Source organism: Paraburkholderia megapolitana (assembly GCF_007556815.1).
Taxonomy (GTDB): domain Bacteria; phylum Pseudomonadota; class Gammaproteobacteria; order Burkholderiales; family Burkholderiaceae; genus Paraburkholderia; species Paraburkholderia megapolitana.
In genome coordinates this window covers 3,416,375-3,474,045 of record NZ_CP041745.1, presented here as the reverse complement: position 1 = coordinate 3,474,045, position 57,671 = coordinate 3,416,375, and the positions used below count along the sequence as shown (strand labels likewise).

The window sequence follows — 57,671 nt, the reverse complement described above, 5'->3', positions numbered from 1 at the left end:
GACGTCGCGTTGAAGAATCCGGTCGTCGGTTTGCTGCCGGACACGAACCGCATCTCGGTGCAACTCGATGCGCATCTCGCGAGCCCGTTCCTGCAGCAGCCCGTAGACGGCATATTCACGCTGTCGAGCCAGCTCGCCTACGACAGCGCCAGCCACTCCGTCGTGCTGGTGTCGCCGCACGTCGATAACGTCAACGTAAGCAGCGGCGCGCAGGCCTATAGCCAGCAGATCAATGCGGCGGCCGGGCTGCTCGCCACCCAGCTCCTCACCAATTATCCGATCTACACGTTCAAGCCCGAACAGCTGCAATTTGCCGGTGTGCACTACGAACCCGGTACAATCACTATCCTTACAAACGGCATACGCGTACAGATCGTCGAAAAATGACGACGGGCGCGGCCGTTGGGGCCGCGTCTCGGTGATCGCTGTTGTTCTAGCTGTCGTTTCGCGTCACGGCCCCGGTCACCGATTTTCCTAGCGACAAGGGCCACCGATGGATTGGATATTGATCTGCAAGGCGCTGATTCTCGGCGTTGTCGAAGGCTTGACTGAGTTTCTGCCGGTGTCGAGCACCGGCCATCTGATCGTCGCGGGCAGCCTGCTCGATTTCACCGACGAACACGCCAAAACCTTCGATGTCGTCATTCAACTCGGCGCGATTCTCGCGGTGTGCTGGGAATATCGCCGGCGGATCGGCAGTGTGGTTGCAGGCCTGCCCACGCGGCCCGACGCGCGGCGCTTCGCACTGAATGTGATCATCGCGACGATCCCCGCGGTCGTGCTTGGCCTGCTATTCGAGAAGGCGATCAAATCGGCGCTGTTCTCGCCGGTGCCCGTTGCGTTCGCGCTGGTCGCGGGCGGTGTGCTGATTCTGTGGGTGGAGTCACGCAAGCGCGAGCGCGGCGATGTACCCGCGCGCGTGCAGGCAATCGACGATCTGCGGCCACTCGATGCGCTTAAGGTCGGTGTCGCTCAGTGCTGCGCGTTGATTCCGGGCATGTCGCGCTCGGGCTCGACGATCATCGGTGGGATGCTGTTTGGGCTCGACCGGCGTGTCGCCACCGAGTTCTCTTTCTTCCTCGCGATCCCGATCATCTTCGGCGCGACCTTCTATGAAATGGCGAAGAGCTGGCATCAGTTGTCGGCGGATATGCTCGGCACGTTCACGATCGGTTTTGTCGCGGCGTTCGTGAGTGCGTTTGCGTGCGTGCGCTGGTTGTTGCGCTACATCGCCACGCATGACTTCACGGTGTTCGCGTGGTACCGGATTGGTTTCGGCTTACTGATTCTGCTGGTCGGTTATAGCGGTGGGTTGGGTTGGGCGTAGCGTTGGCCGCGCGATCGTGAGATCGCGCGATGGCGAATAAAAAAGTCCGCATGCGTTTGTTCACGCATGCGGACTTTTTTGTTTTCAGGCCGTATTCAGATCGTATTCAGGCCGTATTCAGATCGTATCGCGGCGCTTGAAGACCAGATCCCAAACACCGTGGCCAAGCTGTAACCCCCGACGTTCGAACTTCGTCACCGGACGATAGTCGGGGCGTGGCGCGTAGCCGTCGGCGGTATTGGCGAGCGCAGGTTCTGCACTGAGCACTTCGAGCATCTGTTCCGCGTAGTTCTGCCAGTCGGTCGCGCAATGAAGATATGCGCCGGGTTTAAGACGCGAGACGAGCAGCGCGACGAACTTCGGCTGGATCAACCGGCGTTTGTGATGACGCGCCTTGTGCCACGGGTCGGGAAAGAAGATGTGCACGCCGTCGAGACTGTCCGGCGCGATCATCTGCTCCAGTACTTCGACTGCATCGTGCTGGATGATGCGGATGTTCGTGAGGGTCTGCTCGCCGATCAGTTTCAGCAGTGCACCGACGCCTGGTTCGTGCACTTCGACACCGAGAAAATCCTCGCCCGCGCGATGCGTTGCGATCTCGGCGGTCGTCGCGCCCATGCCGAAGCCGATCTCCAGCACGCGTGACGCCTGTCTGCCGAATACCGCGTCCCAATCCGGTTGCGTATCTGTATACGGCACGACGAAGCGCGGCCCGAATTCATCGAGCGCGCGGCGCTGGCCAGTGGACACACGTCCCGCGCGCGTCACGAAACTGCGGATGCGGCGCAGATGGAGCGCTTCCGGTGTGTCTGTTGCTTCGGGCGTGTCGGGGTTAGCGGCGTCGAGTGGGCCAGCTTCGTTCGGGTCGTGAATCATCATCGAGGACAACAACAAATTAACAGGGCAAGCAGGGCGTCGCCCAGGCGGGACGGCCGGTCAGGCGCGGATTATAGCAGCGGGGGGAGGGGCGTTCGGACGGCAACTGCTGGAGCGGGCGATGGGAATCGAACCCACGTCTCTAGCTTGGGAAGCTAGGGTAATGGCCATTATACGACGCCCGCAGAGCGCGCCATTCTACGCGGATTTTGCCCGTTTGCGCAATTCAGGAACCCGCTGCATGGCAAGCAAAGTCACAACTCGCGCCACGCACGACCCATCGCCGCACGCAGCGCGTCAACTCAACTCAAATCCCAAACAACGTCAACGAAACCGCAGCCCGCGTAACGATCATCAGCAGAACCTGCACGATCACGAACAGCACGATCGGCGACAGATCGATACCGCCGACTTGCGGCACGAAACGGCGCAGCGGATTCAGAAACGGCGCGGTCAGTTGATGCAGGATCGGCATCGCCGGCGAGCGCGGATTGAGCCACGACAGCAGCGCCATCAAGATGGTTAGCCAGATGATCAGATTGAGCGCCCATTTCAGCAGCGTGAGCAGTGCGACGATCAGCAGCACCGGCATGATCGAGAGCGGATCGACGCCGGAGGTCACGACCATCAGCACCACATAGACGATCGCCGTGAGCAGTGCGGCGACGATGCTCGCCCAGTCGATACCGCGCGTGCCGGGAATCACGCGGCGCAGCGGCAACACGAGCCAGTTGGTTGCCTGCAGCACCCCATTCGACACAGGGTTGTACGGCGGCAGGCGCACGACCTGTAGCCACGCGCGCAATATCAGCACGGCGCCGAACAGGGTGAAAACGGTATTGAGCAGAAAGCGGGCGATCTCGCCGAACATCTTGTGTCCTCTTTGCTTCAGGTGCTGTCCGCATGGGCCGGTGGCTATGCAGGACTTCTGTTGATCCAGCGTGCAAGCCGGACATATCGCGCCGCGCCGGGCAAACCTGCCTCGGCACGACTAACGGCGGCTAGACCGAAACCCGGATCTCGCTGATCAGGATCTGGCCATTGCCACCGTCGGTGTAATTCGGAATGTCGTCCAGCAGCTGTGCGGACACCGGCGTGAACACTTCATAGAACGCATCGGCGGTGTCGAACAGAAAATGACCTGCCGCGACGTAGGGCGGCGCCGATCCAGGCGGCCCCGCATTCACACCGATATCGACCGACCAGCCTTTCAGCGCCGTCCCGAACAGCCTGGCCGCAAGCGGCATATGTGTGCCGCAGTAATAGTCCACGTCGAAGCGACCATTCTCCCGATACGGATAGAAGATGCTGACCTTGATCATTGTGCGTTCTCGTTGAGGGTCCCGGGGCGCGCTGCGCTGCGCCGGTCGTCACATTATCACGGCTTACTTGACGCTTGCACCTGCCGGCACCTGATTCAGCGAGCGCGCGAGCGATTCCTCGACGGCGCGCGCAATGGCATCGATGGCCGCGGGCGGAACCGGCCGGCGACGCGCGAGTTCGACGCCGCGTCGGGACAGCAGCGCGTATAGCGCTGCGTGGTCGCCGCCCAGCTCTTCGAGCAATGTCAGTTGCTTCTGCACGACGCCGGTATCGCCGCGCGAAATCGGGCCGGCGAGTGCGCCAGGCAGGCCTTTGTCGCGAGCGGTTTCGATGGTGCCGGCGAGCATCGGCAGCACGGCGCGTAGCGCGTCGGCTTCGTCGAAACCAAGCGTGCGCCACAAATTGACGCACTCGGAGAGGCTGCACAGCGCAAAGCTTGCCGCATAGTGCGCAGCCGCGTGGTAGAGCATGCGGCCGCCCGCCGGGATCGACAGCGGATGGCAGCGCAGCGCGCCGACGAGCGCCGTCAACGCTTCGTGGAGCGCCCCGTCGGCCTCGATCGTCACCGAGCAGCCAGCGATGCGCTCGAGGTCGGCGAGTTCTCCGCCGAACAGGTACAGTGGATGAAAACCGCCGATCGCCACACCCTGATCGCGCGCCGGCGCCAGCAGTTCGACCGGCGACGCGCCGCTGCAATGCACGAGACCCCAGGCCGCCGTGCCGGCAGCAGCGCCGAAGCGAAGTGTGTTCGCTGTCGTACCGATGCTGTCGTCGGGGACGGTTAGAAAGACGATATCGGCCGCTTCGAGGACTTTCTGCGGATCGTCGGATGCCTGACAGCGCTCGAGTTGTGAGGCGAGTGCCTGCGCGCTACCGGACGTACGGCTGGCGATTGCGCTGACCGGATAACCGGCCCGCGCAAAGCCACGCGCAAGGCAACGAGCGAGTCGGCCCGCGCCGATAAAACCGAGGCGCGGCAACGAGGGCTGCGACATGAGTTCTGCTCCAGACAGGATGACTGAAAGAGGGCGCAAATGTCGAGTATCGCCGATCCGCGGTGGCGTTGCGGCTTTCGTCAGTCTGTTTTCAGTCGATATGGCAGGGGCTGCCGGACATGCGGCATGGCGTCGCCCGCGGGTCTGGAAACTGCTCACAATCGCCACTATGTTCGTTACATCAGGTAGGTCGTCGCCATCGATTTTCCCCGTCGCAGTCCGATTCGAGAGGTCGCCATGAGCATCTTTTCGTACCGAAAGCACTTGCGGTTTCTAACCCATAGCCAGCGCCGGCGCTGGTGGGATCAGAAGAAGCGTCTGAAGCCACGGGTCCGGATCAGCGGCGGGTATGTGCCACCGAGCGTGAGCCGTGAATTCATCTATGTGAAAGTGGGCTAACGCCGCTGACGCGTGAGCGCAGCAGATCGGAGCCCGGCTTGCGAGCCGGGCTTCTGCTCTTGAAGAGCAGTGTAAAGACCAAGGTTTGCGCGAGATGCCAGCTTGCAGTTCATTTGTAATGAAACATTACCGAGGACGCACGATCCGCGCCCATCTACATCGGTAAAACCGTCCGCAGCGCGGTGCCACATCGCGCAAACCCTTGATTTTCGGCACTCTGCACCGCATTTTGCTGCGCGAACGCTGAATCGTCGGACGTAAGGCTGTCGCACCGATTGCAATTTGCAACAAATGCATAAAGCGGGGTAAGCGCTTTTTGGATAGAGTGAATTCCAGAGCACGCCCGTTTTGCGACACGACCATCCTGGCCGTGCCGCCAGGAGAAGAGAAGTGAAAAAGATCGTTCCGTTCATCGTTGCCGCCGCGCTTGCCGCGGGGTTCACCACCGCTGCCGAGGCTCACGTGTCGATCGGGATCGGCCTCGGCATTCCAATCGCGCCTGCCTATCCTGTCTACGCGGCTCCGCCCCCGGTGTACTACGCACCGCCGGCGCCGGTGTATTACGCGCCGCCGCCGGTCTATGCGCCGCCGGTTGTCGTAGGCTACGGTGGTTATGGCGGCTACGGCTACTACGGTCACCCGTACTATGGTCGCGGCTACTACCGCGGCGGTTACTACGGTCACGGCGGTTACGGCCACGGTTACTGGCGCCGTTAAGCGTGGCGCGGGGATAACCCGCGCGGCGCGACAGTCCGTCGCAACCATTCAGGTTTAGCGCCATACGGCGCAACGCAGGCTAGTGCGCCGCGTTGCGCCGTTTTTATTGCCGCGGCTGGATTGCCTGCTGCTGCAATCGGCCTAGTGCACCGGCACAGCGTGCACGATCAGATCTCGATACCCGTTGACGATCACGCTATACGAGAAATACGCGAACAGCAGCGCCGACAGCACGTGACATGCGCGCAGCAGGCGAGTGCCGGCGCGCTTGCGTCCGTGGCTCGCAAGGCCGCATAGAAAGAGCGTCCAGGCGAGCCCGCCGAGAAAGAAGCCACCGAGAAAAATCGCTGCCGTCGGAGCGGTAGTGGCGCCCGCCTTCGCGATCAGCGCGCCGCCTACCGCGGCAAACCACAGGATCGCGCTCGGCGACGAGATCGCCAGCAGCGCGCCGCGCACGAAGCCGCGCCATGCGCCCAGATGTGGAGCCGCCGCATCGGCTTCGCCTTCGACCGGCGGCGCCGACGCCGGATACAGCGCTTCACGCGCCATCTTCCACGTGAGGAACAGCAGGATCGCCGCACCGCCGATCCACACGATCCAGCGCACCGCATCGAACTGCAACAGCGCCGCCATCCCCGCGAGCGCCAGTGCCGCATACAGCAGGTCGCCGAAGCACGAGCCGAGTCCGAGCCAGAAACCGGGTCTGAAGCCATGCGACAACGTCAGCGAGATGACCGCCACGTTGACGAGGCCGATATCGAGGCACAACGAAAGCGACAGGAAAAAACCGTCCGACAACATCGACAGCACATGCATGGGAATCACGTATCACTATTGTTGTTGGTATTCAGCCCCAAGCTTCGCGCTCAAAGGCCAAGCTCGTTCCACAGCACGTCGATGCGCTGTTTGACGGCGGGATCCATGGCGATCGGGCGGCCCCATTCGCGATCAGTTTCGCCGGGCCACTTGCTGGTCGCGTCGAGCCCCATCTTCGAGCCGAGACCGGCCACCGGCGACGCGAAGTCGAGGTAATCGATCGGCGTGCGGTCGACGAGCACGGTGTCGCGCGACGGATCGATACGTGTCGTGATCGCCCAGATCACTTCTTTCCAGTCGCGGATATTCACGTCCTCGTCGACGACGACGATGAACTTCGTATACATGAACTGCCGCAGGAAGCTCCATACGCCGAACATCACGCGCTTCGCGTGGCCCGGGTAGCTCTTCTTCATCTGCACGATCGCCATCCGGTAGCTGCATCCTTCGGGCGGCAGATAGAAGTCGGTGATCTCGGCGAACTGCTTTTGCAGTAGCGGCACGAACACTTCGTTGAGCGCGACGCCGAGCACGGCGGGTTCGTCGGGCGGCTTGCCGGTGTAGGTCGAGTGATAGATCGCATCGCGGCGCATCGTGATGCGCTCGACGGTAAACACCGGAAACCACTCCTGCTCGTTGTAATAGCCGGTATGGTCGCCGTACGGGCCTTCGAGCGCATGCTCGTATGCGGCGCTCGCCCCTTTCGACGGCCGGGCCGGCGCTCCAGGCGGGGCTGCTGCAGGCGTACCGGTCTGCGGATAGATGAAGCCTTCGAGTACGATCTCCGCGCGCGCCGGCACCTGCAGCGTATCGACGCCCGGCGTCAGGCACTTCGCGAGTTCGGTACGCCCGCCGCGCAGCAGCCCCGCGAACTGGTATTCGGAGAGCGTGTCGGGCACCGGCGTGACCGCGCCGAGTATCGTCGCCGGATCGGCGCCGAGTACCACGGCGACCGGGTACGGCTGGCCCGGGTTCTTGAGCGCGAATTCGCGGAAATCGAGTGCGCCGCCGCGGTGGGCCAGCCAGCGCATGATCAGCTTGTTACGGCCGATCAGCTGCTGGCGGTAGATCCCGAGGTTCTGGCGGGTCTTGTTCGGCCCGCGCGTCACCGTGAGGCCCCAGGTGATGAGCGGGCCGACGTCGCCGGGCCAGCAGGTCTGGATGGGCAGTTTTGCGAGGTCAACATCGTCGCCTTCCCAGACGATCTCCTGGCAGGGCGGTGAGCTCACCGTCTTCGGCGCCATGTCCCACACGGCCTTCGCGAGCGACAGCAGCTTGCCGGCGTCTTTCAGGCCCTTGGGCGGCTCCGGCTCCTTCAGCGCCGACAGCAGACGGCCGACGTCGCGCAGCGACTCCAGCGCGTCCGCGTCGCCGTTACCGGCCCCCGCGTCGATGCCCATGCCGAGCGCGACGCGCCGCGGCGTGCCGAACAGGTTGCCGAGCACCGGGAACGCGTGCTGCCGTTTCGCCTCGAACAGCAGCGCCGGGCCGCCGGCGCGCAGCACGCGGTCGCACAGCTCGGTCATTTCCAGCACGGGGGAGACGTCTTGCGAGATGCGGCGCAGTTCGCCGAGCGTTTCGAGACGGCCAACGAAGTCGCGCAGGTCTTTGTATTTCATCTGGTCCGGATCGTGGCCGCGTAGCGCGGCAGGGAGGAATAGCGACGGCATGCAATCGCCGCGCCGGATCGATTGGGAATTTTACCCGCGTTGGGTGGCGTACGTTTGGAAGGCGAAAAAGCCATCGCCCTGAAACATATGCGGCATGCGGTTTTCATCGGACTGAACGCCGTTCATTATTACATTTGGTTATGATTGTGACGTTCCATAGTGTTGACGATCTATAAAACCCTGCTAGAATCCGTCGACATTGGTTGCAGGGCCGTAGTTTTTCGACCACCGCCCCCGGTCCTTTAGACGCAACGCGTCGCCGTTAGCCGACCCCTGCACGGCTCCCAACGGTCTGTTTGTCGTCCTCGCCAGCGCCCTTTCGACGCTGGTTTTTCGTGTGGGAACCCCCGGTTGCATGGTTTTTGAGCATGCAGGCGGACCTTCGATACGGTTCCCCAACGGTTATGCCGTTTTTCCCGACGCCGCTGTCGTCCTAACCAGAGCGCGCGACGTCTTGATCTGCGAATGATGTATCGATTGCCGGCTCGTCCGGCGGTCCGCGGATCATGCAACATGGGAGATCTTCTGAATGAACACCTGGTTAACGTGGCGTCCCGATGAACGCCTTGCGCAAGTTGTGCGCGCGATGCTGCGTCGCGGGACGCGAATGAGTCATCATCTGTTCAGCATCGTCGGCGGATTCGCCGTGTTGCTGGCACTGGCACTCTGGCTGATGCCGACATGGCGCGGCGCGATGGCTGCCCGCCTGATGCCGGTCATTTCCGCTGCGGTGCAGGCGGGTCCGGCCCGTCTGCTGCAAGGCAACCCGTTGCCGGGCTTCGGGCCGGCTAGCGGCTCGTCGTCCGACGACTCCCTGTCGTTGTCCGGCACGCCGTCGAGCGATACAAGCGGTACGGTGAGCAACACGAGCTACGACGGTGCCTTCGACGGCAGCGGTTCGAGCGGTGGCGCAACGGTCTCGCTGAACGGTCTCGATCCGCGTACGTTGCCGAGCGTTGGTTCGCTGGCACGCCTGATTCCGGCGCAACGCGTCTCCGCCGATGCACGCGATGACCGTGTGCTGGTCTCCACCCGCGAACAGGATCTCGTCGCGTCGTACCTCGCGCGCCGCTACCACGTCGCTCAGGAACCCGTCAGCGAACTCGTGAAGGCAGCCTTCGACACCGGCCGCGAAGTCGGTCTCGACCCGCTGCTGCTGCTGTCGGTGATGGCCATCGAATCGGGCTTCAATCCGTACGCCGAAAGCGGCGTCGGTGCGCAGGGCCTGATGCAGGTGATGGCGAAGGTCCACTCCGACAAGTTCCAGTACTTCGGTGGGCAGAGCGCTGCGCTCGAACCGCTGACGAACATCAAGGTGGGTGCACTGGTCCTGAAGGATTGCATCGCGCGCGGCGGTTCGCTGCCGGGCGGTCTGCGTCTGTACGTTGGTTCGACGTCGCAGGACGATGGCGGTTACGGTGCGAAGGTGATGGGTGAGCGTAGCCGTCTGCGGGACGTGGCGCGTGGTCGCAAGGTACCGGTCAATGCACCGCAGACGACAGCCTCGACTGCAACTCCGTCGGCCACGACTGCCGCAGTTACGAATGGCGGCACGAACAAGCGCGTTCAGGTGACGCTCGATGCGGCGCATCCGCTGACGGCGAAGACCGTTGCCGCCGACGCACCGGCGAAGGCACCGGAGCAGGACGATGCGGCGACTACTACGAAGCATGCAACGTCGTCGTCGGAGCTGGGTGCCTGATGGCTGGTTGAATCTTCTGGTCTAGTTATCGCAGCAAGCAGGCAAATAAAAAGCACCCTCGGGTGCTTTTTTTACGTCGGTACGTAGGCGAGAACACTACCCGCCGAACAACCCGTGCAGACGTTCGACCGCTTCCTCGAGCTTCGGCAGCGCCGTCGCGTACGACAGGCGCACATGTTGCCGCGGCGCGTGCGTACCGAAGTCCATCCCCGGCACGAGCACCACACCTGCCTGATGCAGCATCGCCTTCGTCAGCTCCGCGCTATTTCCCGCGGCTGGGTGCGTGACGCCGCTGCAATCCGCGTACACATAGAACGCGCCGTCCGGCATCACAGGGACCTTGAAGCCAAGCGATTCGAGCGCCGGCGCGATGAAGTCGCGCCGGCGCATGAATTCGAGGCGACGCGCTTCGTAGATCGCGAGCGTGGCCGGTTCGAAGCACGCGAGCGCTGCATGTTGTGCGAGCGCCGACGCGCAGATGAACAGGTTCTGCGCGAGCTTTTCGAATGCATCGATCAGCGTCGGCGGAACGACGAGCCAGCCCAGGCGCCAGCCGGTCATGTGAAAGTACTTCGAGAAGCTGTTGACGGTGACGACATCGTCGCCAAGCGACAGCGCGGATACCGGCCGTTCACCGTAGCTCAAGCCCTGATAGATCTCATCGACGATCGTGAAGCCGCCGCGCGCACGAACCGCATCGACGATGCGCCGCAATTCGTCCGCTTCAATCGATGTGCCGGTCGGGTTCGACGGCGACGCGAGCAGGACACCGCGGGTGCGCTCGGTCCAGAGGCGCTCGACATCGGCGGCGCTCAGCTGGAAGCGTTGGGCGGGGCCGCTTGGCACCAGCACCGGTTTGCCTTCGGCGGCTGCGACGAAATGGCGATTGCACGGGTAGCACGGGTCCGGCATCAGCACTTCGTCGTCGCGATCGACGAGCGCCACGCACGCGAGCAGCAACGCCGCCGATGCACCCGCCGTGACGACGATACGTGCCGGGTCGACATCCACGCCCCATGCATCGGCGTAATGCTTCGCGATCGCTTCACGCAGCGGCCGTATACCGAGTGCGCTCGTATATTGCGTGACACCGCGCCGCAGCGCGCTCGCCGCCGCTTCGACGACCGCTTCGGGCGCCGTGAAATCGGGCTCGCCGATGCCCATATCGATGATGTCGCGTCCGGCATGCTTCAACTGCTCGGCTTCCTTCGCCAGTTCCATGACGTAGAAAGGCTGAATGGCGTCGACGCGAGCGGCAAGCCGCAACAGGGGATGGGTCACGGTGGTCATGCGGTGAGTCCGGTTTCGAAGGCGGGCGGGGCAGCGAGAAAGTGCGCTGTGTCGCCTACTGATCCATCCACCGGCTTCGGGTGGAGGATCAGCGCGACGGAGTGTGCTGCGTCTAGCTTTTGCGGGCGGCTTGCGTCTCGGTGGCGCGCAATTTTGCCGACAGCTTGTCGAGCACGCCATTCACATACTTATAGCCGTCCGAGCCGCCGAACGTCTTCGCGAGTTCAACTGCTTCGTTGATGACGACGCGATACGGAATATCGACGTGATGTTTGAGTTCGTAGGCAGCGACCAGCAACACTGCGCGTTCGACCGGCGACAGCTGTTCGATCGGACGGTCGAGACACGGCGTGAGGTCGGCGGAGAGCGAATCCGCCTCGCGAATCACGCCGTGCAGCAGCGTGTCGAGATGCTCGAGGTCGGCCTTGTCGAAGCCCTGCGCGTTACGCAGCTGCGCATCGATCTCGCCGCCGGGCGCGCCCGACAGCAGCCACTGATACAGCCCCTGCGTGGCCAGTTCGCGGGAACGTCGGCGAGCGCTCTTCATGCACGTTCCTCTTCTTCGTCTTCATCTTCTTCATCGTCGTCGTCATCGCTGTCGAGCTGTTCGAGCGCAACCGAAAGGTTCGCCATTTCGACCGCGACGCGCGCCGCATCGCGGCCCTTTTCGGTCATGCGGGCGACGGCTTGTTCGTCGGTGTCGGTGGTGAGGACCGCGTTGGCGACCGGCACGCCGAAGTCGAGGGCGACCCGGCTGATGCCCGCGCCGCTTTCGTTCGATACCAGTTCGAAGTGATAGGTCTCGCCGCGGATCACGGCGCCAAGTGCGATCAGCGCATCGAACTGGCCGCTTTCGGCGAGTTTTTGCAGCGCGAGCGGGATTTCGAGCGCGCCCGGCACGGTGACGAGCAGCACGTCTTCGCCGGTGACGCCGAGGCGTTCGAGTTCTTCGATACATGCATCGGCGAGGCCGTTGCAGACGGGTTCGTTGAAGCGCGACTGCACGATGCCGACGCGCAGGCCGTCACCGTCGAGATTCGGTTGATATTGTCCGATTTCCATGAGAGGTCCGTAGGTGTTGGATGAAGCGCGGATGCGCGTAAAGGGTCCGGTCAGTGGTTCGATCAGGCGGGCGGCAGCGGAGCTTGCGTCGGGCAGCCGGGCATCGGTACGAAGCCGGTGACTTCGAGGCCGTAGCCCGACATGCTACCGAGCTTGCGCGGGTTCGACAGCACCTGCATCTTGCCGACGCCCAGTTCGCGCAGGATCTGAGCGCCGATGCCGTAGGTCTTGAAGTCGACCGGACGGCGCTTGAGTGCGTCCGCCTTCTCTTTTTCGTCGAAGGCCTTGAACACGTCGATCAGATGCTCGCGCGAATCGCCGCAGTTGAGCAGCACGACGACGCCGAGATCGCACTGCGCGATTTCCTTCATCGCGGCGTCGAGCGTCCACGAGTGGGTCGACGCGCCGACTTCGAGCAGATCGAGCACCGACAGCGGTTCGTGCACGCGCACGGGTGTGTCGCGATCCGCCGCGGGCGTGCCGCGCACCAGCGCGATGTGCGGCGAGCCGCTCGGCAGATCGCGGAACATCACCGCGCGGAACGGGCCGTGTGCGGTCTGCATCGTGCGCTCGGCGACCCGCTCGACGATCGATTCGGTGCGGCTGCGATAGTGGATCAGATCGGCGATCGTGCCGATCTTCAGGCTATGTTCCTGTGCGAACTCCAGCAGGTCGGGCAGGCGCGCCATCGTGCCGTCGTCCTTGATGATCTCGCAGATCACCGCGGCCGGCGTGAGGCCCGCGAGCGCCGTGAAGTCGCAGCCCGCTTCCGTGTGGCCGGCGCGCATCAGCACGCCGCCGGGCTGGGCCATGATCGGGAACACGTGACCGGGCTGGACGATATGTTCGGGACGCGCGTCGTGCGCCACGGCGGCGGCGACCGTGCGGGCGCGGTCGGCGGCCGAAATGCCGGTCGTGACGCCTTCGGCGGCTTCGATGCTGACCGTGAATGCGGTGCCGTACTGGGTGCCGTTGCGGTAGGTCATCAGCGGCAGGTTCAGTTGCTTGCAGCGGTCCTGCGTGAGCGTCAGACAGATCAGGCCGCGACCGTAGCGGGCCATGAAGTTGATCGCTTCCGGCGTGATGAATTCGGCCGCGATGACGAGGTCACCCTCGTTTTCGCGATCTTCTTCGTCGACGAGAATCACCATCCGGCCGGCCTTCAGTTCGGCGATGATCTCAAGGGTGGAGGCGAGCGTCATGTTGGCGTGAAATTCGGGAAAGGGCGTATTTTACGCCACGCGGACGGGCGCGTCCTCCTGGCGGGGATTTCAGACGGCTGCGGACGGTTCGATGAAGCTGGAGCTGGCGGGCAAGTGGGGTCTGCGGGGGATGGGGTGGGGGAGCGACTTGCAGCCGGGGATCGGCCGCCTCGGTGGGCTCAGGTCCACCGAGGGACGATCGAATATGTGTTCCGCAAACGTCCGCTTATGACTTCGAGTTCTGGTACAGCGTGTCGCGCGGGACGAACATATGCGGCTCGAACGCCGGCAATATGATCGTCGCGCCCGCTGGCGTGATGCGGACATTGCAGGTTTGATCGACTTGCTTACCGGCCTGGTAAACGAACGCACCCGGTCCGCCGCCGCATTCGGAAGTGTGTTCGAGGAGGCGCATTTCGCGCCCGTTCGACATCGATTGTGTGACGACGAATCCGTCGGCATGAGCAACGCTTACGCCGACCAGGACAGCTAGTCCAATTACCGCTTTAGCAATCTGCATGATGAGGACCTCCGGGTCCGGCAGCGTGACGCAGGGGCCGGCCGCCGACGGGCTGGAGCCGATGCGAATACAACTATATTAGGTTGCGCTGGTTGCAAATTCCATCGTCGAACGTTGGCCGAACGGCCTAAAGGCCAGTGCGTACTGGCTCACACACACTTCTTGGCATCGTACTGATCGTAGAAAACGGTCGATCGGTCACCGACCTCGGGGCTTTAACGTTGCCCAGAGCGGGCAAGCGAGACTATGCACGGGTAGCGCTCGCGCTCAGGTAATGAGAACGTATATACTTAGTAAGTATGTGCGACGCAACCATGGAGCCGCCCGTGATGAAAGAAGCCGTTTTTACGATGAAGCTTGAAGCTGAGTTACGCGAGGAATTCATGGCAGAAGCAGAAGCAGTGCATAGACCGGCTTCGCAGGTATTGCGCGAATTGATGCGTGAGTTCGTACAACGTCAGCGCGCAGCACGCGAATACGACGAGTTTCTGAGCAGCAAGGTCGATGTCGCCCGCACCTCGTTGCGGGCTGGCAGCGGTCGCTCCAATGCCGAAGTCGAGGCTAAGTTTGCGAAACGGCGCGCCGGTGTCGCCAGCAAGGCATGAGGGTTGTCTGGACGCCGGAAGCCGAGCAGGATCGGGACGACGTGTGGGAGTACATCGCGGCTGATAACCCAGCCGCAGCTGCGTGGATGGATGAGCTGTTCAGTGATGCCGCCGCGCAGCTGGAATGTTTCCCCGAGTTGGGGAGGCGGGGAAGGATCGACGGCACCCGCGAGTTGATTCCGCACGAAAGCTATCTGCTTGTCTATGAGATTGAGGGTGATACGGTGTGGATGCTTGCCCTCGTTCATACCTCCCGGCAATGGCCGCCGATCAACTGATATTTTGCGCCGTCGACAACATCCGCTCCACATACCGCGCAATCATATCGATCTCAAGATTAACCTTCGCTCCTGCCACCAGATGCCTGAGCGTCGTCACCTCGACGGTATGCGGAATCAGGTTGATCGAAAACTCGCAGCCATCCGCGCGGTCGTCCACCGAATTCACCGTCAGGCTCACACCGTTCACGGTAATCGACCCCTTGTACGCCAGATAACGCCCCAGCTCGCGCGGCGCGAGCACCCGCAGCTCATGCGATTCGCCGACCGGCGCAAAGCGCGTCACGGTACCGAGCCCATCGACGTGCCCCGACACGATATGTCCGCCCAACCGGTCGTGCGCACGCAGCGCTTTCTCGAGATTCACGTCGCCGGTCTGTGCGAGCCCGACTGTGAGGTTCAGGCTTTCACGCGACACATCGACGGCGAACGACTGCGCAGTCTTTTCGATCACGGTCATGCACGCACCTTGAATGGCGATGCTGTCGCCAAGCAGGACATCGTCGAGATCGAGCGTTCCAGCTTCGACCACGAGCCGCACACCCGCATCGGCGTCGCTGCCGAGCGGCTTGATCGAAGCAATGCGGCCGACGGCCGCGACAATTCCGGTAAACATCGTGCGGTTTCCTTGTTCAGTGCAAGTCGGTACGTGCGAGCGGCGCGGCAAACCGCGCGAGAACCCGCAGATCCTCGCCGATCCGGTCGACCGCGTGAAAATTCAGTTGAACGCGGCCGTCGAGCGAATCGGGCGCCGCAAGATTGAACATCCCCATCGATTCGACGCCGAGCAGGTTCGGCGCGAGATAGACCAGCAGTTCGTCGACACAACCTTCGCGCAACAGCGAGCCATTCAGTTTGTAGCCGGCTTCGACATGCAGTTCATTGACATTGCGCTTGCCGAGTTCGAGCAGCATCGCCGGCAGATCGACCTTGCCGTCCGCATTGGCGAGCGACACGAGTTCGGCGCCGCGCGCGCGCAATGCGTCAGCGCGTTCCGCGAGCCGTTCATCGAGCGTGCTGCAGAAAATCAACGTCGGCGCGCCGGCCAGTATCTTCGCCTCCGGCGGCACGTCGAGCTGGCTATCGATCAGCACACGTTGCGGCTGGCGCGGCGTATCGATTGCGCGCACCGTCATGCGCGGATCGTCTTCTCTCACGGTACCGATGCCGGTCAGGATCGCCGATGCGCGTGCCCGCCACGCGTGACCGTCGGCGCGTGCGGCTTCGCCGGTAATCCATTGACTCGCGCCGGACGGCAACCCCGTGCGGCCGTCGAGCGATGCCGCGACCTTCATCCGCACCCACGGCCGGCCGCGCGTCATTCGCGACACGAAACCGATGTTCAGTTCATGCGCTTCGTTCGCGAGCAAGCCACAGCGCACTTCGATGCCGGCATCGCGCAGCATCTTGAGTCCGCGGCCCGAGACCTGCGGGTTCGGATCTTCCATGGCGGCGACGACACGCGATACCTGCGCTTCGATCAACGCATTCGCGCACGGCGGCGTGCGGCCGAAGTGGCTGCACGGCTCGAGCGTCACATAAGCGGTCGAACCGCGCACGTCCTGGCCGCGCGAACGCGCGTCCTTCAACGCGCGGACTTCCGCATGATCCTGGCCGGCCGGTTGCGTAAAGCCTTCGCCAATGACAGCGCCGTCCTTCACGAGTACGCAACCGACCCGCGGATTCGGATCGGTCGTGTACATGCCGCGCGTTGCAAGCGCGAGCGCGCGCTCCATATGGACGAAATCGGTTTGCGAGAACATCGGCATGGCTCAGGCAGCGAGTGCGGTGAACGCGCCGCGTGCGGCATCGATTGTCGCGTCGATGATCGCGTCGTCGTGCGCGATCGATACGAAGCCCGCTTCGTAGGCTGACGGCGCGAAGTACACGCCCGCGTCGAGCATCTTGTGGAAGAACGCATTGAAGCGCGGTACATCGGAGCGGGTGACTTCGGCAAAGCTCGTCGGCACGGACGCCGCGAAGTAGAGGCCGAACATGCCACCGACTGAATCTGCGGCGAACGGCACTTTCGCATCGCGCGCGGCAGCAGTGAGTCCTTCTACGAGACGGGTTGTGCGCGCACTGAGTGTGTCGTAAAAGCCCGGTGCCTGGATGAGTTGCAACGTCTTCAGGCCGGCCGCGACGGCGATCGGATTGCCCGACAGCGTGCCCGCCTGATAGACACCGCCGAGCGGGGCGAGATGCGCCATGATGTCGCGCCGTCCGCCGAATGCGGCCGCGGGCATGCCGCCGCCGATCACCTTGCCGAGGCACGTGAGATCCGGTGTGATGCCGTACGCCGCCTGCGCGCCGCCGAGCGCGACGCGAAAACCACACATCACTTCGTCGAAGATCAGCACTGCGCCGTACTCGCTGCACAGGCGCCGCAATGCGGCCAGAAACGCCGGCGTTGCACGCACGAGATTCATGTTGCCCGCGACCGGCTCGACGATCACCGAAGCGATTTCGTTACCGAATGCCTTGAACGCTTCTTCGAGGGCTTCGACGTTGTTGTATTCGAGCACGGTGGTGTGCTTCGCGATGTCGACCGGCACACCCGCGGAAGTCGGGTTGCCGAACGTCAGCAGGCCGGAGCCGGCTTTCACGAGCAGGCTATCCGCATGGCCGTGATAGCAGCCTTCGAACTTGACGATACGACTGCGGTTCGTAAAACCACGCGCGAGTCGCAGCGCGCTCATCGTCGCCTCGGTGCCGCTCGACACCATGCGGACCTGTTCCATCGACGGCACCAGCTTGCAGATCTCTTCGGCGATCTCGATCTCGGCTTCGGTCGGTGCGCCGAACGAGAAGCCGTTCGCGAGCACGCGCTGCACGGCGTCGAGCACCTCCGGATGCACATGCCCGACGATCATCGGCCCCCACGAGCCGATGTAGTCGATATAGCGCTGGCCATCGGCATCCCAGAAGTACGCGCCCTGGGCGCGTTCGATGAAGCGCGGCGTACCGCCGACCGAGCGGAACGCGCGTACCGGCGAGTTGACGCCGCCCGGGATAGTGATCTGCGCGCGTTCGAAGAGAGCTTCGTTTCTGGACTGGCTGGACATGGAATTGCGACCTGATTCGACCTGCGTGATGGATGGCGTTGCCGGCGTGCCGGGAGAGCGGGCGGCGGCGGGGTGACTGGCTGAAATTGTACCGGACTCCCGTCAATCGGGCGTTTGGCGGCAGCATCCGCTGCGGCGTTTTGCCTTGGTGGACGCCTCAAGGAGGCGAGCGGCGTGGGCTATGGACGCGCCGCATGCCGTGGATCAACCGGTGCGCTTTCTGCGCGCGTGCGCGGTGACTTTCGATGATTGCACCGGGGCGCCCTGCGGCGCGGCAGCCGATGCAACCGGCAACCGTGGCGATGCGCGCTTGCCGGTCAGTTCGGCCCAGCGCTTTTCCAGCGCGCCTTCGGCGATCGGCTTGATTGAAGTGCCCGAGCTTTGTGCGTCCCAGGTCTGGACCGAGAACGGATGCACACGTAACGCAGCGCGGTCGACCACGACGCGCTCGTTGGCATCGACAAGCCAGTCGTAGACGAATTCGATGCATAGCCGGTAGCCGCGTTTGTACGCTGGGTCCGGCACTTCGTACGGCGCTCGCGTCACATAGCCCGAGCCGAAGATGCCACGCGGTTCCGAGGCGACGCGATGCAGGAACACCCGGTCGCCTGACAGCAGGCTGCGCGCGAAACCGCAGCCCCATACATCCGCGACCGCTTCGCCCGCGGCGACGCGTTTCGCGAGGTCCGGCAGTTCTGGCCAGGGCCATTTCTTCGGGCTCCAGATCAGCAGAAAGGCGGTCATGGCGAATTTGTCGGACGCAGAAAAACGGCAGCTTAACTGATTGCGTGTCGCGGGCGACAGTATCGATTGCCTTATTGTTTATCTTTACATTGTTTTTTCGTTAACATTACAATCTGACCCACTTATCCTCTTCGATAAGTACGCTTGTCAGTACTCTCGACCTGCTACCTACCCCTGGGTGAGCAGGTCTTTTTTTGCCCAATCGTCCAGCGGCAATTACCCCGTCGGTGTCGCGGCCGCCCTAGGCATATTTCAATATCTTACGCAAGAGAATAAGCGCTCGGTTTGGCACAGAAGTGTTTTGCCAGCCCGTACCCGACGCCGGTTGCGGTGAAAAATCATGAGGGCGCGGGGCGTGCCCTCGGGCGAGTGGAAGCGATTCCCTTGTCGCCGCGCAATCCGATGCGTCTTGCGCGCACAGATTCAATCGGTCCCATGAGAGGGTAAATACCTAGAAAGGTACGTTACGCAAATCGCACACGTTAATTACGACCATCAAACAAATTTTGACGAAACATTTCTGGGCTGATACGTTTCCGTACAGCAAATGAAAGATGAGATTTGACCTTTCTTGAACGGTAAGCGTGGGGCGTCCTGCAGGCGACAACTGCGCACTATTCAGGACGTTGCGACAGCGGAAGGGGCCGTGGTTGGCATGCGAACAACCGGGAGAACAGATTTGTCGCAGTGGGGAATGGCAGGGTTTTGATTTTCAAAGTGCAGAAAAATAATTTAGTTGTACTGGCAGCTTGACCGGACTAACGGAAATTATTTTGTACGTTCGGCTGTGAAGAATTAATGAGCCGGGTAGAGCAGCGTTGTATCTGGTGCGGATGTCTGCTCGGAATACGCGTCAACGGTCTCGAAGCGGGATCCATGTGACTGGAAAAGAATTCATGCCCGTTGGGCGTGAAGGGGCGAGCTTGCTCTAACAAGCCGCTGCCTTCTGTCGTCGTGTCATTTCAATCTGGCGAATTGAGGATAGCTAAATTATAGGCAATTTCAGCTAGACACTTATGTACCGGAGGCGCTTATCAGAGATCACAGACTCTATTCATCGTTGTTTGAGCATCGGTAAAGACAAGGCGTTGGAATCCGTGCGGCGGGGTGCCGCAAACGAAGAGGCTCGCCAGGTCTCTTCGCATAACAACCTGGTATTAATGGCGAGAGGGGATTATGAAACCAAAAGAAGCAGGATCGGCCATACGAAAAATACTTTGGGCCGAAATGGCCTTGACGGCGATGGTCGGGACTTCGGCGTTTGCCCAGAGCCAGCCGTCAGCAGCAGGAGTGGCGGTTGCACCGCCGGTAACGGTCGCACAGGCGGGTACGCAGGACGGTGCCACGGCACCCGCAACAGGCACCAGCGCTCCCGTGGCGGCGGGCGTCAAGCAGCTCAAGACCTTCGAGGTCACGGGCTCGCTGATTCGAACGTCGGACAAGGTCGGCACGACCGAGATCCAGACGGTCACGCAGAAGGACATCCAGCAAAGCGGCTACACCACAGTGGCTGACTTCCTGCGCGGGACCGCCGCCAACTCGGGCGCCAGCTGGTCGCAGTCGACGATGAACAGCGCAGCGCCGGGCGGAGCCGGCATCGCACTGCGCGGCCTGAGCGAAAAATACACGCTGGTGCTGGTCGACGGGCAACGTGTCGCCAACTACGCGCAGGCGGTGAACTTCACCGACACCTTCTTCGACGTCAACACGATTCCGCTGAGCATCGTCGATCACATCGACATCGTTAAGACTGGCGCGGTCTCGATCTACGGCTCCGATGCCATCGCCGGTGTCGTCAACATCATTACCAAGAAGAACTTTCAGGGCCTGCAGCTCGATACCCAGCTTGGCAAGGCGCAGCACCCCGGCAATGGCCAGGGCAGCTTCAGCGTGCTCGGCGGCTTTGGGGACCTGAATTCGGATCGCTTCAACGTCACGGCCGCGGCAAGCTATTACCGCGACAGCGGGTCGACGCTGGCCGATCGCGATATGACGTCAGGGCAGGATTACACGCAGTACTCCGGTGGCAATAAAGCACCGTTTGGTCCGGGCCAGCAGTCATTCTGGACCACGCCCGGCGGTAACGTAGCGCTTAGCCCCTGCCCACCGGGTAGCACTCCAGGTACGAAGAACTGCGTGTACAACGTCGCTGCCGGCACCTCGCTGACACCGGCCCTGACGCGCCTGAACGCGAAAGTCCGCGGCACCTTCAAGATCGACGAGAACACCGAAGCGTACGCTGGCTTCTGGGTGAGCCGTGACGAAAGCGTGCAGTTGCAGGGACCCGCCGCGATCACTGCCAATTCGAACGTGTTTAACCCGGCGACGGGTTCTGTCGCACCGCTCTCGCGGACGGTGTCGGCGTCGAATCCGTTCAACCCGTTCGGCGTGTCGACGCCGATCAATCTGACGTTCCCGAACCAGATCGGCGTGGCGGATACCGTGTCGACGTTCTGGATGGCGTCGACGGGCATCAAGGGCTCGTACGACACCGGCAAGTTCGGAAACTGGGATTGGTCTGCCGACTACGGTCATTCGCAGAGCACGGTCGATACGAGCTACTCGAACCGCATCAACGTCGCGGGCGTCGAGAACATGCTGCTGAACGGCACGTACAACTTCGCGAATCCTTCCTCGACGCCGAACGGTCTGAACGGTGTATTCACCGACGACAACCAGCAGGCAATTTCGAAGATCGATAGCGTGACCGCCAAGACTTCGACGGCGAACCTGTTCAGCCTGCCGGCCGGCAACGTCGGTTTGGGGTTGGGCACGGAATTCCGTCATGAATCTTCGACGATCAACCCGCAAACGTACGCGTCGCAGGGCATTACCGCACCGGCAAACGTGCAGACCGTCGCCAGCTCACGCAATGTGGCGGCGTTGTTCTATCAGATCGATATTCCGATCATCAAGAACCTGACCTTCACGCAAGCTGCCCGCTACGACCACTACAGCGACTTTGGCGGTGCCTTCTCGCCGAGCTTCGCGCTGCGCTTCCAGCCGGTGCGTATGCTGACGACCTTCGCGTCGTACAGTCGCGGTTTCCGCGCGCCGACAGGTGTTGAGAACTCGCAGGCGGTCTACCTGGGTCACCAGAATCTGGTCGACCCGAACGATCCGAGCGGCGTGCCGACGAAGCACTTCACGACAGAGCAGACCACGGGTAATCCGAACCTGCAGCCTGAGCACACGAAGAACTACAACATCGGGTTCCAGTTGTCGCCGGACGCGTTGACCGATATCGGCGCGGCGTTCTACAAGGTGCATATTGACGGGGTGATCGGCACGGCAGATCCAAACGCAGTGCTTCAAGCGAACAACCCGACGACGGTGGTCCGCAATCCCGACGGTACGATCCGCTACATCGTGCAGCCGTTCGTGAACCTCGGTTCGCTCGATACCGATGGTTTCGACATGAACTTCCGCAAGGCACTCCGCACGCCGTACGGTCTGTTCACGCTGACGGGCGACTGGGCTTACGTGTGGCACTACAAGCTGCGCAGCCCGGGTTCGCCGATACAGGACTTCGCCGGCAATAACCTCGCGCTGTTGCAACCGTTCGGTGCGAGTAATCCGCGGTGGAAGGGCAATACGACGCTGGCCTGGGATTTCCACAACCTGACCACCGCATTGACCTGGCAATACACCGGTCCGTACACGAATGCGGTGGCGGCGGAATTCGGCGATGGCGGAACGGGTTCCGTTGCGTCGTACAGCCAGTTCAACCTGATGGCGACCTATCGTGGCATCAAGCACTGGACGATCTATGGCGGCATCTCGAACCTGTTCGACAAGAAGCCGCCGTTCGACGTCGAGTGGCAGTCTACGCCGGACATCACCGGCTACGACCAGTCGCTGTACACCGACCTTGGCCGCTTCTTCCAGATCGGCGCGACGTACCGTTTCTAATGGCTTGACCGAAGCGGTAACGACGTTTTAGTACATTGGATGTACACCGCTTCCTGCCCGACACGCGGCAGGAAGCGGCACAAGCCGGTCATCACGGTTCTCACTGCCTGCCTCATCCGATACGTCGGGTACAATCGCCCCACCTCTCCGTTCTTCCGTCAGTTCCGGTGTTGGCGCGGACGAACTGCCTACTCCCTGGATTCCCATGTCTCACGTTGTCAGACGCCGGCCCGATGGTCGGCTGATTCTGTTGCTCGGCGCGCTCGCTGCCTGCGGTCCGCTCTCGACGGACATGTATCTGCCGAGTTTGCCGTCGATCGCGCTCGCGTTCGGCGTCACGTCCGCCGTCGCACAATCCACACTGACCAGTTTCATGGCCGGGTTTTCGGTTGGCATGCTGTTGTACGGCCCGCTGTCCGATGCCTATGGCCGGCGCCCGATCCTGCTCGGCGGCATCGCGCTGTTTACGCTGTCGAGCATCGCGTGCGTGTTCTCGTTCTCGATCGGTTCGCTCGTGCTCGTACGCTTTCTGCAGGCACTCGGTGCGGGCGCGGCGTCGGTGCTGTCACGCGCCATCGCGCGCGATGCGCATGAGCCAAGCGATGCGGCGCGCGTGCTGTCGATGGTCGCGATCGTTACGGCGGTGGGGCCGCTGCTGGCGCCGTTGATTGGCGGTCAATTGCTACTGCTTGGCAGCTGGCGCGTGGTGTTCATGGCGCTCACGCTGTTCGGCGCGTGCTGCGCTGTGACCGCATATCTGCGCGTGCCCGAAACCTGGCCGCGCGAGAAGCGCGCCAATTCCGCGGTGTTGCAATCGTTCACTGCCTACGGCCGGCTGCTGCGCGATCCGCTGGTGTGGGGGCACTTGCTATGCGGCGGGATGGCTTTCGCATCGATGTTCACGTATATCTCGGCGACGCCGTTCGTCTACATCGATTACTTCCACGTGTCGCCGCAGCACTACGGGTTCTTCTTCGGCCTGAACGTGTTCGGCATTATCGCCGGCAACTTCCTGAATACGCGTTTCGTCGGGCGCGTGGGGCAGTTGCGCATCATCTCGTTCGCGGCGACGATCAGCTGTATCGCCTCGCTGTTCGTCGCGCTGGTGTGCATCACCGGTTGGGGCGGGCTGTGGTCGATCGTGGTTGGGTTGTTCTTCGTGGTCGGTGTGGTGGGTGTGTTGTCCGCCAACTGCACGACGGATTTGATGCACCGCTACCCGCACAACGCAGGCGCTGCGGCTGCGGTGTTCGGCGCAGTGCAGCTCGCGCTCGGTGCGCTTGCGAGTGTCGTGGTCGGGCTATGGCACGACACGTCGCCGCTCGGCATGGGCGTCACGATCGGCTCGGCTGGTGTGCTGTGTTATGTGGGACGTCTGTTGATCTTGCGCTGGCACGATCGGCCGGTGCGGTAGGGCAGCTCAGGGAAGGGTGGGCAACCCGTTGTGCTCAGGAGAAGCGCTCGAGCCGCCGCATCGCAGCAGCCCGAGTCCATCACATCACACGCACGCCCTAATCGCGCGCCGTCGACGCCGCGCCATGACTGAGCCAGTCGAGCACGGCCGTCGCCTCATCGTCGGCACCGTCGCGCACTTTCGCAACCGCTTCACGAACGTCGGCGTCCGGTGCGGCATGGCGGATCGCCACACCGACCGCCAGGATGTCGATCATCACGAGATGCAGGATTCGCGAAATCATCGACAGCTGCGATTCGCGCATTTCGATGTGATCGGTTTCGAGCGCGACTGTCGCGCGCTTGGCGAGCGGCGTGTTGCTCGACGTGATCGCGATCACCTGCGCGCCGGCCTGCATCGCCACTTCAAGCACACGCAACAGTTCGGGCGCGCGCCCCGACTTCGACACCGCGACAATCACGTCCCCCTTGCCGAGCAGCGCTGCCGACGCGGCCTGCATGTACAGGTCGCCGTACGCGATGGTCGGAATGCCGAAGCGGAAGAACTTGTAGTGCGCGTCTTGCGCAACGATGTTCGAATTGCCGAGCCCGTAGAACTCGATGCGTCGCGCGCCGGTAAGCAGATCGATTGCACGTTCGACGTGTTCGAAATTCAGATGCTCGCGCAACTGCAGGATCGCGGACACCGTGTTGTCGAGCACCTTCGCGCCGAAATCGGTTGCGGTGTCGCCGAGGTGCACCTGGCTGTGGCTGACCGGAATCGTGCCGGTCAGACCAGTGGCCAGTTTCAGCTTGAAATCGGACAACCCCTGACAGCCGAGTGAACGGCAAAAGCGGATCACGGTCGGCTGGCTCACGTCGGCCTTGCGCGCGATATCGACGATCGGATCGTTGATGATCGAGCGCGGATGATTGAGCGCGAGATCGGCGACGCGTCGTTCGGCCGGCGTCAGCGCATCGCGCATCTGCCTGATCCGCTCGAACACCGCCGACGATCCACCGCCCGCGCGATTCGACAGTTGCTCCGCGAGAATCGCTGAAACCCCCAGAAACGCCGGGTATTCGGCCGTAATCACATAGGTCGGCACGTTCTGCAGATACCCCTCGAAGCGACCCTTCGCCTCGAAGCGCTCGCGAAACGACGAGTGCGCGAACACATCGCCAAGCCGCGGCACGACACCGCCGCCGATATAGATACCGCCGAGCGCGCCCAGCGTCATCGCGACGTTGCCAGCGAAATTACCGAGGATGCCGCAGAAGCAGTCGATCGTTTCGGCGGCGAGTTCATCGCCTTCAAGTGCACGCTTGACGATCTCCGACGTATCGCACGAAGGCGCGACGCGTTTCTTGTCGCGGGCTGCGAGCGCGCGATAGATCACCTCGATGCCAGGACCGGCGACGACACGTTCGAACGACACATGCGACCACTTCTTGCGTGCGTACTGCAGCACCAGGTCTTCGCGTTCGTCTTGCGGCGAGAAGCTTGCATGACCGCCTTCGCTGCCGAGCGCGATCCAGCGGTCGTCGGCGGGAATCAGACCCGAGACGCCAAGGCCGGTGCCCGGCCCGAGCAACCCGATCACGCTGTTCTGACGACGCGCACCGCCGCCTACCTGTACACGCTGCGTGTCAGTAAGACCTGGCAGCGCCATCGCGAGCGCGGTGAAATCGTTGACGACGAGCAGCGTGTCGAAGCCGAGCGCGCGTCGCGTCGCTTCGATCGAAAAGGTCCAGTCGTGATTGGTCATACTGACCTGATCGCCGTCGACCGGATTCGCAATCGCAATCGCCGCGTGATTCACGCGACCGATCTTCGTGTCCTTCAGATACTTCTGGATGACCTCGGCGACACCGGCATACTCCGCGCACGGATAGACGCGCACCTGGGTAATCTCGCCCTGTTTCACTTCGAGCGCAAAGCGCGCATTGGTGCCGCCGATATCGGCGAGGAGCCTCGGTCCGTCGGCGTGCTGGCCCGTACCGGGCACAGCCTTAGTTTGCACACCAGTAGACATCGAGTCTCACTCCCTTGTCGTTCGCCAGCGTCGAGATGGCATTTTTTTGTGGCGCAGCGGCAGCGGCATTGAGTACGTCGAGCTTGCTCTGTCCAGCGATCAGCAGGAACAGGTGACCGACCTGTTTCAGCGCGCTCATCGACCAGCTCACGCGTGCGTGGGGCGCGGCGCCCGGATGCACGGCGACGAAGTGCTCGGGTGTGGAGATCGCGAAGTCCCATTCGGGCGAATCCGCGAAAATCGACGCGGTATGGCCGTCTTCACCCATGCCGAGCACGGCGACATCGGGCACGAGGCGCGCGGGGTCGGCGTTCAACGCCGCGACGTGCGCGTCGAGTGCCTGGGTCGTGTCGACGAGCGGCCAGAACGTGGCGTCGCGCGCGGCGTTCTGCAGCAGCGTCTCGTGCGCGAGACGCGCATTGCTCGCGCTGTCCGTTTCCGGCACCCATCGATCGTCGACCAGTGTGACGAGGATGCGCGCCCAGTCGAACGGCTGGGTGGATAGATTCTGCAGGAACGGACGTGGGCTGGTGCCGCCCGATACTGCGAGCGTGGCCAGGCGCGTGCCGGTTGCGGACGCGTTTGTCGTTGCGGCAAGCGACGCATGTAGCGCGTCGCCTACCGCCTTCGCCAGCGCGTCGGATTGGGCGCGCGGGTCGTCGAAAGCGTGAAGCTCGATCACTTCTCCTCCGTACAGCTTTCTTGTTAGTTTGCAGGGCGGGCCGCAGAGCGGCCCCTTGGATGCTGCGTCAACGGTCCGCGTCTAGAACTTCGCGCGGACGTCGCCCCGTTCAGTTTTCTACCTTCAATTTTCTTCTTCGAGCCAGCAGGTGCCGTGCTGCGCAAGCATCGCGCTTGCTGCTGCCGGTCCCCACGTGCCCGCTGCGTATGGTTTCGGTGCCTTGTTCGCGGCCGACCAGTCGTTCAGGATCGGTTCGACCCAGCGCCATGCGGCTTCCTGCTCGTCGCGCCGCACGAACAGCGCGAGCCGGCCGTTGATCACGTCGAGAAGCAGCCGCTGATAAGCCTCCATCTGGTTTTCGCGGAAGAACTGGTCGAACGCGAGATCGAGGTGGACGCTGGCGAGATTCATGCCTTCGCCAGGTTGCTTGGCGAGGCAATACAGGCGGATCGTTTCGTTCGGTTGCAGGCGAATGACGAGACGGTTCGCACCGGGGCGCAGCGCGGTCGGCCCCAGCGCCGAGTGCGGCACCGGACGGAAATTCACGACGATCTCAGCGACGCGATCCGCGAGCCGCTTGCCGGTGCGCAGAAAAAACGGCACACCCGACCAACGCCAGTTCTCGATCTCGACTTTCAGTGCGACGAAGGTCTCGGTCGTGCTGTCCTTCTTCACACCGGGTTCGGTTGCGTACGCGGGAACAGCCGTGCCGCGAATCACACCTGCATGATATTGACCGCGCACCGCGACGCGCTGGATATCGCGCGGATCGATCGGCTTGAGCGCACGCAGCACGCGTAGTTTTTCGTCGCGCACCGAGTCGGAATCCATCGAGTGCGGCGGTTCCATCGCGACGATCGAGAGCAACTGCAACAGGTGGTTCTGCACCATGTCGCGCAGCGCGCCGGTATTGTCATAGAAATCGCCGCGCGCCTCGACGCCGAGCTCTTCGGCGATCGTGATCTGAATGCTTTCGACCCATTCGCGGCGCCACAGCGGCTCGAACAGCGCATTGCCGAAGCGCAGCGCGAGCAGGTTCTGCACCGGCTCCTTGCCGAGGTAGTGGTCGATCCGGTAGATCTGTTCTTCCGCGAAGATCTCGCCGACCGCGTCGTTGATCGCGTTCGACGAACGCAGGTCGTAGCCGAGCGGCTTTTCCAGCACGATGCGCGCGTTTTCGTTAAGTCCCACCGATGCCAGCGCATGACAGATCGGCACGAACAGCGACGGCCCGGTAGCGAGGTAGAACACGCGCGTGCCGGACAGCTTGTTCACCGCGTCGCGCAGCAGCACGAAGTCTTCGGCCTTGCTGAGATCGAGCTTCACGTACTCGATGCGCGCGAGAAAGCTTTCCCACGCGGCTTCGTCGAGACCGTCCTTCGACACATACGGCTTGACGTGCCCGTTCACCCAATCGATGTACCCGGCACGATCTTCCTCATGACGCGCGACGCCGACAATCTTGCCGCTGTCCGCGAGCATGCCTGCACGGTGCGCTTCATACAGTGCGGGCAGGATCTTGCGCATCGACAGATCGCCGGTTCCGCCGAAGAGCACGAAGGTGAAGCTTGAATCGGTTTGCATGAGTCTCCGTCGATGTCCTGGTGCCGCCGAAGTGAACGCTAAGTGAGCGTCAGGGCGGCCGTAGTCCGATAAAATTTTTTTTGACACTGAATTGTAGTTTAACTACAATCCAAATCAAGAGGTAGCGCTAATTCGATGAAAAAAGCATATCCGGGACCTGCGAGATACGCGTTTTCCCGAATCGGCGGTCGTCCCTCGCATGTTAACGGAACATCTCGTTTCTGCATGGGCTGGCAGGCAGTTCCGCTGCCGTTCTGTAGTACGGTGGACCAGCCAATGTGCGATGTGCCTCGAGTCTGCAACGCGCCTCCGGCATACCGGGTCAACGGGTGCGAGGCGGGGCAGGCAAAAATCAAAAGAGGAGACAGTCAATTGCATCCCGAATCACTCATCTCTTGAGCGTCCTGCGGCCGGACAACGGCTTGCTGGCACATGCATGCGCATGCGTCTGCCCGAGGCTCGACCGCTCAATCGTTTTGCCTGTTTGAACCACTCACTGCACCCTGGCTATATCAGGGGCCATTCGTTTTTTGTTCAGGTGTCTGGAGGAGATAAGCAATGAAATTTCGCGCGATCATGGGCGCACTGTGCGCCGCGGGTCTGATGTGTGGCGTGTCGGCCGTGCAGGCTGCCGAGTCGGTTGAAGTGCTGCACTGGTGGACGTCGGGCGGCGAATCGAAAGCTGTCGGCGTGCTGAAAGACGACATGCAGAAGCAGGGTTACACGTGGAAGGACTTCGCGGTTGCGGGCGGCGCAGGGGCGGCGGCCATGACGGCACTGAAGACCCAGGTGATCTCGGGCAATGCACCGACTGCTGCGCAGATCAAGGGTCCGTTGATCCAGGAATGGGCCGATCAGGGCGTGCTGGTGCCGATCGACCCGGTCGCGGGTGACTGGAAGAAGAACCTGCCGCCGCAGATCGACAAGATCATGCACGCAGGTGGCCACTATGTCGCCGCGCCGTTCTCGGTGCACCGCGTGAACTGGGTGTGGATCAACAAGGCCGCACTCGACAAGGTCGGCGCAAAACCGCCGACCACGTGGCCGGAATTCTTCGCGCTCGCCGACAAGCTGAAGGCCGCCGGTATCCAGCCGGTTGCCGCCGGTGGTCAACCGTGGCAAGACCTGACGCTGTGGGAAGACGTCGTGCTGTCGCAAGGCGCCGACTTCTACAAGAAGGCTATTGTCGACCTGGACCAGAAGACCCTGACGTCCGCGCAGATGGTCAACGTGTTCGACACGGTTCGCAAGATCGAGTCGTACATGGATAACGGCCGCACCGGTCGCGACTGGAACCTGGCAACGGCGATGGTCATCAACGGCAAGGCCGGCATGCAGTTCATGGGCGACTGGGCGAAGGGCGAGTTCGCGAACGCGGGCAAGCAGTCGGGTACGGACTACATCTGCGCACCGGTGCCGGGCACGTCGAAGCAATACACGTTCAACGTCGACTCGTTCGTGTTCTTCCAGCAGAAGGGTCAGACGGCGGCGACCGCTGGTCAGCTCGCGCTTGCGAAGACGATCATGAGCCCGGAATTCCAGGAGCAGTTCAGCCTGTACAAGGGTTCGATCCCGGTGCGCCTCGGTGTGCCGATGGACAAGTTCGATGCATGCGGCAAGCAGTCGTACGCGGATGAACAGACGGCGATCAAGGCGGGCGGTTATGTTCCGTCGCTGGCACACGGCATGGCTCAGGCGGATGCAACCGCCGGCGCCATCACCGACGTCGTCACGAAGTTCATGAACTCGACGCAAGACTCGAAGAGCGCAGTCGAAGCGCTCGCCAAGGCTGCGAAGACGAAGTAAGCGAAGTAAGCAGGATGGCCACGTGCCCGGTTATGTGTTTCACGCGCAACCGGGCACGCGCCATGTATGACGCCTTACCCGAAGCCACACCCCATGCCAGTCCAGCGTTGCGTTGCATACCTGCAGTCGCCGGCCGCATAGTTTCAGGAGTCGAGTAGTGACTGCTTCTCTTAGCGGAAACGGGAAGAACACGGCCGCCGTGACCCGCCGCACTTCGCCGCTATCGGCGTTTGCCGACCGCTGGATTCCGAAGCTGGTGCTTTCTCCCAGCATCGTGATCAGCCTCGTCTTCGTTTACGGCTTTATCCTCGTTACCGGTTATCTGTCGTTGTCCGATTCGCGGCTGATGCCGCGCTACAACTTCGTCGGCCTCGACCGCTATCGCGAACTGTTCGAGAACGACGTCTGGTGGACCGCTGCCGCAAACCTCGGCTGGTTCGGCATTCCGTTCATTGCTATCTGCGTCGCGCTCGGTTTGTTTCTCGCCATCCTGCTCGACCAGCAGATCCGTAACGAAGGCGCGTTGCGCGCGATCTTCCTGTATCCGATGGCGCTGTCGTTCATCGTGACCGGCACTGCATGGCAATGGATCCTGAATCCCAACCTCGGTATGCAGAAGGTGTTCCACGACTGGGGCTGGACGAGCTTTACCTTCGACTGGCTCGACAATCCCGACCGCGCGATCTTCTGTATCGTGATCGCGGCCGTCTGGCAGTCCACCGGTTTCGTGATGGCGCTGTTCCTTGCTGGCCTGCGTGGCGTCGACGCCGAAATCTTCAAGGCAGCACAGGTGGATGGCGCAAGGTTGCCCACCATCTATCGCCGCATCGTCATTCCGAGCATGCGCCCGGTGTTCTTCTCGGTGCTGCTCATTCTCTGCCACATCACGATCAAGACCTTCGACCTCGTCGTCGCGCTGACCGCGGGCGGCCCGGGCACGTCGTCGTCGCTGCCGGCCATGTTTATGTACACGTTTTCGTTTAATCGCGGGCAGCTTGGCGTCGGCGCAGCATCGTCGATGATGATGCTCGCGACCGTCGTGGCCGTACTCGTGCCGCTCATGTATATGGAATCGAGGAGCACGCGCAATGCAGCCTAAGATGACGATTAGCCGTGCCGTCATTTATGCGGCCTTGATTCTGTTTGCGCTGTATTTCCTGTTTCCGCTGTACGTGATGCTGTCCACGTCGTTCAAGGATCTGGATCAGTTACGTCACGGCAACCTGCTGACGCCGCCGTCCAGCCCGACCTTCGCACCGTGGATCAAGGCCTGGAGCCAGGCATGTACGGGTGTGCGTTGCGACGGCATGGAACCGTTCTTCATGAACTCGGTGCGGATGGTGATCCCGGCCGTGCTGATCTCGTCGATCATCGGCGCGTTCAACGGCTATGTGCTCACGCACTGGCGGTTCCGCGGCGCCGATGCGCTCTTCACGATGCTGCTGGTGGGCTGCTTCATCCCGTTCCAGGCAATCTTGCTGCCGATGGCGCGCGTCGAAGGTTTCTTCGGCCTGTCGAATACGGTGGGCGGACTCGTGCTGGTGCACGTGGTGTACGGGATCGCCTTCACGACAATGTTCTTCCGTAACTTCTACGTGAGCATTCCGGCCGAACTCGTGAAGGCGGCGCGTATCGACGGGGCCGGGTTCTTCGTGATTTTCACGAAGATCCTGCTGCCGGTATCGCTGCCGATCTTCATGGTCTGCCTGATCTGGCAATTCACGCAGATCTGGAATGACTTCCTGTTCGGGATCGTGTTCTCCGGTGTCGATTCGATGCCGATCACGGTTGCGCTGAACAACCTCGTCAATACGTCGACCGGGGTGAAGGAGTACAACGTCGACATGGCCGGCGCGATCATCGCCGCGCTGCCCACGCTGCTCGTCTACGTGATCGCCGGCCGCTACTTCGTGCGCGGCCTGACAGCGGGCGCGGTGAAGGGCTAATCCAATGGACGCCGCGGTGGCGCAGTGCGCCTCGCGGCTTGAACAGCATCCGGCCGGCGGCGCTTCGCGCGGCGGGTTCGAAGCAGTACAGAGACTAGAGGAATCACAGCATGGCAAGCCTTTCCATCCGTGACGTATACAAGACTTACCCGAACGGCGTGCCGGTTCTGAAGGGTGTCGATATCGACATCGAAGACGGGCAGTTCCTGATTCTGGTCGGCGGCTCCGGCTGCGGGAAGTCGACGCTGCTGAACATGATCGCCGGTCTCGAAACCGTGACGAAGGGCGAGATCCTGATCGACGGCAAGGTTGTGAACGACCTGTCGCCGAAGGATCGCGACATCGCGATGGTGTTCCAGTCGTACGCGCTATACCCGTCGATGACGGTGCGCGAGAACATCTCGTTCGGTTTGAACATCCGCAAGGTGCCGAAGGCCGAGCAAAGCCAGATTGTGGAGCGTGTGTCGAACATGCTGCAGATTCAGCATCTGCTCGATCGCAAGCCGGGCCAGCTGTCGGGCGGCCAGCGTCAGCGCGTCGCGATGGGGCGTGCGCTCGCGCGCGATCCGGTGATGTTCCTGTTCGACGAACCGCTGTCGAACCTCGATGCGAAGCTGCGTATCGAGATGCGTTCGGAAATCAAGCTGCTGCATCAACGCCTTGGTACGACGATCGTGTATGTGACGCATGATCAGATCGAAGCGATGACGCTCGGTGATCGGATTGCGGTGATGAAGGACGGTGTGGTCCAGCAGTTCGGCGCGCCGCAGGACATCTACGATTCGCCGTCCAATCTGTTTGTCGCCGGTTTTATCGGTGCGCCGCCGATGAACTTCATTCAGGGTAAGGTGGTGGAGCAGGGTGCCGGGTTCGGTATGGAGCTCGATACGGGTGCGCGACGTGGCGTGTTGAATCTGCCGTTCGACGGCAAGGTGAAGAGCCATGTTGGGCGCGAAGTGATTCTTGGGCTGCGGCCGGAGCGGATCACCGATGCACGGAGCGCGCATAACGTTGAAGATGCGCAGTTGCAGTCGATGGAGGTGAAGATCGATGTGATTGAGCCGACCGGGCCGGATACGCTGGTGTTTGCGCAGGTGAATGGCAAGCGGGTGGTGAGTCGGGTGCATCCGGCGTCGAATCCGCAGCCGTTGTCGAATATGAATTTGTTGTTCGATGTGTCGAAGGCGGTGTTGTTTGATCCTTCGAATGAGGAGCGCATTGCATAGGGGTCGGCTTTTGCCTGTGCTGGCGGCTCTTTGTTAGCTCCTCGCGGCTGGTCTTTGGTTTATGCCTGTACCGGCGGCTTTGTTTTGGCGCCTCGCGGCGCAGGCGTTGCCCCTGTGCGGGGCGGCACCTTCTTTCTTTGCCGCGGCAAAGAAAGAAGGCAAAGAAAGCCGCTCGAGACGTTACCGAGTCGTTTCCGCGTGTAGCCCTCGTGGCCCGCACCTAAGTGTCGCCCTCGCACTGAAACGGTAGTGGTCCGAGACGAGATCACACCTCGCCCCGCCAACGGTAGTGACAAGGCGCTCATCCGTTCCGGCGAGCTTCGCCGCCGACGGGCATAACCCGCTTCGGCTTCGTTTAGCACATCCTTGCGTTTTCGACTTCAGGCTTGCTCTCCCTTCAACTTGCCGCATTAACTTCGTCGCCGACTTCCTGTTCGGGCTTGCGTCTTGAACTGTCCTTCAGCTTTCGCATTCAACTTGACGTCCCGCTGTCCTCGTCAGGTTTCCGCTGTGGTCACCCAACCGCGAGCACGTAGTGCGAGTGGGATGAATGACGGCCTTGTCACTATCGGTTGAGATGCGAGGGATGGTCTTGTTTCGGACCACTACCGTTTCAGCGCGAGAACGACACTTAGGCGCGGGCCACAAAGGCTGCACACGGAAATGACCTGCTATCGTCTCGAGCGGCTTTCTTTGCCTTCTTTCTTTGCCGCGGCAAAGAAAGAAGGTGCCACCCCGCACAGGGGCAACGCCTGCGCCGCGAGGCGCTAACTCGCAGCCGCCTGCACAGGCATAAACCAAAGACCGGCCGAGAGGCGCAAACGAAGAGCCGCCGGCACAGGCAACAGACCAAGTCAGACAGTCAGCCGCCCAGGCTGCAGTAACACCAGAACTGCCCCCGCCCCCCCATCATTCGGCCGTGCCTGGCAAAACGCGATTACCTCTTCCTTCTGCACGAGCCACGCGCGAACCTTACCCTTCAGCACGGGCTCCTTGCCCACAGACCCAAGCCCCTTGCCGTGAATCACCCGCAGACACCGCAGGCCACGTTTAACCGAGTCGCGCACGAAACTGGCCAGCGCGTCGCGCGCTTCGTCCCGCCGCATGCCGTGCAGATCGAGCTGCGCCTGCACGATCCACTCGCCGCGGCGTAATTTGCGCACCACGTCCTGGCTGATGCCCGGGCGGCAGTAGTACAGCGTATCGTCGGTTTCGAGCAGGACCTCGGGATCGAACTCGTCGGATAACGCCTCCTGCAGCACCGCCTCTTCGTCGAGCTGGGTCTGCACCGGCAGCGGGGCAGGTGGCTGACGCGGCACCGAAGCACGCGGTGGAACCGTAAGCGGCGCGACTGCGCCAATCTCACGACGGAACAGGTCGGCATCGGCGGTGGCTTCGCGTTGCGCTTGCTGCGCGACGACGCGTTCCCGTTCGCGGCGCTCGGCTGCGCCTTTCAGCGAATCGCGCAATGCACCGAGGCCGGCAAGTCCCGGCGCGGGTTCGGCAGCCGCTTTTGTGGGTGCGGCGGCGGGTGGCGCGGGTTGTGCCGGCGCAGGCTTCGCGCGTTTCGGTTCGCTAGGGTGAGGCAGGTTCTTCGGCATGACGGTCAGACAGATCGCGCTGCAAGGTGAATCGGAGCAATCGGGGCCACGTGTCGGTAACGACGCTACCCACAAGACACTACAAACAACAAGGGCCGCTGGCTTGTCGGCCGCGGCCCCTGCTCGGTGTGCGTCGGGTAGCGCCCGGACGCTATTTTACCGTTCTGCTTCCGCGCTCAGCACGTGCTCGCCGGCGGTTTCGTGGATGCTCTCGAGATAGCGCTGTGCGTCGAGTGCGGCCATACAGCCCGTGCCGGCGCTCGTGATGGCCTGGCGGTACACGTGATCCTGCACGTCGCCAGCGGCGAACACGCCCGGAATGCTCGTGCCGGTCGCATTACCCGTGAGCCCGCCGTTCGTGATGATGTAGCCGTTCTTCATTTCCAGCTGACCTTCGAACAGATCCGTGTTCGGCTTGTGGCCAATCGCGACGAAAACGCCTTGCAGGCCGAGATCGGTGGTGGCGCCGGTTTGCGCGTGCTTGATACGCAGACCTGTTACGCCAGACTGGTCACCCGTCACTTCGTCGAGCACGTGGTTCCACTTGATCTCGACGACGCCTTCCTTTTCCTTCGCCAGCAGACGGTCGATCAGGATCGGCTCGGCGCGGAACTTGTCGCGGCGATGGATAACCGTCACCTTCTTCGCGATGCCCGCGAGATAGAGTGCTTCCTCGACTGCCGTATTGCCGCCGCCGATCACCGCAACGTCCTGCTTCTTGTAGAAGAAACCGTCGCAGGTTGCGCAGGCGGACACGCCCTTGCCCATGAATGCTTCTTCGGAGGGCAGGCCGAGATACTGCGCCGATGCGCCAGTCGCGATGATCAGCGAGTCGCAGGTGTATTCGCCTGCGTCGCCGATCAGGCGGATCGGCTTTTCGCCGAGCTTCGCGGTGTGGATGTGATCGAAGACGATCTCGGTGTTGAAGCGCTCGGCATGTTCCAGAAAGCGCTGCATCAGTTCCGGTCCCTGCACGCCGTTCGCGTCGGCGGGCCAGTTTTCGACGTCGGTCGTGGTCATCAGCTGGCCGCCCTGTGCGAGCCCCGTGACGAGTACCGGCGCCAGGTTGGCGCGCGCCGCATAGACGGCAGCGGTATAGCCGGCGGGGCCGGAACCGAGAATCAGGACCTTCGCGTGTTTGGTGGGTGCAGGCATGATCGAAATCCGTAAATAGCGTCCGGCCGGGTGGTGCAGGATGGTGCGAAGCCGGGAACGTGTGTCGAAACTGTAGATGGGTATCAGTCCGGCATTATAAAGGGCGGGGCAATCGGCCGCTCCATGAAGCTTTGCGATGGCGGCGATAGCAAGACGCATGAGCCTTGCCGGTGGTGTCTGCAAGGCTCCCTGAACAAGGCTGCGTGCGGGCAGCCGGGAGTCGGCGGGCCCATGAAACCCCGATTTCCCCCTCCAGACCCGGTTACCGTCATTTACAGCCTTGTACGCAATACAACGTTTACAATAGACCGGATCAATCGACTGGCGGCTGGCCCAGCCCGCAACACGCACCGGACCGCCCACGCAACAGGATCAATGGCAAAAGCTACTTATTCCGCGAACGCGCAGGCATTGCCGCACCGCATGTCGCGTCTCTTCACCGAAATCCGCTGGATCCTGCAGGTCGCGCTCGGCGTATTCCTGCTGATGGCACTCGTCAGCTACAGCCGCCACGATCCGAGCTGGACGCACGCGGCGCAGGTCGATCGCATCGCCAACTGGGCGGGCCGCGTCGGCGCGTGGACCTCCGACATCCTGCTGCTGCTGTTCGGGCTGTCCGCCTACTGGTGGATCGTGCTGCTCGCACGGCGCATCTCCGCAAACTACCGGCGCATCACACATCACGAGGCGGTTTCCGACGACGGTCCGCGCGATATCAGCTGGCTGGCCGAAGCGCTCGCGTTCGTCGTGGTGCTGCTCGCCTGCGATGGCATCGAGGCGCTGCGCATGTGGTCGCTGAAAGTGCAATTGCCGCGCGCCCCTGGCGGCGTGGTCGGCGAAGCGGTGGCGCGCGGCGTATCGCACGCGCTTGGCTTCACCGGCGGTACGCTTGCGCTGCTGGTCGTGCTGGCCGCTGCGCTGTCGCTGTACTTCCGCTTCTCGTGGTTATCTGTGGCGGAGCGGGTCGGCGATTCGATCATCTCCGCGGTGACGTTCGCGAAGCTGCGCCGCGAGGCCGGCCGCGATCGCAAGCTCGGTGAAGCAGCGGCCGTTAAACGCGAAGGGAAAGTCGAACAGGGCCGCGTGCGGATCGAGGAACACGAGCCGGTCACGATAGTCGCGCCGGTCGTGAAGCCCGAAAAATCCGAACGCGTCGAGAAGGAGCGGCAGGTGCCGCTCTTCACCGACCTGCCTGGCGATTCGACCTTGCCGCCGGTCTCGCTGCTCGATCCCGCACCCGAAGTGCAAGAAACCATTTCCGCCGATACGCTTGAATTCACCTCGCGTCTGATCGAGAAGAAGCTGAAGGATTTCGGCGTCGACGCGAGCGTGATTGCTGCTTATCCTGGGCCGGTCGTGACGCGCTACGAGATCGAACCGGCCACCGGCGTGAAGGGCAGCCAGATCGTGAACCTCGCGAAGGACCTCGCGCGGTCGTTGTCGCTGGTATCGATCCGTGTCGTCGAGACGATTCCGGGCAAGAACTACATGGCGCTCGAACTGCCGAACCAGCGCCGGCAAACCGTGCGGCTGTCGGAGATTCTCGGCTCCGCCGTCTATGCGGACGCGTCGTCGCCGCTGACCATGGGTCTCGGCAAGGACATCGGCGGCAAGGCGGTCTGCGCCGACCTCGCGAAGATGCCTCACCTGCTGGTGGCCGGCACGACCGGCTCGGGCAAGTCGGTGGGGATCAACGCGATGATCCTCTCGCTGCTCTACAAGGCGAGCGCCGAGCAGGTGCGGATGATCCTGATCGATCCGAAGATGCTCGAAATGAGCGTCTACGAAGGCATTCCGCATCTGCTGTGTCCGGTCGTCACCGACATGAGCCAGGCCGGCCACGCGCTGAACTGGACGGTCGCCGAGATGGAGCGCCGCTACAAGCTGATGAGCAAGCTCGGTGTGCGCAATCTCGCGGGCTACAACAACAAGATCGACGAAGCGGCGAAGCGCGAAGAGAAGCTGCCGAATCCGTTCAGCCTCACCCCGGACGATCCCGAACCGCTCAACCGGTTGCCGAACATCGTCGTCGTGATCGACGAACTCGCCGACCTGATGATGGTGGTCGGCAAGAAGGTCGAAGAGCTGATCGCGCGGATCGCGCAGAAGGCGCGCGCGGCCGGCATTCACCTGATCCTCGCGACGCAGCGTCCGTCGGTCGACGTGATCACCGGGCTCATCAAGGCGAACGTGCCGACGCGAATGGCATTCCAGGTGTCGTCGAAGATCGACTCACGCACGATTCTCGACCAGCAGGGCGCCGAATCGCTGCTCGGTATGGGCGACATGCTGTACCTGCCGCCAGGTAGCGGCTTGCCGGTCCGGGTGCACGGCGCGTTCGTATCCGACGAGGAAGTGCATCGCGTCGTCGACAAGCTCAAGGAACAGGGCGAGCCGAACTACATCGAAGGCATTCTCGAAGGTGGCACGCTGGGCGAAGGCGACGAGGGTTCCGCGGGCGCTGCGGGAACTGGTGCTGCGGGCGGCGAGTCCGACCCGCTGTACGATCAGGCGGTTGAGATTGTCATCAAGAATCGTCGCGCGTCGATTTCGCTCGTGCAGCGGCATCTGCGGATCGGCTACAACCGCGCCGCCCGGCTGCTCGAACAGATGGAGCAGTCGGGGCTCGTGTCGGCGATGTCGTCGAACGGCAATCGCGAGATTCTCGTGCCGACCCGGGACGCCGACTAGCGGGGCACGCGGCATGCCTCGCGGTGCGCTCCACATGGCCTCGCGCGCACCGCGGCAACCCGCCCGCGCGACCATCCGATTCCATTCACGGAGAAACACCATGCAGCACTATGCCGGGCAAGATGCCCGCCACGAAGTCGTCCGCTCGGGCCATGTAAGCCGTCTGCGTCGCCTGATCCGCACACTGGCTCGCGGCGTCGGTTGTGTCGCGATCGGCGCGTCGCTGCTGGCGGCAGCGCCGGCATTCGCGAGCGGCACCGAGCAGTTGCAGGCGTTTGTCGCGCAGGTGCATTCGGCGCGCGGCTCGTTCGTGCAGCGCGAAATCAAGGCGCCGAACAACGCACAGGGCGCAAGCGGCGCACTGCCCACCACGCGTACGGGCGGCACATCGAGCGGTACGTTCTCGTTCGCGCGGCCAGGCAAGTTCATCTGGTCGTACGAGAAACCGTATCAGCAGTTGCTGGAAGCCGACGGCGACAAGCTCTATGTGTATGACAAGGATCTGAACCAGGTCACGATTCGCAAGCTCGGCGGCGCGCTCGGCGCGAGCCCGGCCGCGATCCTGTTCGGCAGCAATGATCTGGACAAGAACTTCACGCTGCAGGACGCGGGCGTGAAGGACGGCATCGACTGGCTAGAGTTGACGCCGAAGGCGAAGGACACGCAGTTCCAGCGCGTCGGCATCGGTTTCCGGAACGGCAACCTCGAAGCGATGGAGCTGCACGACGTGTTCGGTAACGTGACGTTGCTCACGTTCACGAACATGGAGAAGAACCCGGCGTTGCCCGCCGATCAGTTCAAGTTCACGGTGCCGAAGGGTGCCGATGTGATCAACGGCTGAACGCATTTTCCGCAGATTTTGCGCCGGGCGTCTGCTGCCCGGCGTCTCGCACGCTACCGCGCTACGCCGCGTAAGTCCGCGTGCGCACCGACACCAACGCCAGATAACCGAGTGCGCCGATCGCGAGCGCGGGCAACGTCGCGCCGAGATTCGGTAGCCACTGGTTGATCGCGTGATAGGCGGCGATGCCGATCGCCCACGCGGCGAACGCGCTCACATGCCAGCCGCCAGAGAACGCGTAACGCCCGCGCAGGTCCGCTAGCGCAGCGGCTTCGATGCGGCGCTTGCGCACGATGAAGTGATCGGCCAGCACGACACCGAACAGCGGCGCGAATACCGAGCCGATCAGCAACAGGAAGTTCTGATACTTCGCCATCGGTACCAGCAGCGCGATCAGCGTGCACAGCGCACCGAACCCGGCCGATAACAACGGTACGCCCGCTCGCGTCCAGAACGTCCCCGTCGATACCGCCGCCGAGTGAATGTCGGCAAACGCGTTATCGATTTCGTCGATCAGTACCAGCAGCAGTGCAAGGCCGCCGCCGGCCTGCGCGAGTGCGGTGGTCAGCAGCGCATCGCCGCCGCCCGCTGCGAGACCGTACACGGCGCCGAGCGCATAGAACCACAGGTTAGCAATGCCGTAGCCGAACAGCGTGCCGCGGAAGGTTTCGCCGGGGCGTCGGCCGAAGCGTGTGTAATCGGCGATCAGCGGCAGCCATGAGAGCGGCATTGCGACGACCAGATCGACGGCGCCTCCGAACGGCATCTCGCCGGTGCCTGGGCGGCGCATCAGCGCTGCAAGATCGTGTCGCGCGAGCAGACTCCACGTGAGCCAGGCCGCACCCGCGAGCAGCAGCCAGATGCCCCACGTGCGCAGAAAACGCCGGACGAACGACAGAGGACCGCTGATCGCGAGCAGTGTCGCCAGTAGACCGAAGAGTACGGTCCAGACGAGCGGCATCGACAGGTTGAACGCCTGCTTCGCGAGCGCATCGGCGGAATCGCGCATGACGATCACTTCGAACGAGCCCCAGCCGACCAGTTGCACCGCATTCAGCACGGCCGGTATCGAGGCGCCGCGTACGCCGAGCGTCGGGCGCAGCGACGACATCGCTGCGAGCCCCGTGTCCGTGCCGATCACACCGGCCAGGGCGAGCAGTACGACGCCGATCACGGTGCCGAGACCGATTGCCGCGAGCGCAAGCGGTAATGCCAGCCCGGGCACCAGCAGTGCGCCCGCTTGCGCGACCAGTAGCCCGATGCCGAGCGAGAACCACAGCGCGAAGGCGTCGCCGGTGCGGAACGCGCGTCGTGCGTCGGGCACGGGAGTGAGCGGAGCGTAGGTGGGACCGGCGGCGCCGGCGTGCTGGTCTTCTGTCATCGTGTGCTGGTCCTGTCTTGTTGTGTCTTGTGTCGGGCTTGTGCCGGCATTGCCTCGGAGACTGCCGGCGTGCAGTGGCCCGGTCTATAGTCTGGCCTGCCGCAAGCCGCAAGCCGCAAGCCGCAAGCCGCAAGCCGCAAGCCGCAAGCCGCAAGCCGCAAGCCGCAAGCCGCAAGCCAAGCCGCAAGCCGCAAGCCGCAAGCCGCAAGCCGCAAGCCGCAAGCCGCAAGCCGCAAGCCGCAAGCCGTCCGGTGCGCGGCCCGGCACCCGGGTACACGCTGCGCCCGGCGCCCGGCACCCGGCGCGCTGCGATCGATCTGCTGCCGCTCCGGCTCAGGCTCGCGCCGCGGCTGTCATAATGCACGACTGTACCTGCCGGCCGCCTGTCCACCGAGGTTCGCTGACCTCTGCCGACATCCGCCCGGTCCGCTGCATTCGATGTCGCCCGCAAACGGGCGGCGGGTCCGGGCAAGGTTTGTCCGGAAAGCCGAGATTATCCCCAAAACGCCATGTTCGAAGAACCCCGCGCCAATGTTCCGCTCGCCGAACGCCTGCGGCCCCGCTCGATCGACGAAGTGATCGGCCAGAAGCATCTGCTCGGCCCGAACAAGCCGCTGCGGGTTGCATTCGAGTCCGGCGAAGCGCATTCGATGATCCTCTGGGGCCCGCCCGGCGTCGGCAAGACCACGCTCGCGCGGTTGATGGCAGATGCGTTTCATGCGGAGTTCATCTCGTTGTCGGCGGTGCTCTCGGGCGTGAAGGATATCCGCGAAGCCGTCGAGACCGCGCAGGTCCATCGCGCGCACGGACACCAGACGCTCGTGTTCGTCGACGAAGTGCACCGCTTCAACAAGAGCCAGCAGGATGCTTTCCTGCCGCACGTCGAGTCGGGGCTGTTCGTGTTTGTCGGCGCGACGACCGAGAACCCATCATTCGAGGTGAACAGCGCGCTGCTGTCGCGAGCCGCGGTGTACGTGCTCAAAAGCCTCGATGCCGACGAACAACGCGAACTGCTCGAGCGCGCACAGCAGGAACTCGGCGGCCTCACGTTCACCGACGAAGCACGTGACGCACTGATCGGTTCCGCAGATGGCGACGGCCGCAAGCTGCTCAACAACCTCGAGATCGTCGCGCGCGCGGCGGCTCAGCAGAAGACGAAGGAGATCGACGGTACGCTGCTCGGCAGTGCGCTCGCGGAGAATCTGCGCCGCTTCGACAAGGGTGGCGATGCGTTCTACGACCAGATCAGCGCGCTACACAAATCGGTGCGTGGCAGTAGCCCGGACGGTGCGCTGTACTGGTTCTGCCGGATGCTCGATGGCGGCGCGGATCCGCGTTATCTGGCGCGCCGCATCGTGCGGATGGCGTGGGAGGACATCGGTCTCGCCGATCCACGCGCGGGCCGCATCGCGCTGGATGCCGCCGAAACCTACGAACGCCTCGGTACGCCCGAAGGCGAACTCGCGCTGGCGCAGGCAGTGATCTATCTGGCGGTCGCGCCGAAATCGAATGCGGGCTACATGGCGTACAACGAAGCGCGGCGTTTCGTCGGCAAGGATCAATCGCGGGCGGTGCCGGTGCATCTGCGCAACGCGCCCACGAAGCTGATGAAAGAACTCGGCTACGGTCACGAGTACCGTTACGCGCACGACGAACCCGATGCGTATGCCGCCGGCGAGACCTATTTGCCCGACGATATGCGCGAGCCGCACTGGTACGAACCGACGCCGCGCGGGCTCGAAGGCCGGATCGGCGAGAAGCTGGCGTGGCTTGCTGAACTCGACGCGCAATGGCGCAGCGAGAACAAATCGAAGAAAGGCTGACGCCTGCCGGATAGCGCCGCGAAGGTGTCCCATCGAGAACCTGCCGGCGCCCGGGCGCCGGTGCGTTAAAATCCCATCCTCACACAACGAACACGCGTCCCTCCTCATGCTCGACATCCAGCTGCTGCGCAAAGACATCGACGGCGTCGCGAAGCGCCTCGCCGATCGCGGCTATACCCTCGACGTCGCCGCGTTTTCCGCGCTCGAAGCGGAACGCCGTACGAACCAGACCCGCACCGAAGACCTGCAGGCGCGCCGCAACACCCTGTCGAAGCAGATCGGCGGGATGAAAGGGCGGGGCGAGGATACCTCGGCGGTGATGGCCGAAGTGGGCGGTATCGGCGACGAGATGAAGGCGTCGGCGGCGAAGCTCGAGGAAATCCAGACGAAGCTCTCCGACCTGTTGCTCGGCGTGCCGAATCTCGCGCATGAGAGCGTGCCGCTCGGCAACGACGAAAGCGGCAATGTCGAAGTGCGCCGCTGGGGTACGCCGCGCGAGTTCGATTTTCCGGTGAAGGATCACGTGGATGTCGGCACGCCGCTCGGGCTCGACTTCGAAACCGGTGCGAAGCTGGCCGGCGCGCGCTTCACGATGCTGCGCGGACAGATTGCGCGGCTGCATCGCGGGCTTGCGCAATTCATGATCGATACGCACACGCGGCAGCATGGCTACACGGAAATCTACACGCCGTACATCGTCAATCCGGAGATCCTGTACGGCACCGGACAACTGCCGAAATTCGCCGACGATATGTTCCGCGTCGAGAAGGGCGGTGGCGAGAATACGGTGACGCAGTATCTGATTTCCACGTCGGAAATCTCGCTGACGAATACGGTGCGCGACAGCATCGTCGAAGCAAACACGTTGCCTATCCGGCTGACCGCGCATTCGCCGTGCTTCCGTTCGGAGGCGGGTGCGTACGGTCGCGATACGCGCGGGCTGATCCGCCAGCATCAGTTCGACAAGGTCGAGATGGTGCAGATCGTCGAGCCGGAAACGTCGTACGACGCGCTCGAACAGATGGTCGGACACGCCGAAGCGATCCTGCAGAAACTCGAATTGCCGTATCGAGTGATTACGCTGTGCACGGGCGATATGGGTTTCTCTGCGGCGAAAACCTACGACCTCGAAGTGTGGCTGCCTGCGCAGGAAACGTATCGCGAGATTTCGAGCTGCTCGAATACCGAAGCGTTCCAGGCGCGCCGGATGCAGGCCCGTTATCGCAACGCGCAGGGCAAGCCGGAACTCGTACATACGCTGAACGGTTCGGGGCTCGCGGTGGGGCGCACGCTGGTCGCGGTGCTCGAAAATTTCCAGAATGCGGACGGCTCGGTGACGGTGCCGGCGGCGCTGCGTCCGTACGTCGATGGGATCGAGCGGCTGCACCTGGCGGCCTGAGTCCGACGGCGTTCGTCGGGCAAAAATGGCTTGGAATCCGGTCTCAACTGTTCTATAATCTTCGCTTCGCCAAACAGCGACCCGTTTGGCGAAGCGGTTGAATGATCGAGAATCAACGTAGTTTGTGGTGCGATTTCTCTATCAATATCAACGCTATTCAAGCCGGAAAGGTGGCAGAGTGGTCGAATGCGCCGGACTCGAAATCCGGTGTACAGTTATGCTGTACCGTGGGTTCGAATCCCACCCTTTCCGCCAAAGAAAACGCCGTTTTCATTTTTTGTTTAATCTTGCGTAAGGCCAACCCTTACAAAAGAAAAAATGAGAATAGGTTACGCGAGAGTATCCACGCAAGAGCAGGAAACCCGCGCACAACTCGACGCGCTCCGAAAATCCGGCGTCGAGTTGATTCACGAAGAAAAACGGTCCGGCGCTACTCTGCGCCGACCTGTCCTAGACAAACTCCTCCGAAATCTCAAGCGTGGCGACACACTCGTCGTCTACAAGCTCGACCGCATCGCACGATCACTTAAGCATCTCCTCACGATCATTGACCGCCTGCAGGATCGCGGGTCGAACTTCGAAAGCCTGACCGAACACATCGACACGAACACGCCGGCCGGTCGGCTGATGCTGCAAATGCTCGGGGCGTTTGCTGAGTTCGAACGCGAGATGATTCGTGAGCGGACGAAGAGTGGAATGCAGGCCGCGAAGCGTCGCGGGATTCGTTTGGGCAGGCCGCGAAGCCTCGAAGCTCATGAGGAGGCGAGGGCAGTGAAGCAATGGCGCACAGGACGCTACACGCTGACCGCGTTAGCGCACGAACACGGTGTCCACCTGTCGAGTATCAAACGCGCGGTGTATCGGGCCGAACAAACGGCACAGCCGAGTCTTCTGAACGACTGAGACGCCCCGCGTATCGCATGGGGAAGGGGCAGGTGAGGCCAGCCCCTTCCCCAGTGCCGAGCGTATCTTTTTCCGTGGCCGTAAAGGGTTCGCTTCGCCGCTGCGCGCCCTTGACGGAATTCGCGTTGATGGAAATTGGTATAGACAGCAATCATTGCTTAAGACTGCTAACAATATGCTCATCGATCATCAAAAAAGTGCCTACGATCGGGGCACATGTGTGCGACCGGTGACCGCTAGAACGATCGGGCAACGGCGGACCCGTTTACGCTGGCAATCATGGCGCCACGGACACCATGAACAACCTTCACACCTGTGGACGAACATCGAGGAAGCCGTCAATCGAATTGGTTCACTCGCGACGGACACTTATACCGTCACGTGACCACTGTTTCAAAGGTGCGGAAGGGACAACGACCGACAAGAGCCGTCTCATCGTGTCAGCAGCACATTGAAAATAGCCCAACGATCCAAGTGGGTCACTTCTAAGCTGCAGTTGACACTAGCAAGACCGTGAAGCAGCATCATTTTGTTGTGGCAAATACGTTATGAAGTGAAGTGAAGCACGATCATTTTCATCGGATTGATGGCTATTTTCAATGCCAGCGGCACTGGGTACTTTATTTGATTTAATAATTAAAATAGATCTCCTTGTATGATTTTACAATATTTATAATTGTCAATTTTAGTTTCGTGCTAGCCTCGATACTTGATTAACGAAGGTGTTTAATAAAGCGATTTCATTTGATCATCTCTCGAAAATTAGAAATTACGCATACGTCGATATTTAGAGCGATTTTATGTGGTCATCGAGAGAGGGTGGGGCGTAGTTGATGTACTTTTCTAGTTAATCTATTTGTGAGGAATAACATGAAATCAGTAATCTTTTCAGTGATTGCATGCGGTACGTTGGCTTTTGTTAGTATTCCCTCAAAAGCTCAAACTATTTATAGTCCAGTCCTTACCTGCACTGCCGCGGGCAGCTCAATTACTTGCACTGCCACGGGTATCCCATCGGTTACTGCGTATGAATGGCTCGGGGCTAATGTAAATTTAACATATCTAAGCGGCACGAGCGTTCAAGTATCGTGCCCTGATTCGGCGTTTCGGACCGGCGGAGGATGGGCGACAGTGACAGCACGTGTGCCGGCTGGGACGGCACCCAGCTCCGGAAGCTCATACGCAGAGGCCACCACGAGCATTTCTTGCAATTCATAGTTGGCCGATTGTGTAATACACTCCCGTTCATGTCCAACTGAAAGCAGGCAAGATTCACTTTGTAATTAATTGGGTAATTTTGCTGTTTTCAAGTTGGGCGATAATGGAGTGGGAAGTGTGACGATCTGGATTAAATCGATCGTGTGTAAAATAACTTGCGCATTGATCGATTTATCAGTAAAAAGCAAATCTATTCCAATTTTTTTGAGGAGATTGCTCGCTTCTCGAAATTGGTGATATAGTTTTACTGGAATCAAGGGACAGCCACTCCGGCGACAAACCGCCATAGCCACTCATGTTATCTCTAGCGGGCGGTTTCTTGTCTATCGTCTGATCGCCAGCTGTCCATTCTCCTCATCCATCGTCTGGAAAATGAATATTTAACTTCTCGCTGTATATAAAATTGAGGTAATATAAAATTGAGGAAAAATCAATTGGATATTCAATATATATCTAATAATGGAAATTAAAGTCGAAATGCGTGGTGTATAAATTTTATGATAAGGTAATTTTAAGGTGAGAACTATGGGAGCCAATAAGGTAGAAAAATTTTCCATCTGCGTCGCCACTCCGAGTCTACGGGCTATGGCTACGACGGTTTACGTTCAATCTATTTTGGAGTTACAGGCAAAATGCCACTCCAAGGGATTCGAATTTGAAATTAAAATTGTCAATGGAATTAGCCCAATAGATCACGCAAGAAATTTACTGGTTAGTATGTTTTTAAATCAAACAAATTGCTCGCATATATTTTTTATCGATGATGACATGGGCTTCAATGTCGACGAGGTAATTTCAATGTTTGAGCGAGCCAACGACGCGGATGTGGTCGGGGTGATATATCCAAGGCGAAAAATAGATTGGTCTCGCATTAAGAAAACTGTACTGGCAAATCCTGATATTGATCCCGCACACTTGGCTCATCTTGGCGGTAACTATGATGGTATGTTTGTCATGCCAAACAACGGTACAACTTTACCTATCGGGCGAGAGTTGACTCCTATTGATGCTGTTGGTACAGGGCTTATGCTTATCTCACGCTCATGTTTCGAGCGTCTTCGAAAAGTAGGAAATCTTACTTCATACTATGTGAGCGAATATGGCGGACTGCTATGCGAGTCATTTTTTCAGTCCAAACCTGGCCTTGGGGAGGATCTCGCATTTTGTAAATCGGTTATAAGTAATGGAGGTACTTTGCTTGGCGCGACAAATGTCACTGTTATTCATACAGGACTCCACGAATATATCGGTGATCTTCCGGGAATTGCTCAATATAAATATCCTGATTAGTGAGGGGTGCTCGCCTGCCGCAATGCCTCTGTTCCGCGCTAGTGTTAGTACCCGTTACTCCGTTCGGCGAACCGTTGTAGTTGGCAGTCCAGCTATCCGCGCGCATAACATATCCTGAAAGCACAGGCCCTATCCGATCTTGTACGCACAGCACTAAATTTTCTGAACCTGCAGTAACAACAGGATTTCGGTTTTCGCCGTCGTCGCTGTATGCCCTGCCATCCAGCGCGGCAGAAACGACAAACCACTATTCACACGTGTGTCCTGATCCTGCGTCAGCCCGCCAATCAGCAGCACGTCACCATCGGCCACACTGAACGAGCTTTCCACCTTACGCGTGTCCTTGGTTGGTGAATCGTTCACGCCCGTCGTCGTCTTGACGAAACTGCTGATTTCCTCAACGAGGTGCAGATCTATCGTGTCGCGCTTCACGGTCGGCTGTACCTGAAAAATCACACCCGCATCCTGATACTGGACGCTCTGCACAGGCGCGGCCGACGCACTCGGATACGACACCGACCCAATGACCGGCACCGACTCACCAACGTTCAGGCTTGCCGTGTCACCCGAACGCACACGCAGGTTAGGCGACGTCAGCACCTTGAACCGCGAATCGCTGTTCAACGCAGCCAGCGCCGCGCTAAAACCGCCCACAGACAGCCGTATCGCGTTGTCTGTGTCGTGGATACTCCCGACGTTCAGCGAAGCTCCTACGCGCCCGCCAAGCACACTCATTGCAAGCTGGAACGCCGAATTGTTGTTACCCATTCAACATGGACGAGTACAAGGCGCTGATGAACAACGGCGTCAGCTACAGCAAGGAGTTCGGCCTTACGCCCGGCGTCGCACTGAGCGGTGCGCAAATGCAGCAGCTCACGACCGACATGGTGTGGCTCGTATCGCAGACGGTCACACTGCCGAACGGCTCGCAGCAAACCGTGCTGGTTCCGACGGTCTATCTGGCGAAGAGCGATACCGTCGACTTGCAGCACAGCGGCGCGATCGTCGCAGGCAATTCGGTGAGTCTGAATGCGACCGGTGACGTGAACAACAGCGGACATATCGTCGGCGACGTGGCGACGACGGTGCTGGGCAACAACATTGTCAATAGCGGCGTGATCGGTAGCGGCGGTTCGACCGTGGTCGCAGCGGTACAGGACGTTCGCAACGTGAGTGGCCAGATTGGCGGCGTGCAGACCGTGGTGCAGGCCGGACGCGATGTGATCAACGAGACGGCGGTCGCGAGCGTCTCGAACACACTGCACGAAGATGGCTTCACGTCCAGCGCGTCTTCCCAGGGGACACTTGCGACCGGGGTGATTTCGGCGACCGGCGACGCAGTGGTGCTGGCCGGGCGCGATGTGAATCTGGCCGGTGCCTCGATCCAGTCGGGTAACAGTACGTTCGTCGGTGCGGGTCGAAACATCGATATCGGTACGACGACGCTGACCGCGACGCAGGATGCGGGTACGAACGATGGGTTGAACGGCGGGCATACCAGCACGACTCGGAACGTTGGCAGCACGATCACGACGGGCGGCAGTTTAACCACCGTGTCTGGAGGCGACACGACGCTTACGGATGCGACCGTGAAGGCCGGTGGCAACGCGAACCTGATCGCGGGCAACAATCTTACGGTGACGGCTGCTACCGATACGCAGTCGCATCACGAGCAGTCGCTCGGTGGCAGCGAGGCTAAGCATACGGGCTCGAGTTACGACGAGACGGTGCAGGGCAGCAACGTGAATGCCGGCAACAACTTGACGCTTGGTGCGGGGCAGACGGGCACGGCCGGTGCGTTGTTGTCGCAGTACGGCGTTAGCGCAGCTTCCGATGCGCCGAAGGGCGCCGGCAATCTTAGTGTGCTCGGTTCGAGTGCTACGACAGGGTCTACGCAGGCTAATGGCACTAGCAGCGGCGGGGCGACGACGATGGCGGCTACCGGGGACATCAACGTCGGTGCGGTCAGCGAAACGCACGATTCGCAGAGCTGGGAACAGGTTAATCATTCGGGGTTTCTGTCGAGTGACAAGACTACCGATAGTGCGTCGTCGCATCAGGTGAATTCTGTTGGTTCGACGGTTTCGGGTGAGACGGTCAGTGGCGCTGCTGGACATGACTTGACGGTTGCGGGGTCAACTGTTGCCTCGACGGGCGATATGGCGCTGTCGGCGGGGCATGACCTGAATATCACCACTACACAGGATACGAGTCAGAGCAGTCATTTTCATGAGGAGCAGAAGTCGGGACTCGGTGCGCTCGGCGGCGGCGGTGTCAGTGTCAACTACGGCAGCAGCGATACGAAGGACACGACGCACGACAGTTCGGTGACGCAGAACGGCAGTCTGGTTGGTAGCACGAATGGCAGTGTAACGATGACGGCGGGTAACAACCTGCATATCACTGGCAGCGACGTCATCGCGACGCAGGATGTGACGGGTAAGGCGGCAAATGTCACCGTCGACGCGGCAACGGGTACGAGTCATCACGACGAGACGCACGAAACGAAGACGAGTGGCTTCACGCTCGGGCTTTCGGGTAGCGTTGGCGATGCGATTAACAACTCGATCCAGCAGTCGCAGGCTATTAGTAGTGGCGCGGGTGACGGGCGTGCCGCGGCGCTGCACGGGATCGCTGCGGCGGGCGATGCAGCGACGGCGGCATACGACGCGTCAAAGCTTGTGAATGGGGCTAAACCTGGGCAGGAGCCAAGCATTGGCGTACAGCTGAGTTTCGGAACGAGCCAGAGCAAGAGTGTCTCTAGCGAGGACCAGACGACGCAGATGGGTTCGACCGTGAAAGCCGGTGGAACGACGAGTTTCGTCGCAACCGGCAATGGTACGCCGGGAAGCGGTAACGTGACGATCGCAGGTTCGGACGTCAGCGGGAACAACGTCCTGCTGGATGCGAAGAACCAGGTGAACCTCGTCAACACGACAAATACAGATTCGACACGCAGTTCGAACAGCTCGAGTAGTGCAAGCGTTGGCGTATCGGTCGGGACCCAAGGCGTTGGCGTGTCCGCCTCGATGTCGAATGCGCATGGCGACGCAAACTCCGACGCTGCGATGCAGAACAACACGCACGTCACTGCGGTGAACAATGTGTCGATCATCTCGGGGGGCGATACGAACATTGTCGGCGCGGACGTGAGTGGTAATCACGTGGCGGCCGATGTGGGCGGCAACCTGAATATCGCGAGCGTGCAGGACACGACCGTGAGCGCGGCGCATCAGAGCAGTTCGGGCGGTGGATTCAGTATTAGCCAGGCCGGTGGTAGCGCAAGCTTCACTGCGCAGAACGGTCACGCAGATTCGAACTACGCGGGCGTGAACGAGCAGGCGGGTATCCAGGCGGGTAGTGGTGGCTTTGATATCAACGTGAAAGGCAATACCGACCTCAAGGGTGCGGAGATTGCCAGTACTGCCGATACCTCGAAAAACAGCCTCACGACGGGCACGCTGAGCTTCAGCGATATCCAGGACCAGTCGCACTACAGTGCGACGAGCAACGGGTTTAGCGCGGGTGTGGGTGTTGGCATTACTGGCAAAGCGACAGGACCAGGCTCAGTTTCCGGCTCGGGCGGTGTGACGCCTATGATGTCGCAGGACGCCAACGGTGACCAGAGCGCGACGACGAAGAGCGCCATCAGCGCGGGCACGATCAACGTCACGAACGGCGCGGGTCAGACGCAGGATGTGACGAGCCTGAATCGCGATACGTCGAACCTGAACGGGGCCGTGTCGAAGACGCCGGATGTCAACAACCTGCTATCGCAGCAGTCGGACATGATGAATGCGGCGCAGGCGGCTGGGCAGACAGTATCGCAGGGCATTGGAGCGTACGCGGATGCGAAGCGCGATGCAGCTCTCGACGCAGCGCAAACAGCGAAGGACAAAGGCGATCTGGCCGCAGAGGCGGCGGCGCTGACTGAGGCTAGCCAGTGGATGGAAGGTGGCAATTCGCGGGCTTTGTTGCAAGCCGGCGGCGGTGCGCTGATTGGTGGTCTCGGAGGCGGCAGCGTGTTCACAGCTGCAGGTGGTGCCCTGGGCGCAGGGCTGTCGTCGAAACTCGCTAACCAGACCAACCAGTTGGCCGACGCGATAAGCGGCGCGACGGGCTCCTCGTTGATTGGAAATATCAGCGGAAATATTGTTGCTGGGTTAGGCGGTGCTTTGCTGGGAGGCAGTACGGGAGCAGCAATGGCATCGAACGTTGATCTCTACAACGAGAATTCAGACACTGGCGACAAAAGCGCGAAAGAAAGACTCGCCGGTTTCCAGGCGCAATTGGCCAGCGACCAGGCTGCAGCACAAACCGCAATGAACAACTTGGCCGCTGGCGTCCGGAACGGCGCGGTCGACGTAGCGACGGGCATCATCAATTTGCCAAATGGCGGCCCCCTGGCTAGTCCAGGCGATCCCGGCTATATTTCGCTGGATAGCCTGAAGGCCCCTTATACGTCGGGTGACCAGATTGGGGCCAACGCAGAATTGCTTGTGTCAATACTCGCAACGATGGGCGTTGGTAAAGGTGCGGCAGGCGAAGCAGCGGCCGAAGCAGCAACTGCCGGAAAGGTGGTGGTCATTCAGGCGGACCTCGATACGCTCGCCGCGAATGGCGTCAAGTTCACACCGAAGAACGTTATTGCGACAGGGACGGCCGCAGACGGGCAGGTGGTCTTTCTTGAGACGGGTTCGTCAAGCGCGGGTCTTCAGCACATTATTGAGGAACACGGCGTCGACTTCACGAACAAGGGTATTGCTCAGTCTGACATCCCGTCTGTTGTTATGGACGCTGTTACCCAAGGCAAGCTGGTGGGAACAAACGGTTCCGCGCCGGTGTATGAAATCACATATAACGGTACCCCGAAATACGTCTCCGTTGGCGTGAGCTCGAATGGGTTCATCGTTCGCGCCAACCCCGTAAGCACATGGAAACCACTGAAATGAAAAATTTCCGCTTGAGAGCTGTTTATGGAGCCCCACCCATGTTCAATTCTGATGTAGATGAGATGGGCTACGTTGATCTGTCAGATCTTCATATATCGCTTCACTTACTTACGCAACTCAAGGACTGGGATGTGGAGTTCCAGCAGACGTTTTCCGACGACTACCCGCCGGACTCTGGATTCAAGTTTGAAGAAGACAGAAATCGACACAACGAGCGCGGAACGCAACTCGCCGCTCTTCTCGAGCAGGAGCTTGGAACGGAAGTACGAGTTAATTTCATCCCGCTCAAGTAGACCCGTCTCGGGGAAGAGTACGTGCGTCTGCATGAAGGTTTGTTGCCACAAACGTACGTGCGACGTGTTCCACGCGGCTTGGTGAATGTTGACGAAGCTTGCGTATACATCAACGAGGTCAAGCCGTTGAACCCAGACGGCACCATTCAACTCAACGGCCTTGCTGAAACCTTGCCTACACAGATGACCGATTCATGGATTGACAACACTTCAGTGGGACGGTGGCCGCAGCTGATAGCTTAGTCAATCATGGGTCGGAGACGGCGCTTGCTCCAAGTCCGTAGTTCCAGGTGGCTTCGTGAGTGCCGATGGAACACGCGCATGCAGGCCGCCTGCGGCCAAACCGCACACTCCGGTGGAGTTTGCCCCGACCGGAGTGCAGGCGAATTCTCAAGAACTGCGGAATGGTGTCGTGATAAGCAACGGACACTTGAACATTACACATCCATGAAAGCGATTGTTAAGAATATTGATACCGGTAGTGATGTGGCCTTTGACGCGTACCACCCGGCGGACGAGGAATGCTTTGGCCGGTGGCTCACCGTGCTCGTTGGACCGGAGAACGAAGAAGGTGGCCATTTATATCAAGTGTTGGCATGCACGCCAGAGTGGATCCAGCGGGAATTTCTACACACCGGGGCAGTATGGGGTCGCCACATGTTGATCGTTTCTCGCTACGACCAAGGTCGTATTAGGCGAGAGCTTGATCATTACGTTGAGGGTTGCACGGGAGATAACTTCTGGGAGATTGCGCAGAAAGTCGCGAGGATTGGCGCTTGGGAGTTCGAGGACTACCAAAGTTGAAGTCGAATACTCTCAGAGCTAGGTGGGGGTTGATCTGTTGCTGCAAACACCACATTAGATTCCGCTTATGGCAACTAGAGAACGAGGCACCGGCGGCACTGATGTGTCGACAGTACTTGCAGACTGACCGGATAGTATTGTCGATGCGGTTGGCGGCAGAATCCGCTCGCCGTTCGGCCAACCTCTGTCTAACTCGCTGGCGAGCGTAGAGGGCGCGCTGGCCGGGGGCAGCTATTAGGTAGAAAGTCACGCAGGCCTATGTGGGTGCGTGCAACACCGTGCCTGCGTAGTTGGGACCAAGACCTTCTTATAAAAACACGCTATTCAGGTATGCAGAAAAAATACAGAAAACAGGGGAAGAAAACACTGATCACGTGGGCAATGCTGACATCAAGCTCTCTCGCTGCTGCCCAAGCCCTTCCCATTCCCGCTCAGAACGTTGGCGAACAGGATCAACGCGTCCGCCAACAACAGGAAGCACGCGAACGCGAGCAGACGGTGAATGCGCCTGCTGTTCGCTCGACTGCAGTTCCGGCTACCGGTTTCGTGCCCTTGCCTGTCGAATCTCCCTGCTTCCGCATCCAGTCATTCGTACTCGACGTTCCTTCGACGCTGCCCGACGCTGTGCGTGCCCGAGGCGCATCGGCACTACCGATGGACCAGTTCGCCTTCGCAAGCGAATGGCTCAATCATTACGCGGGCCAGTGCGTCGGCAAACAGGGGCTAGACGTGATCGTCAAGGGCCTGTCGCAGACGATCCTCAGTCGTGGCTACGTCACGACACGTGTCCTCGTCCCTGAGCAGGACCTCTCATCGGGCACGCTGAAACTTGCGCTGATCCCCGGCGTAATCCGACAGTTGCGATTCGCGGACCCCAAAGTCCGCGGTACCTGGAAATCAGCATTCCCTGCGCGCGGCGGTGATCTCCTGAACCTGCGCGACCTCGAACAGGGACTCGAGCAGATGAAGCGCGTGAGCAGCCAGGACGTCGACATGCAGATCGTACCGACCGACGTTCCCGGCGAGAGCGATGTCGTGGTCACCGTGAAGCGGACGAAACCGTGGACGCTCGTCGCATCTGTCGATAACTCCGGCGCTCGCGCAACGGGCAAGCTTCAGGGCAACGTTAGTCTTGGTATCGACAACCCACTCGGCCTGAACGATATCTTCAACATCGGCATAAACCAGGACCTGGAGTTCGGCGACAGGCGTCTTGGCTCGCACGGCTGGAACGGCTCGTATTCGGTTCCATGGGGCTACTGGACTGGAACGTTGTTTGGCTACACAAACACGTACTACCAACAGATCGCCGGTGTGAATCGGACGTTCGTGTCGAGCGGCAATTCGCAGACGGCCGGTTTCAAGCTGCAACGGGTCATCCGTCGCAGCCAGGACGATGTACTCGGCGTGGAACTCCAGTTGACCAAACGCTGGGGCGCAAGCTTTATCGAAGACACGGAGATTCCGCAGCAGCACCGGGACAACACGTTCGTCGAAGCTGGCCTGACGGACCGTCACTACTTCGGCTCTGCGCAATTCGACGGCACGCTTGCTTACCGGCAGGGCATCGGTTGGCTGGGTGCAATGCCCGATACGTCGGGCGATGGACCGACGTACCGCTTTCACATGGCTGTGCTCGATGCGAACCTGTCGGTGCCGTTTGCGATCGCGAACCAGAATCTGCGGTACGTCACCACCTTCCATGGACAGTTCACGAACGACACGCTGAACTACATCGACGACCTGACAATCGGTAGCCGCTACACGGTGCGTGGCTTCGATGGTGAGACGATGCTCGCGGCCGAGCGCGGTTTCTACTGGAGGAACGAGCTTCAGTTGCCGATCGGACAGACCGGGCAGTCCGTCTATGCCGGCATCGACTACGGTCACGTGTTCGGTCCGAGCACCGCGTTTCTGGCGGGCACGCAACTGGCCGGCGCCGTGATCGGTGTGCGTGGTGCCCTGCCGGTTCGCGTCGGTGGATTTTCGTACGACCTGTTCGCGGGCACGCCGATTTGCAAACCCTCGGGATTTCGGACTGCGCGTGTGACGGTGGGTTTTCAAGCCACCGCGCAGTTCTGAGCATGCTGTGAGCGAAGCATCGATCACATGTCAGGTACTACTGCAGCACGGGAATAGCGTAACGCGAGTTTGACGAAAACCGTCCATCGACGATAGTGTCGAGACGGAGCAGTTGACATGTCAGCTAAGGGTTCCGTCGACGCGCTCCAGCCACATTGCTCTACCTGCTGGGCGAGTCAAGGTGGTCAGTTAGATGCCTTTGATAAAGCGATGAGAGATTTCTCTGGATTTCGATGATAAGTGCGGATAGTAAGGATAAGCAGCAGGAGACTTGCTCGCGGTTCGGCGCATCTTACGTGACGTGCGATCTGAGCTTGAAGGTGGGCATTTCAAGAAACATAAAGGACGGTGTATGGCCTCTGAATGGCCTCCGGATAGGGCCCGAAAGCGATACATGCGGATGGTATATCTGGGCCGGAGAGAAATTCTCGGGGGAGTCTGATTTTTTTGTACCTCTACACGCATCTCATCTTCAGGAGTGGGTATCCCTCGTCTTGCCATATCTTGGTTTGCCCCCGGGCTGGGGGTTTCTCATTACGGAGCAATATGAGGATGTCTGGGAAGATCCTCAATTGCTAAAGCCGGAATGATTTTATGATCGAAGGAAAGTTGGATTCGAATGAACTTAGTGTCACTCAGATTCGTTCGCCGATTCCAACTGGTACGACGCGATCCATAGTTCTTGTTAAGAGGTGAGAGGTTAGAGATGAAAGTCATAAAAGATTGCTGGACGTCTCTTGGGGTATCAGAGTGTCAGTATGGCGGACATCTGTTTGACGGGGCGAATGCAACGATTTATGTAAATCATTGGCTTGCCGCATTTGGGGGATTCGACAGGAATTTTTATCGAAGAAATCCTGATGGATTTGTTGGGCATTGTTTGCTAGTTTTTTTGGGTGTTAGGAGATTTGATTTAATCGCCACTCCTTATGTGAGGGCGCAGGGGAGAGTGGTCTGGCAAGATCCCGTCAATTTTAATTATTCAGGGTTGGCCCGAGAAGGGATTTCGAGATTTGAGATGGAAGGTAGTCTCCAAGGGTTTGCCTCATCCGTAAGCATTTTGGTTGAAGCGCAAGAATTTGAATTGCGTATATTGGAAGAGCATGAACCCGCGCGTCAGTCTTGATGCTCTTGGGTTTGGCAAGCCTGTATCCCCAAGAAATCCGAGCCGTTTAGCGCAAGCGGCATCTCTCTTTTTTCTGCTATATGGTGAGCGAGCGAGCCGTGGCAAGATCGGGAGCGGAAAGCTAGGAGAGAAGCGAAGAAGCAAAGATTCTGTGTCGCCGTTTCGCTATCGTCGCTGCGCTCCCTTGGGTCGTTATGGGCGTCGAGGTGACACTGGATGGTGTGCCGAACGTTTGGTATTGCTTTCGCCCGCAAGACCAGAGTCCCTACGTAGATGCCTTCCTGCAGGCCGCAGGTGGTGCGCTTGGAGCAGGGTTGTCTTCGAGACTCACCAGTCAGGCCAAGAGGGTGGACGACGATGTGACGGGCGCAACAGGCTTGCCCCTGCTAGGCGGCATCAGCAGCAATATTCTTGCTGGACTGGGCGGCGCATTGGTCAGGACAACGCAACTGGAGCAAAGATTCGAAGTGTCACGGTCATAACTTCCCAAGGCTCTGTGTATGTACCGAGGTTACCAAAATGATGACGATGGTTAGCGGGTATCCAACAGAAGAAGAGTTGCGTAAGAGAATTTCCCGTCAACTTTCTTGGCACAGCCCTCCCGACGCTGTGGCGTTAATTTGGCGTGGCTATTTAGCGGCGCTATTAGAGTGGGCGATCATTGAAAATGAGGTGTACGAGCGTTTGGAGATGCTGCTTCCTAAGGTTGGAGTGAAGGAGCAAGTTGAATTGTTTGCGGACGAACTGCTTAGTGCGGAGCGAGAGAGTGAGATAGATAAATCTTCGAGACGTTAGTCTCGCCGCAGTTTGAATGGTGTTGCGAATCGACGATATGTCTTCGACGTCGCAGGCTTGGAGATTTGTTGCGACAAACATGGACAATATCACTGTCGACAGTAAGACTTTTCGATCAATCATTCTCTTGCAGGGCTGATCA

The 57,671-nt window shown here is 60.8% G+C and carries 47 protein-coding genes, 2 tRNA genes and 1 pseudogene (1 of these 50 cut by a window edge); 27 read left to right on the top strand and 23 right to left on the bottom strand.

Features of this window, described 5'->3' with window-relative positions:
• Positions 1–387: the 3' portion of a DUF1439 domain-containing protein gene (locus FNZ07_RS28780; protein ID WP_091011361.1), read on the top strand. Its footprint begins 198 nt before the window's first position; 387 of the gene's 585 nt are visible here — the last part of the coding sequence; its start codon lies beyond the left edge, outside the window; it ends in the stop codon at positions 385–387.
• Between the two features lie 106 nt (positions 388–493).
• Positions 494–1,327 (top strand): undecaprenyl-diphosphate phosphatase, encoded by an 834-nt coding sequence (locus tag FNZ07_RS28775; RefSeq protein WP_091011362.1) that lies wholly within the window; start codon positions 494–496, stop codon positions 1,325–1,327.
• 117 nt (positions 1,328–1,444) lie between these two features.
• Here FNZ07_RS28775 and trmB read toward each other — a convergent pair whose 3' ends face one another.
• The 5 genes from trmB to FNZ07_RS28750 form a co-directional block, all read right to left on the bottom strand.
• Positions 1,445–2,203 (bottom strand): tRNA (guanosine(46)-N7)-methyltransferase TrmB, encoded by a 759-nt coding sequence (gene trmB / locus FNZ07_RS28770; protein WP_091011363.1) that lies wholly within the window; start codon positions 2,201–2,203, stop codon positions 1,445–1,447.
• A 110-nt stretch (positions 2,204–2,313) separates the two neighbouring features.
• Positions 2,314–2,388: transfer RNA gene (locus tag FNZ07_RS28765), tRNA-Gly, on the bottom strand.
• Between the two features lie 122 nt (positions 2,389–2,510).
• A complete protein-coding gene (locus FNZ07_RS28760) occupies positions 2,511–3,074 on the bottom strand; it encodes a YggT family protein (RefSeq protein WP_091011364.1) in 564 nt (187 codons plus the stop codon).
• A gap of 130 nt (positions 3,075–3,204) precedes the next feature.
• Positions 3,205–3,525, bottom strand: coding sequence for an EthD family reductase (locus tag FNZ07_RS28755; RefSeq protein ID WP_091011365.1), 321 nt, complete (start codon positions 3,523–3,525; stop codon positions 3,205–3,207).
• 63 nt (positions 3,526–3,588) lie between these two features.
• Entirely contained in the window at positions 3,589–4,521 is a 933-nt protein-coding gene (locus FNZ07_RS28750) for a Rossmann-like and DUF2520 domain-containing protein (RefSeq protein WP_091011366.1), read from the bottom strand.
• Positions 4,522–5,310: 789 nt separating this feature from the next.
• Here FNZ07_RS28750 and FNZ07_RS28745 point away from each other — a divergent pair.
• Complete coding sequence (locus FNZ07_RS28745; protein WP_091011367.1) at positions 5,311–5,637, top strand: hypothetical protein; 327 nt, start codon at positions 5,311–5,313, stop codon at positions 5,635–5,637.
• Between the two features lie 141 nt (positions 5,638–5,778).
• Here FNZ07_RS28745 and FNZ07_RS28740 read toward each other — a convergent pair whose 3' ends face one another.
• Together FNZ07_RS28740 and FNZ07_RS28735 are read right to left on the bottom strand one after the other, a co-directional pair.
• Positions 5,779–6,453: a LysE family translocator gene (locus FNZ07_RS28740; protein WP_091011368.1), complete on the bottom strand. Its 675-nt coding sequence runs from the start codon at positions 6,451–6,453 to the stop codon at positions 5,779–5,781.
• Between the two features lie 50 nt (positions 6,454–6,503).
• Complete coding sequence (locus FNZ07_RS28735) at positions 6,504–8,072, bottom strand: UbiD family decarboxylase (protein WP_091011633.1); 1,569 nt, start codon at positions 8,070–8,072, stop codon at positions 6,504–6,506.
• Positions 8,073–8,652: 580 nt separating this feature from the next.
• Here FNZ07_RS28735 and FNZ07_RS28730 point away from each other — a divergent pair.
• Positions 8,653–9,825 (top strand): transglycosylase SLT domain-containing protein, encoded by a 1,173-nt coding sequence (locus FNZ07_RS28730; RefSeq protein WP_091011369.1) that lies wholly within the window; start codon positions 8,653–8,655, stop codon positions 9,823–9,825.
• Between the two features lie 96 nt (positions 9,826–9,921).
• Here the strand turns inward: FNZ07_RS28730 and FNZ07_RS28725 are convergent, their stop codons facing one another.
• The 5 genes from FNZ07_RS28725 to FNZ07_RS28705 form a co-directional block, all read right to left on the bottom strand.
• A complete protein-coding gene (locus tag FNZ07_RS28725; protein WP_091011370.1) occupies positions 9,922–11,115 on the bottom strand; it encodes a pyridoxal phosphate-dependent aminotransferase in 1,194 nt (397 codons plus the stop codon).
• Between the two features lie 112 nt (positions 11,116–11,227).
• Entirely contained in the window at positions 11,228–11,662 is a 435-nt protein-coding gene (gene nusB / locus FNZ07_RS28720) for a transcription antitermination factor NusB (protein ID WP_091011371.1), read from the bottom strand.
• The gene (gene ribH / locus FNZ07_RS28715; protein ID WP_091011372.1) at positions 11,659–12,177 is read right to left on the bottom strand and encodes a 6,7-dimethyl-8-ribityllumazine synthase; all 519 of its coding nucleotides are present in this window, start codon (positions 12,175–12,177) and stop codon (positions 11,659–11,661) included. The genes nusB and ribH overlap by 4 nt, the downstream gene beginning before the upstream one ends.
• Before the next feature lie 62 nt (positions 12,178–12,239).
• A complete protein-coding gene (gene ribBA / locus FNZ07_RS28710; RefSeq protein ID WP_091011373.1) occupies positions 12,240–13,379 on the bottom strand; it encodes a bifunctional 3,4-dihydroxy-2-butanone-4-phosphate synthase/GTP cyclohydrolase II in 1,140 nt (379 codons plus the stop codon).
• A gap of 226 nt (positions 13,380–13,605) precedes the next feature.
• Complete coding sequence (locus FNZ07_RS28705) at positions 13,606–13,899, bottom strand: hypothetical protein (protein ID WP_091011374.1); 294 nt, start codon at positions 13,897–13,899, stop codon at positions 13,606–13,608.
• Between the two features lie 329 nt (positions 13,900–14,228).
• Here FNZ07_RS28705 and FNZ07_RS28700 point away from each other — a divergent pair, with 329 nt between their 5' ends.
• Positions 14,229–14,504 carry an antitoxin of toxin-antitoxin stability system gene (locus FNZ07_RS28700; RefSeq protein WP_432711258.1) on the top strand — a complete coding sequence of 92 codons (276 nt, stop codon included), beginning with the start codon at positions 14,229–14,231 and terminating at the stop codon, positions 14,502–14,504.
• Positions 14,501–14,782 carry a type II toxin-antitoxin system RelE/ParE family toxin gene (locus FNZ07_RS28695; protein WP_091011375.1) on the top strand — a complete coding sequence of 94 codons (282 nt, stop codon included), beginning with the start codon at positions 14,501–14,503 and terminating at the stop codon, positions 14,780–14,782. Before FNZ07_RS28700 ends, FNZ07_RS28695 begins: the two co-directional genes overlap by 4 nt.
• Here FNZ07_RS28695 and FNZ07_RS28690 read toward each other — a convergent pair.
• The 4 genes from FNZ07_RS28690 to FNZ07_RS28675 all read right to left on the bottom strand — a co-directional run bounded on the left by FNZ07_RS28690 (position 14,775) and on the right by FNZ07_RS28675 (position 18,591).
• Positions 14,775–15,398, bottom strand: coding sequence for a riboflavin synthase (locus FNZ07_RS28690; RefSeq protein ID WP_091011376.1), 624 nt, complete (start codon positions 15,396–15,398; stop codon positions 14,775–14,777). The two genes, FNZ07_RS28695 and FNZ07_RS28690, sit on opposite strands and share 8 nt — an antisense overlap.
• Positions 15,399–15,414: 16 nt before the next feature.
• Entirely contained in the window at positions 15,415–16,545 is a 1,131-nt protein-coding gene (gene ribD, locus FNZ07_RS28685) for a bifunctional diaminohydroxyphosphoribosylaminopyrimidine deaminase/5-amino-6-(5-phosphoribosylamino)uracil reductase RibD (protein WP_091011635.1), read from the bottom strand.
• Between the two features lie 9 nt (positions 16,546–16,554).
• Complete coding sequence (gene hemL, locus FNZ07_RS28680; protein WP_091011377.1) at positions 16,555–17,847, bottom strand: glutamate-1-semialdehyde 2,1-aminomutase; 1,293 nt, start codon at positions 17,845–17,847, stop codon at positions 16,555–16,557.
• 204 nt (positions 17,848–18,051) lie between these two features.
• A complete protein-coding gene (locus FNZ07_RS28675; RefSeq protein ID WP_091011378.1) occupies positions 18,052–18,591 on the bottom strand; it encodes a hypothetical protein in 540 nt (179 codons plus the stop codon).
• A gap of 1,176 nt (positions 18,592–19,767) precedes the next feature.
• Here FNZ07_RS28675 and FNZ07_RS28670 point away from each other — a divergent pair.
• Together FNZ07_RS28670 and FNZ07_RS28665 are read left to right on the top strand one after the other, a co-directional pair.
• On the top strand, positions 19,768–22,503 hold the full coding sequence (locus FNZ07_RS28670) for a TonB-dependent receptor (RefSeq protein WP_091011379.1): 2,736 nt from the start codon (positions 19,768–19,770) through the stop codon (positions 22,501–22,503).
• 205 nt (positions 22,504–22,708) lie between these two features.
• Entirely contained in the window at positions 22,709–23,917 is a 1,209-nt protein-coding gene (locus FNZ07_RS28665; protein ID WP_091011380.1) for a Bcr/CflA family multidrug efflux MFS transporter, read from the top strand.
• A 97-nt stretch (positions 23,918–24,014) separates the two neighbouring features.
• Here FNZ07_RS28665 and FNZ07_RS28660 read toward each other — a convergent pair whose 3' ends face one another.
• From FNZ07_RS28660 to zwf, 3 genes are all read right to left on the bottom strand, one after another.
• Positions 24,015–25,931 (bottom strand): bifunctional transcriptional regulator/glucokinase, encoded by a 1,917-nt coding sequence (locus tag FNZ07_RS28660; protein ID WP_091011381.1) that lies wholly within the window; start codon positions 25,929–25,931, stop codon positions 24,015–24,017.
• Positions 25,909–26,613 carry a 6-phosphogluconolactonase gene (pgl, locus tag FNZ07_RS28655; RefSeq protein ID WP_091011382.1) on the bottom strand — a complete coding sequence of 235 codons (705 nt, stop codon included), beginning with the start codon at positions 26,611–26,613 and terminating at the stop codon, positions 25,909–25,911. The genes FNZ07_RS28660 and pgl overlap by 23 nt, the downstream gene beginning before the upstream one ends.
• A 123-nt stretch (positions 26,614–26,736) precedes the next feature.
• Entirely contained in the window at positions 26,737–28,197 is a 1,461-nt protein-coding gene (gene zwf, locus FNZ07_RS28650) for a glucose-6-phosphate dehydrogenase (protein WP_091011383.1), read from the bottom strand.
• A gap of 558 nt (positions 28,198–28,755) precedes the next feature.
• On the opposite strand from zwf, the gene FNZ07_RS28645 reads away from it, so the two are divergent.
• The 4 genes from FNZ07_RS28645 (at position 28,756) to FNZ07_RS28630 (ending at position 33,175) form a co-directional block, all read left to right on the top strand.
• Positions 28,756–30,003, top strand: a complete 1,248-nt coding sequence (locus FNZ07_RS28645; protein ID WP_091011384.1) for an ABC transporter substrate-binding protein — start codon at positions 28,756–28,758, stop codon at positions 30,001–30,003.
• A gap of 157 nt (positions 30,004–30,160) precedes the next feature.
• Positions 30,161–31,102 carry a carbohydrate ABC transporter permease gene (locus FNZ07_RS28640; RefSeq protein ID WP_091011385.1) on the top strand — a complete coding sequence of 314 codons (942 nt, stop codon included), beginning with the start codon at positions 30,161–30,163 and terminating at the stop codon, positions 31,100–31,102.
• The gene (locus FNZ07_RS28635) at positions 31,092–31,949 is read left to right on the top strand and encodes a carbohydrate ABC transporter permease (protein ID WP_091011386.1); all 858 of its coding nucleotides are present in this window, start codon (positions 31,092–31,094) and stop codon (positions 31,947–31,949) included. The genes FNZ07_RS28640 and FNZ07_RS28635 overlap by 11 nt, the downstream gene beginning before the upstream one ends.
• A gap of 110 nt (positions 31,950–32,059) precedes the next feature.
• The gene (locus tag FNZ07_RS28630) at positions 32,060–33,175 is read left to right on the top strand and encodes an ABC transporter ATP-binding protein (protein ID WP_091011387.1); all 1,116 of its coding nucleotides are present in this window, start codon (positions 32,060–32,062) and stop codon (positions 33,173–33,175) included.
• 854 nt (positions 33,176–34,029) lie between these two features.
• Here the strand turns inward: FNZ07_RS28630 and FNZ07_RS28625 are convergent.
• On the bottom strand, positions 34,030–34,776 hold the full coding sequence (locus FNZ07_RS28625) for a Smr/MutS family protein (protein WP_091011388.1): 747 nt from the start codon (positions 34,774–34,776) through the stop codon (positions 34,030–34,032).
• Positions 34,777–34,932: 156 nt separating this feature from the next.
• Positions 34,933–35,931 carry a thioredoxin-disulfide reductase gene (trxB, locus tag FNZ07_RS28620; protein ID WP_091011389.1) on the bottom strand — a complete coding sequence of 333 codons (999 nt, stop codon included), beginning with the start codon at positions 35,929–35,931 and terminating at the stop codon, positions 34,933–34,935.
• 375 nt (positions 35,932–36,306) lie between these two features.
• Between trxB and FNZ07_RS28615 the strand changes: the two genes are divergently transcribed.
• Positions 36,307–38,622 carry a DNA translocase FtsK gene (locus tag FNZ07_RS28615; protein WP_170275849.1) on the top strand — a complete coding sequence of 772 codons (2,316 nt, stop codon included), beginning with the start codon at positions 36,307–36,309 and terminating at the stop codon, positions 38,620–38,622.
• Positions 38,623–38,722: 100 nt separating this feature from the next.
• The gene (lolA, locus tag FNZ07_RS28610; protein ID WP_091011391.1) at positions 38,723–39,463 is read left to right on the top strand and encodes an outer membrane lipoprotein chaperone LolA; all 741 of its coding nucleotides are present in this window, start codon (positions 38,723–38,725) and stop codon (positions 39,461–39,463) included.
• A 61-nt stretch (positions 39,464–39,524) separates the two neighbouring features.
• Here lolA and cytX read toward each other — a convergent pair whose 3' ends face one another.
• Positions 39,525–40,844, bottom strand: a complete 1,320-nt coding sequence (gene cytX / locus FNZ07_RS28605; RefSeq protein WP_091011392.1) for a putative hydroxymethylpyrimidine transporter CytX — start codon at positions 40,842–40,844, stop codon at positions 39,525–39,527.
• A 74-nt stretch (positions 40,845–40,918) separates the two neighbouring features.
• Here cytX and FNZ07_RS28600 point away from each other — a divergent pair, with 74 nt between their 5' ends.
• The 6 genes from FNZ07_RS28600 (at position 40,919) to FNZ07_RS28575 (ending at position 47,477) form a co-directional block, all read left to right on the top strand.
• Positions 40,919–41,203, top strand: a complete 285-nt coding sequence (locus FNZ07_RS28600) for a hypothetical protein (RefSeq protein WP_144269495.1) — start codon at positions 40,919–40,921, stop codon at positions 41,201–41,203.
• Positions 41,204–41,353: 150 nt separating this feature from the next.
• Entirely contained in the window at positions 41,354–42,667 is a 1,314-nt protein-coding gene (locus FNZ07_RS28595) for a replication-associated recombination protein A (protein ID WP_091011393.1), read from the top strand.
• 106 nt (positions 42,668–42,773) lie between these two features.
• Positions 42,774–44,066: a serine--tRNA ligase gene (gene serS / locus FNZ07_RS28590; RefSeq protein ID WP_091011394.1), complete on the top strand. Its 1,293-nt coding sequence runs from the start codon at positions 42,774–42,776 to the stop codon at positions 44,064–44,066.
• Positions 44,067–44,230: 164 nt separating this feature from the next.
• Positions 44,231–44,321: transfer RNA gene (locus FNZ07_RS28585), tRNA-Ser, on the top strand.
• A gap of 63 nt (positions 44,322–44,384) precedes the next feature.
• Positions 44,385–44,969: a recombinase family protein gene (locus tag FNZ07_RS28580; protein ID WP_091011395.1), complete on the top strand. Its 585-nt coding sequence runs from the start codon at positions 44,385–44,387 to the stop codon at positions 44,967–44,969.
• Positions 44,970–46,712: 1,743 nt separating this feature from the next.
• Positions 46,713–47,477 (top strand): hypothetical protein, encoded by a 765-nt coding sequence (locus FNZ07_RS28575; protein ID WP_143098055.1) that lies wholly within the window; start codon positions 46,713–46,715, stop codon positions 47,475–47,477.
• 153 nt (positions 47,478–47,630) lie between these two features.
• On the opposite strand, the gene FNZ07_RS28570 is transcribed toward FNZ07_RS28575, so the two are convergent.
• Positions 47,631–48,245: a type II secretion system protein GspD gene (locus FNZ07_RS28570; RefSeq protein WP_091011396.1), complete on the bottom strand. Its 615-nt coding sequence runs from the start codon at positions 48,243–48,245 to the stop codon at positions 47,631–47,633.
• Here FNZ07_RS28570 and FNZ07_RS28565 point away from each other — a divergent pair.
• The 7 genes and pseudogenes from FNZ07_RS28565 to FNZ07_RS28535 form a co-directional block, all read left to right on the top strand.
• Positions 48,245–52,003, top strand: a pseudogene (locus tag FNZ07_RS28565) (hemagglutinin repeat-containing protein); the annotation flags it as partial. The gene FNZ07_RS28570 and the pseudogene FNZ07_RS28565 sit on opposite strands and share 1 nt — an antisense overlap.
• A gap of 464 nt (positions 52,004–52,467) precedes the next feature.
• Positions 52,468–52,722 (top strand): hypothetical protein, encoded by a 255-nt coding sequence (locus FNZ07_RS28560; protein ID WP_091011398.1) that lies wholly within the window; start codon positions 52,468–52,470, stop codon positions 52,720–52,722.
• A 447-nt stretch (positions 52,723–53,169) separates the two neighbouring features.
• The gene (locus FNZ07_RS33785) at positions 53,170–53,526 is read left to right on the top strand and encodes an immunity 8 family protein (protein ID WP_170275848.1); all 357 of its coding nucleotides are present in this window, start codon (positions 53,170–53,172) and stop codon (positions 53,524–53,526) included.
• A gap of 381 nt (positions 53,527–53,907) precedes the next feature.
• A complete protein-coding gene (locus FNZ07_RS28550; RefSeq protein WP_091011636.1) occupies positions 53,908–55,608 on the top strand; it encodes a ShlB/FhaC/HecB family hemolysin secretion/activation protein in 1,701 nt (566 codons plus the stop codon).
• Between the two features lie 233 nt (positions 55,609–55,841).
• On the top strand, positions 55,842–56,198 hold the full coding sequence (locus FNZ07_RS34640; RefSeq protein WP_091011400.1) for an immunity protein Imm33 domain-containing protein: 357 nt from the start codon (positions 55,842–55,844) through the stop codon (positions 56,196–56,198).
• A gap of 116 nt (positions 56,199–56,314) precedes the next feature.
• Positions 56,315–56,734 (top strand): hypothetical protein, encoded by a 420-nt coding sequence (locus FNZ07_RS28540; RefSeq protein WP_091011401.1) that lies wholly within the window; start codon positions 56,315–56,317, stop codon positions 56,732–56,734.
• Positions 56,735–57,253: 519 nt separating this feature from the next.
• Positions 57,254–57,529, top strand: a complete 276-nt coding sequence (locus FNZ07_RS28535; protein WP_245811455.1) for a hypothetical protein — start codon at positions 57,254–57,256, stop codon at positions 57,527–57,529.
• Positions 57,530–57,671 lie beyond the last annotated feature (142 nt).

Bases quoted from the DNA above. Each gene is read 5' to 3' on its own strand.
- FNZ07_RS28775 (WP_091011362.1), top strand. From the start codon at position 494: ATGGATTGGATATTGATCTGCAAGGCGCTGATTCTCGGCGTTGTCGAA.
- trmB (WP_091011363.1), bottom strand. From the start codon at position 2,203: ATGATTCACGACCCGAACGAAGCTGGCCCACTCGACGCCGCTAACCCC.
- FNZ07_RS28760 (WP_091011364.1), bottom strand. From the start codon at position 3,074: ATGTTCGGCGAGATCGCCCGCTTTCTGCTCAATACCGTTTTCACCCTG.
- FNZ07_RS28755 (WP_091011365.1), bottom strand. From the start codon at position 3,525: ATGATCAAGGTCAGCATCTTCTATCCGTATCGGGAGAATGGTCGCTTC.
- FNZ07_RS28750 (WP_091011366.1), bottom strand. From the start codon at position 4,521: ATGTCGCAGCCCTCGTTGCCGCGCCTCGGTTTTATCGGCGCGGGCCGA.
- FNZ07_RS28740 (WP_091011368.1), bottom strand. From the start codon at position 6,453: ATGCATGTGCTGTCGATGTTGTCGGACGGTTTTTTCCTGTCGCTTTCG.
- FNZ07_RS28735 (WP_091011633.1), bottom strand. From the start codon at position 8,072: ATGAAATACAAAGACCTGCGCGACTTCGTTGGCCGTCTCGAAACGCTC.
- FNZ07_RS28730 (WP_091011369.1), top strand. From the start codon at position 8,653: ATGAACACCTGGTTAACGTGGCGTCCCGATGAACGCCTTGCGCAAGTT.
- FNZ07_RS28725 (WP_091011370.1), bottom strand. From the start codon at position 11,115: ATGACCACCGTGACCCATCCCCTGTTGCGGCTTGCCGCTCGCGTCGAC.
- nusB (WP_091011371.1), bottom strand. From the start codon at position 11,662: ATGAAGAGCGCTCGCCGACGTTCCCGCGAACTGGCCACGCAGGGGCTG.
- ribH (WP_091011372.1), bottom strand. From the start codon at position 12,177: ATGGAAATCGGACAATATCAACCGAATCTCGACGGTGACGGCCTGCGC.
- ribBA (WP_091011373.1), bottom strand. From the start codon at position 13,379: ATGACGCTCGCCTCCACCCTTGAGATCATCGCCGAACTGAAGGCCGGC.
- FNZ07_RS28705 (WP_091011374.1), bottom strand. From the start codon at position 13,899: ATGCAGATTGCTAAAGCGGTAATTGGACTAGCTGTCCTGGTCGGCGTA.
- FNZ07_RS28700 (WP_432711258.1), top strand. From the start codon at position 14,229: ATGAAAGAAGCCGTTTTTACGATGAAGCTTGAAGCTGAGTTACGCGAG.
- FNZ07_RS28695 (WP_091011375.1), top strand. From the start codon at position 14,501: ATGAGGGTTGTCTGGACGCCGGAAGCCGAGCAGGATCGGGACGACGTG.
- FNZ07_RS28690 (WP_091011376.1), bottom strand. From the start codon at position 15,398: ATGTTTACCGGAATTGTCGCGGCCGTCGGCCGCATTGCTTCGATCAAG.
- ribD (WP_091011635.1), bottom strand. From the start codon at position 16,545: ATGTTCTCGCAAACCGATTTCGTCCATATGGAGCGCGCGCTCGCGCTT.
- hemL (WP_091011377.1), bottom strand. From the start codon at position 17,847: ATGTCCAGCCAGTCCAGAAACGAAGCTCTCTTCGAACGCGCGCAGATC.
- FNZ07_RS28675 (WP_091011378.1), bottom strand. From the start codon at position 18,591: ATGACCGCCTTTCTGCTGATCTGGAGCCCGAAGAAATGGCCCTGGCCA.
- FNZ07_RS28670 (WP_091011379.1), top strand. From the start codon at position 19,768: ATGAAACCAAAAGAAGCAGGATCGGCCATACGAAAAATACTTTGGGCC.
- FNZ07_RS28665 (WP_091011380.1), top strand. From the start codon at position 22,709: ATGTCTCACGTTGTCAGACGCCGGCCCGATGGTCGGCTGATTCTGTTG.
- FNZ07_RS28660 (WP_091011381.1), bottom strand. From the start codon at position 25,931: ATGTCTACTGGTGTGCAAACTAAGGCTGTGCCCGGTACGGGCCAGCAC.
- zwf (WP_091011383.1), bottom strand. From the start codon at position 28,197: ATGCAAACCGATTCAAGCTTCACCTTCGTGCTCTTCGGCGGAACCGGC.
- FNZ07_RS28645 (WP_091011384.1), top strand. From the start codon at position 28,756: ATGAAATTTCGCGCGATCATGGGCGCACTGTGCGCCGCGGGTCTGATG.
- FNZ07_RS28635 (WP_091011386.1), top strand. From the start codon at position 31,092: ATGCAGCCTAAGATGACGATTAGCCGTGCCGTCATTTATGCGGCCTTG.
- FNZ07_RS28630 (WP_091011387.1), top strand. From the start codon at position 32,060: ATGGCAAGCCTTTCCATCCGTGACGTATACAAGACTTACCCGAACGGC.
- FNZ07_RS28625 (WP_091011388.1), bottom strand. From the start codon at position 34,776: ATGCCGAAGAACCTGCCTCACCCTAGCGAACCGAAACGCGCGAAGCCT.
- trxB (WP_091011389.1), bottom strand. From the start codon at position 35,931: ATGCCTGCACCCACCAAACACGCGAAGGTCCTGATTCTCGGTTCCGGC.
- FNZ07_RS28615 (WP_170275849.1), top strand. From the start codon at position 36,307: ATGGCAAAAGCTACTTATTCCGCGAACGCGCAGGCATTGCCGCACCGC.
- lolA (WP_091011391.1), top strand. From the start codon at position 38,723: ATGCAGCACTATGCCGGGCAAGATGCCCGCCACGAAGTCGTCCGCTCG.
- cytX (WP_091011392.1), bottom strand. From the start codon at position 40,844: ATGACAGAAGACCAGCACGCCGGCGCCGCCGGTCCCACCTACGCTCCG.
- FNZ07_RS28595 (WP_091011393.1), top strand. From the start codon at position 41,354: ATGTTCGAAGAACCCCGCGCCAATGTTCCGCTCGCCGAACGCCTGCGG.
- serS (WP_091011394.1), top strand. From the start codon at position 42,774: ATGCTCGACATCCAGCTGCTGCGCAAAGACATCGACGGCGTCGCGAAG.
- FNZ07_RS28580 (WP_091011395.1), top strand. From the start codon at position 44,385: ATGAGAATAGGTTACGCGAGAGTATCCACGCAAGAGCAGGAAACCCGC.
- FNZ07_RS28575 (WP_143098055.1), top strand. From the start codon at position 46,713: ATGGGAGCCAATAAGGTAGAAAAATTTTCCATCTGCGTCGCCACTCCG.
- FNZ07_RS28570 (WP_091011396.1), bottom strand. From the start codon at position 48,245: ATGGGTAACAACAATTCGGCGTTCCAGCTTGCAATGAGTGTGCTTGGC.
- FNZ07_RS28560 (WP_091011398.1), top strand. From the start codon at position 52,468: ATGTTCAATTCTGATGTAGATGAGATGGGCTACGTTGATCTGTCAGAT.
- FNZ07_RS33785 (WP_170275848.1), top strand. From the start codon at position 53,170: ATGAAAGCGATTGTTAAGAATATTGATACCGGTAGTGATGTGGCCTTT.
- FNZ07_RS28550 (WP_091011636.1), top strand. From the start codon at position 53,908: ATGCTGACATCAAGCTCTCTCGCTGCTGCCCAAGCCCTTCCCATTCCC.
- FNZ07_RS34640 (WP_091011400.1), top strand. From the start codon at position 55,842: ATGATAAGTGCGGATAGTAAGGATAAGCAGCAGGAGACTTGCTCGCGG.
- FNZ07_RS28540 (WP_091011401.1), top strand. From the start codon at position 56,315: ATGAAAGTCATAAAAGATTGCTGGACGTCTCTTGGGGTATCAGAGTGT.
- FNZ07_RS28535 (WP_245811455.1), top strand. From the start codon at position 57,254: ATGATGACGATGGTTAGCGGGTATCCAACAGAAGAAGAGTTGCGTAAG.